At 43.3% G+C, this 43,858-nt stretch carries 34 protein-coding genes and 1 pseudogene (1 of these 35 running past the window's edge); 12 read left to right on the top strand and 23 right to left on the bottom strand.

The features are described 5' to 3' along the window. Positions 1-156 precede the first annotated feature (156 nt). Positions 157-1,980 carry a M4 family metallopeptidase gene (locus F0228_RS16790; protein ID WP_171762494.1) on the top strand — a complete coding sequence of 608 codons (1,824 nt, stop codon included), beginning with the start codon at positions 157-159 and terminating at the stop codon, positions 1,978-1,980. Positions 1,981-2,191: 211 nt separating this feature from the next. Here F0228_RS16790 and F0228_RS16785 read toward each other — a convergent pair whose 3' ends face one another. The 7 genes from F0228_RS16785 to F0228_RS16755 all read right to left on the bottom strand — a co-directional run bounded on the left by F0228_RS16785 (position 2,192) and on the right by F0228_RS16755 (position 7,722). Next, complete coding sequence (locus F0228_RS16785) at positions 2,192-3,385, bottom strand: hypothetical protein (protein WP_171762493.1); 1,194 nt, start codon at positions 3,383-3,385, stop codon at positions 2,192-2,194. Between the two features lie 465 nt (positions 3,386-3,850). Next, on the bottom strand, positions 3,851-4,567 hold the full coding sequence (gene folM, locus F0228_RS16780) for a dihydromonapterin reductase (protein WP_105057234.1): 717 nt from the start codon (positions 4,565-4,567) through the stop codon (positions 3,851-3,853). Continuing rightward, positions 4,564-5,202: a GTP cyclohydrolase I FolE gene (gene folE / locus F0228_RS16775; protein ID WP_008223742.1), complete on the bottom strand. Its 639-nt coding sequence runs from the start codon at positions 5,200-5,202 to the stop codon at positions 4,564-4,566. The genes folM and folE overlap by 4 nt, the downstream gene beginning before the upstream one ends. An 18-nt stretch (positions 5,203-5,220) precedes the next feature. Then, entirely contained in the window at positions 5,221-5,592 is a 372-nt protein-coding gene (folX, locus tag F0228_RS16770; RefSeq protein ID WP_171762492.1) for a dihydroneopterin triphosphate 2'-epimerase, read from the bottom strand. Between the two features lie 82 nt (positions 5,593-5,674). Beyond that, positions 5,675-6,199 (bottom strand): 2-amino-4-hydroxy-6-hydroxymethyldihydropteridine diphosphokinase, encoded by a 525-nt coding sequence (folK, locus tag F0228_RS16765; protein WP_105057235.1) that lies wholly within the window; start codon positions 6,197-6,199, stop codon positions 5,675-5,677. A 213-nt stretch (positions 6,200-6,412) separates the two neighbouring features. Beyond that, a complete protein-coding gene (locus F0228_RS16760) occupies positions 6,413-6,658 on the bottom strand; it encodes a hypothetical protein (RefSeq protein WP_171762491.1) in 246 nt (81 codons plus the stop codon). A gap of 158 nt (positions 6,659-6,816) precedes the next feature. Continuing rightward, on the bottom strand, positions 6,817-7,722 hold the full coding sequence (locus tag F0228_RS16755; protein WP_171762490.1) for a LysR family transcriptional regulator: 906 nt from the start codon (positions 7,720-7,722) through the stop codon (positions 6,817-6,819). 312 nt (positions 7,723-8,034) lie between these two features. On the opposite strand from F0228_RS16755, the gene F0228_RS16750 reads away from it, so the two are divergent. Then, positions 8,035-8,577, top strand: coding sequence for a DUF3332 family protein (locus F0228_RS16750; protein WP_061032680.1), 543 nt, complete (start codon positions 8,035-8,037; stop codon positions 8,575-8,577). A gap of 110 nt (positions 8,578-8,687) precedes the next feature. On the opposite strand, the gene F0228_RS16745 is transcribed toward F0228_RS16750, so the two are convergent. Further along, on the bottom strand, positions 8,688-10,157 hold the full coding sequence (locus F0228_RS16745; protein ID WP_105057238.1) for a transporter substrate-binding domain-containing protein: 1,470 nt from the start codon (positions 10,155-10,157) through the stop codon (positions 8,688-8,690). A gap of 611 nt (positions 10,158-10,768) precedes the next feature. On the opposite strand from F0228_RS16745, the gene F0228_RS16740 reads away from it, so the two are divergent. Continuing rightward, positions 10,769-11,995 (top strand): DUF3103 domain-containing protein, encoded by a 1,227-nt coding sequence (locus F0228_RS16740; RefSeq protein ID WP_105057239.1) that lies wholly within the window; start codon positions 10,769-10,771, stop codon positions 11,993-11,995. Positions 11,996-12,081: 86 nt separating this feature from the next. Here F0228_RS16740 and F0228_RS16735 read toward each other — a convergent pair whose 3' ends face one another. Together F0228_RS16735 and F0228_RS16730 are read right to left on the bottom strand one after the other, a co-directional pair. Beyond that, a complete protein-coding gene (locus F0228_RS16735) occupies positions 12,082-12,378 on the bottom strand; it encodes a Dabb family protein (protein WP_102423243.1) in 297 nt (98 codons plus the stop codon). Between the two features lie 201 nt (positions 12,379-12,579). Beyond that, positions 12,580-12,819: a hypothetical protein gene (locus tag F0228_RS16730; RefSeq protein WP_171762489.1), complete on the bottom strand. Its 240-nt coding sequence runs from the start codon at positions 12,817-12,819 to the stop codon at positions 12,580-12,582. A 230-nt stretch (positions 12,820-13,049) separates the two neighbouring features. On the opposite strand from F0228_RS16730, the gene F0228_RS16725 reads away from it, so the two are divergent. Next, positions 13,050-13,928, top strand: coding sequence for a LysR family transcriptional regulator (locus tag F0228_RS16725; RefSeq protein ID WP_061032685.1), 879 nt, complete (start codon positions 13,050-13,052; stop codon positions 13,926-13,928). A 135-nt stretch (positions 13,929-14,063) separates the two neighbouring features. Here the strand turns inward: F0228_RS16725 and tnaA are convergent, their stop codons facing one another. The 3 genes from tnaA to F0228_RS16710 all read right to left on the bottom strand — a co-directional run bounded on the left by tnaA (position 14,064) and on the right by F0228_RS16710 (position 18,982). Then, complete coding sequence (gene tnaA, locus F0228_RS16720; protein ID WP_061032686.1) at positions 14,064-15,536, bottom strand: tryptophanase; 1,473 nt, start codon at positions 15,534-15,536, stop codon at positions 14,064-14,066. A gap of 709 nt (positions 15,537-16,245) precedes the next feature. Continuing rightward, the gene (locus F0228_RS16715; RefSeq protein WP_061032687.1) at positions 16,246-17,898 is read right to left on the bottom strand and encodes a GTPase; all 1,653 of its coding nucleotides are present in this window, start codon (positions 17,896-17,898) and stop codon (positions 16,246-16,248) included. After that, a complete protein-coding gene (locus tag F0228_RS16710; RefSeq protein ID WP_171730805.1) occupies positions 17,885-18,982 on the bottom strand; it encodes a GTPase in 1,098 nt (365 codons plus the stop codon). Before F0228_RS16710 ends, F0228_RS16715 begins: the two co-directional genes overlap by 14 nt. A 235-nt stretch (positions 18,983-19,217) precedes the next feature. Between F0228_RS16710 and F0228_RS16705 the strand changes: the two genes are divergently transcribed. Continuing rightward, a complete protein-coding gene (locus F0228_RS16705) occupies positions 19,218-19,712 on the top strand; it encodes a peptide-methionine (S)-S-oxide reductase (protein ID WP_171730806.1) in 495 nt (164 codons plus the stop codon). Positions 19,713-19,840: 128 nt separating this feature from the next. Here the strand turns inward: F0228_RS16705 and F0228_RS16700 are convergent, their stop codons facing one another. Further along, complete coding sequence (locus F0228_RS16700) at positions 19,841-21,457, bottom strand: polysaccharide lyase 6 family protein (protein WP_171730807.1); 1,617 nt, start codon at positions 21,455-21,457, stop codon at positions 19,841-19,843. Between the two features lie 145 nt (positions 21,458-21,602). Then, a complete protein-coding gene (locus F0228_RS16695) occupies positions 21,603-23,375 on the bottom strand; it encodes a transporter (protein WP_061032691.1) in 1,773 nt (590 codons plus the stop codon). 521 nt (positions 23,376-23,896) lie between these two features. Between F0228_RS16695 and F0228_RS16690 the strand changes: the two genes are divergently transcribed. The 3 genes from F0228_RS16690 (at position 23,897) to F0228_RS16680 (ending at position 28,042) form a co-directional block, all read left to right on the top strand. After that, positions 23,897-24,508: a toxin-antitoxin system YwqK family antitoxin gene (locus tag F0228_RS16690; protein WP_171730808.1), complete on the top strand. Its 612-nt coding sequence runs from the start codon at positions 23,897-23,899 to the stop codon at positions 24,506-24,508. Between the two features lie 419 nt (positions 24,509-24,927). Beyond that, positions 24,928-26,481: a methyl-accepting chemotaxis protein gene (locus F0228_RS16685; RefSeq protein ID WP_171730809.1), complete on the top strand. Its 1,554-nt coding sequence runs from the start codon at positions 24,928-24,930 to the stop codon at positions 26,479-26,481. Positions 26,482-27,316: 835 nt separating this feature from the next. After that, entirely contained in the window at positions 27,317-28,042 is a 726-nt protein-coding gene (locus tag F0228_RS16680) for an oligogalacturonate-specific porin KdgM family protein (RefSeq protein ID WP_048659506.1), read from the top strand. 137 nt (positions 28,043-28,179) lie between these two features. On the opposite strand, the gene F0228_RS16675 is transcribed toward F0228_RS16680, so the two are convergent. From F0228_RS16675 to F0228_RS16665, 3 genes are all read right to left on the bottom strand, one after another. Further along, positions 28,180-28,896, bottom strand: a complete 717-nt coding sequence (locus F0228_RS16675; RefSeq protein ID WP_061032695.1) for a 3'-5' exonuclease — start codon at positions 28,894-28,896, stop codon at positions 28,180-28,182. Then, positions 28,896-30,758 carry a DUF294 nucleotidyltransferase-like domain-containing protein gene (locus F0228_RS16670; RefSeq protein WP_017632462.1) on the bottom strand — a complete coding sequence of 621 codons (1,863 nt, stop codon included), beginning with the start codon at positions 30,756-30,758 and terminating at the stop codon, positions 28,896-28,898. The genes F0228_RS16675 and F0228_RS16670 overlap by 1 nt, the downstream gene beginning before the upstream one ends. A gap of 261 nt (positions 30,759-31,019) precedes the next feature. After that, the gene (locus tag F0228_RS16665) at positions 31,020-31,739 is read right to left on the bottom strand and encodes a FadR/GntR family transcriptional regulator (RefSeq protein ID WP_171730810.1); all 720 of its coding nucleotides are present in this window, start codon (positions 31,737-31,739) and stop codon (positions 31,020-31,022) included. Positions 31,740-32,081: 342 nt separating this feature from the next. On the opposite strand from F0228_RS16665, the gene F0228_RS16660 reads away from it, so the two are divergent. From F0228_RS16660 to F0228_RS16645, 4 genes are all read left to right on the top strand, one after another. Next, positions 32,082-32,858, top strand: a complete 777-nt coding sequence (locus tag F0228_RS16660; RefSeq protein WP_171730811.1) for an SDR family NAD(P)-dependent oxidoreductase — start codon at positions 32,082-32,084, stop codon at positions 32,856-32,858. A gap of 158 nt (positions 32,859-33,016) precedes the next feature. Next, positions 33,017-33,739: a FadR/GntR family transcriptional regulator gene (locus F0228_RS16655; protein WP_171730812.1), complete on the top strand. Its 723-nt coding sequence runs from the start codon at positions 33,017-33,019 to the stop codon at positions 33,737-33,739. Positions 33,740-33,887: 148 nt separating this feature from the next. Further along, positions 33,888-35,255 carry an MATE family efflux transporter gene (locus F0228_RS16650; RefSeq protein WP_171730813.1) on the top strand — a complete coding sequence of 456 codons (1,368 nt, stop codon included), beginning with the start codon at positions 33,888-33,890 and terminating at the stop codon, positions 35,253-35,255. 221 nt (positions 35,256-35,476) lie between these two features. Beyond that, positions 35,477-36,133, top strand: a complete 657-nt coding sequence (locus F0228_RS16645; protein ID WP_171730814.1) for a nitroreductase family protein — start codon at positions 35,477-35,479, stop codon at positions 36,131-36,133. An 83-nt stretch (positions 36,134-36,216) separates the two neighbouring features. Here the strand turns inward: F0228_RS16645 and F0228_RS16640 are convergent, their stop codons facing one another. From F0228_RS16640 to F0228_RS16620, 5 genes and pseudogenes are all read right to left on the bottom strand, one after another. Then, the gene (locus F0228_RS16640) at positions 36,217-37,230 is read right to left on the bottom strand and encodes a polysaccharide lyase family 7 protein (RefSeq protein ID WP_171730841.1); all 1,014 of its coding nucleotides are present in this window, start codon (positions 37,228-37,230) and stop codon (positions 36,217-36,219) included. After that, positions 37,231-38,742 (bottom strand): annotated as a pseudogene (locus F0228_RS16635) (methyl-accepting chemotaxis protein); the annotation flags it as partial. It lies immediately after the preceding gene. Between the two features lie 1,134 nt (positions 38,743-39,876). Next, positions 39,877-40,758 (bottom strand): NAD(P)-dependent oxidoreductase, encoded by an 882-nt coding sequence (locus tag F0228_RS16630; RefSeq protein ID WP_105057251.1) that lies wholly within the window; start codon positions 40,756-40,758, stop codon positions 39,877-39,879. Between the two features lie 539 nt (positions 40,759-41,297). Continuing rightward, complete coding sequence (locus F0228_RS16625; protein ID WP_171730815.1) at positions 41,298-43,376, bottom strand: DUF4962 domain-containing protein; 2,079 nt, start codon at positions 43,374-43,376, stop codon at positions 41,298-41,300. Positions 43,377-43,631: 255 nt separating this feature from the next. After that, positions 43,632-43,858, bottom strand: the end of a protein-coding gene (locus F0228_RS16620; protein ID WP_171730816.1) for a transporter. 1,552 nt of this gene lie beyond the right edge of the window; 227 of the gene's 1,779 nt are visible here — the last part of the coding sequence; its start codon lies off the right edge, out of view; the stop codon is at positions 43,632-43,634.

Below are 43,858 nucleotides of genomic sequence, written 5' to 3'. Positions count from 1 at the left end.
ATTACATACTCTAAAATTTAATCTCTAATAAAAACTTGTCATAAGCCGAAATGCTCTTCCAATCTTGATTCGTAACACATGGCATTACTGTGTTGCATATAGACTTCCTATTTAGCCGTTGGGAAGAAGGAGTTTATATAAAATCAGGAACAAGAAATGAACCAACAACGTCAACTAAGCTGGAAAATAGCAGCTATTCTAGGTACATCTTTTGGCTTTAATGCACACGCTGCTGAAATGGTCACCATCGAGAACGATAGCCTACTCCAACAAAGCCTCATTGCTCAATCAAAGAGCATTGCACCGCTAGAGCTAGGTTTTTCTGAAGTTAAACGGGTGGTACTGCCCAATGGAAAAACCAAAGTACGCTACCAACAAACCCACTTTGGTCTACCCGTCTTTAATACCTCCGTTGTCGCCACCCTATCCCAAAACCAACCCTCCCAAGTATTTGGTTCAATGGCGCAAGGGATCAGCGATGATCTATCACACATCGCGCCTAAATTGAATCAGGAGCAAGCCATCGAAGCTGCATTGTCCTCCCACCGCTCGTTTACCGTCGGCAAAAAGTCGATTGAAAACAAAAATGCGAAGTTAGTTGTCAGGCTCGATGAGAACCAAACCGCGCAGGTAGTGTATTTGGTCGATTTTTTTGTCGCGTCCAATTACCCAGAACGTCCTTTCTTCTTTATTGATGCCATGACGGGGGAAGTACTTCAAAAATGGAACGGATTAAATCACGCCAAAGCCTTGGGAACTGGACCTGGTGGTAATACCAAAACCAATCGATATGAATATGGTACTGACTTTCCAGGATTCTCGATTGATAAAACCGGGACCACATGTACGTTAGAGAACGACGCAGTGAAAACGGTCGACTTGAATAACAGAACTTCTGGTAGTTCAGCCTACAGTTACAACTGTAGCGATGACAGCAACTACACAGATCATAAATACGTGAATGGCGCCTACTCTCCCCTTAACGATGCGCATTATTTCGGCAACGTCGTCTTTGATATGTACAAAGAGTGGATGAACACATCGCCTTTATCGTTCCAACTCACTATGCGTGTTCACTACAGTACCGATTATGAGAATGCCTTCTGGAATGGTTCATCCATGACTTTTGGTGACGGTAAAAATACCTTCTACCCATTAGTCGACATCAACGTCAGTGCGCATGAGGTGAGCCATGGTTTCACCGAACAAAACTCCGGGTTGGTCTACAGAAACATGTCAGGCGGCATAAACGAGGCCTTCTCCGACATCGCAGGCGAAGCGGCTGAATACTACCTGCGTGGAAATGTGGATTGGATTGTCGGTAGCGATATCTTCAAATCGGAAGGTGGCTTGCGTTACTTTGATCAACCATCAAAAGATGGTCGTTCAATCGATCACGCCTCTGATTACTACGATGGTTTGAATGTTCACTTGTCGAGCGGTGTTTATAACCGAGCATTTTACCTTTTAGCTAACAAATCAGGCTGGGATGTACGCAAAGGTTTTGAAATCTTTACCGTCGCCAACCAACTGTATTGGACAGCCAACAGTACCTTTGATGCCGGTGCATGTGGCGTAGCCAAAGCGGCTGCAGATCTTGGTTATACGGTTGCCGACGTGGAAGAAGCGTTTAACAGTGTTGGCGTCAATGCAAGCTGCGGCCCTACGGTTCCAGGTGACGATGTACTCACCAAAGGGGCACCTATCTCGAACCTGAGTGGTAACAAATACTCTGAAAGCTTCTACACATTCTCCGTAGATTCTGCATCCAACGTTACGGTCGCAATATCTGGTGGATCTGGCGATGCAGACCTATATGTTAAAGCAGGCAGTAAACCAAGCACCTCAAGCTATGATTGTCGTCCTTATCGTACCGGTAATAATGAGCAATGCAGTGTCAGCGCTCTGCCGGGCGTCACCTATCACGTGTTACTTCGCGGGTACACAAATTACTCTGGAGTGACCTTGCGCCTAGATTAAGCCTACACACCTCGATCGCTGATAAATAGCTAATTGCTTATAGGCTGCTAATACAAAAAAACCTCTGATTACGCTTAGCATGAGCAGAGGTTTTTATTTAGGATCTTTTGTTTATTAAGAGGCTGTAGCGAAGACATTGAGCATTGGAGATTCAATTACCCACCTTCAATGCCACCCTCTACCCAACTTAGCTTGTCACGCTTACATGAAATCAACTATTTGCGGGGTAAAGTTTAGTCGGACCAAGGAACATAGATTGCTCGCTCGGAGCCAAAACTTGCGGTAAGCCATTGGACTTTTCTGTGCTTCTTACGTAGGTACAATGTACTTCTAATACAGGTACATTGGCTGCGCCTGAGTAGGCTGGTTTTTTGACTATACGGTCTACAGATAGTTGAGCTGAAGGTGGTAATAAAAACTCAGCTTGAACAGCAATGGCTGAGTCATTGCTCTTGAACCCCATAAGCTTTGCCATGTTCTCAAACCCTTGCTTCATTTTATTTCTACGACGATGTTCAAAATATAGGGTCTTACTCTTTTCGATTACATCGTTAACGTATTTCTTTTCATAGCTCGCAACACTATTGATAGAGGGATCATTTAAATTCAGAAGCCTAACGGCAGTTTCATCTAAGCGATTAGCGAGGTTGGTACTATTGTAACCACTGAAGGCACTAATATTGACACCTTGAGCCCGACGAATAACAAAATTCAGAATTCCCTCTGTATTTTTGTAAACGGGAAAACAAGCGCCTTCGATAAAACCTTTATGAAAACTACAGGACAAATAACGGCTACTTTTAATGGTTCCGACTGGCCCTTTGGGATTAGCACCGTTGACGATGTCATCCGCATACTTCCACCAAGCTGAATTCTGCGGGTTTGGTATCGTAATTTGACGGTACACAGGAACATCGACATGTGACGTTGAGTGTTGTCTCCACTTTTTGGAAGAATTCCAGACGTCAACCGCACGGGTATCAAGTGCTTTCCCCTTGGTTGTGTACCCAGTCATTCCGGTATTAAGCGCGCTAGAATTAAACGTATAGTAAGAAAGTGCCGTAACCATTTCCATTTGTTCTACCAATGCTTGAGCTTCGGGAGCAGTGACTTTCGATCTAATGCTGTCAGGTAGAGCCCAGTTGTGCCGCATACTTTGCGCCACTTTGAATTGGTTAACAAAGCCTCTCATCATATTTATCCAATCCATTGGATTTCCATTCTGACGGCAATGTGCTCCATATGAGGTCTGAGTGATTTGTAACGCCATTTGGTGCAACGCATCTAGACACTCTTTTTCCACTGCTTCATTGATTTTTAAGTACTTTAGTCGCTTTTCTAAATTACCGACTCCGACAGACCTTAATTGTTCGTAACGATATTCATCGTAACCACCAATTTCCATTCTAATTCCTTTATTTAATGGGTGCGTGAAAGTGTGAGTACCTTCTCACTTAGTTCTCCTCAATCGAGTTTTAAATGAAACTAAGATTGATGGTTAAATCTCTCCACGACAAAACGTAGATTAAGTTCTATCGCTTGACAACACCGTTACCCTTAATTGAAAAAGGCGTTCTTTTGAATTCAACTGAGATCTAAAAGTTCGGGCTTTTTACTGGTTGGTTTATCAGTTTAAACAAAGATTTGATTAGATAGTTGCGAGAGGATGCGGGAGTCTTCGGCGCGCCGCAAAAAAGCTCGCACAGTCTTCCCAAGAGCATTCATCGTTGCTGGTTAAGACACTTTTCGATATCTAAATACCACGAGTCTACGTTCAGAAAATAGACCTATGAGTCATTTTGTATTGCGTCTCCATAGGATAAGCGCAATTACTTTACTTATGCCGCGTTAAGCATAAAGCTCACTAGCTTTACTTCAAATGTCTGCCGCCATCTAAGTGCAAGGTTCTCCCAGTCATATAGTGGCTAGCCAACACGTACTTGATGCCATCTATTATTTCCTCAAAGCCGGCCTCTGCTGGAATCAATGCTTTCTGCAATGCTTTGGCCTTGTACGCTTCGTCGTCATGTTCATTGAACTTAATCATGGCCGGGGAGATGGTATTCACTTTCACCTTAGGGGCCAGCATCGCTGAAAATGAAAGCGTTAAGTTATTGAGTGCGGCTTTACTGGCTGCATAAGCGATATGTTTTTTACTACCTTTTTCTGCGACGTAGTCACTGATGTGGATGATATCTGAAGTTTGATCTCCAGACATCAATTGGCCTTTGAGTGTTAAATTCACCAGATAAGGCACGGTGGTGTGAATAGTCATCATATCGTTCATGATTTGTAATGCGTTTTCGCTGGGGTCTTTCTTACTCTCTGGCTTCCAGTCGGAAGCGTTATGAACGATGGCTCGAAGTGCCTTATATTCTTGACCAACGTAATGAAGGAAGCTCTCTAAACTACTTTGTTGATAGAAGTCGACCTGCTGTAGGTCTGCCCCATTGTCACGTAGCAATTGCAGCTGAGGGTAGTTACTTCGGTATGTGCCAACCACTTTATACCCGTCCGATAAAAGTTGTTGCGCTAAAGCGAAGCCGAGGCGCTTCCCCACCCCGGTTATCAGTATCGTTTCACTCATCGTAAGAACTCAGCTCTAGTTTGAGGGTTAGTTTTGAAGCTGCCACCGAGCGCAGTTGTTGTCGTTTCCGAGTTTGCATCCATAACGCCTCGAGACTTCACGCAGTAGTGAGTGGCTTTTATCGTCACAGCCACATTTTCTGTCTCAACGAGAGTTTGGATCGCGACTAGGATTTGCTGAGTTAGGCGTTCTTGCACTTGAGGACGCTGAGCAAAAAATCGCACGATACGGTTTATTTTAGAAAGCCCAAGAATCTTGGATTTGGGGATATAGGCTACCTGCGCTAAACCATCGATGGTAATGAAGTGATGTTCGCACGTCGAAGTTAAATCTATATCCGAGACCTTAACCATCTCATCAACCGACATTTTATTATCTATCACGCTGATCTTAGGGAAATTATTGTAGTCGAGCCCTGAAAATATCTCGTGAACATACATCTTTGCAATACGATGAGGTGTTTCAGCGAGGCTGTCATCGGTCAAATCCAATCCAAGTGTACTGACCACTTCTGTTAAGAGTCCTTTAATGCGGTTGTACTTTTGGTCATTGTTCATTTCGCTCGATGTCATTGGGGTTTCTAGTCCCTTCCCGAGCAAAGCTTCCCTTACTTTTTCTGCTTCTGTAGTTAACATTGGCCTGCTCCTTTTTCATTAATTTTCGACTTCAGCTTCATAGGTCAGGGTGAGCGAGACGGAATCAGCGAAACGTAGCGCATGAGGTTTGTCGATTCTCACTTGCGCGTACCGAACCCATGAGTGGTCGATACAAATACCGAGGACGTCGCTGGTTAACTTCTCTAAAAGCAGAAAGCGCCCTGACTCGACGTGATGAATGATTTGTTTGCAGATGTTTTTGTAATTGAGTGCGTTGTCGACGTCGTCAGAGAGACAAAGGTTGTTAGCGGGATAATGAATCTCAGCATTAATAACGATATCTTGCTGTTTAGTCTTCTCTTCTTCATTAAAGCCGATGAAGGTTCTTAGTCTGAGATTTGTAATGGTGATAATGGCGTTGTGATTCATAACAGTGTCCAATCCTTAGGAAGTGAAGTCAGTTACGTGCTTATTTTAAGAAAAGATCAGTAGAGCTCAGGTGATAACGAGTTCATTCCTCATTTAGCCGCTGCGATGGCTGCATGAAACTGAGCTCAAAAGGGATGGGGGCGGTTTTCTGACTCGCTTGGTCGAAGTTGTTCCAGAGCCGCTGAAACGATATGTCTAGAGTGGGATGTCGCTCTTGCGCCGCAACATCGACTAATGGGCGAAGTACAAAAGCGTACTCGGTGATTTCACCTCTAGGCAGCTCTATACCGTCAATGATGCCGGTTTGATTGCCATAAAGAAGAATATCGATGTCCATTGTACGTGAAGCATATTCTTTGGTTTCACGCTTGCGGTCGTTGTCCAGTTCGATTTGATGAAGAACCTGAGAGAGTTCTGTGACAGCGAGGTCACATTCAAACCCCACCACTAGGTTAAGGAAATTGTCGCCTTCAAAACCAACAGGCTCGCAATCGTAAAAATTGGATAGGTGCAGTGGTGCAAAGTGGTCATTTAACGCTTTGAGAGATTCAGTGACGTGATGTTCTCGGTTGATGTTGCTTCCGATGCTTACATAGACGGTGGCCATATTGTTTCCTTACTTTTTAAGCAGCCTATACGTCCTAATTACTATGAAGATCAGCGATGTATTATTTTAATGTGTGGAAGACAAAATATAACTTGGGTTTAGCGGCAGGTTTTGTCATTTTTAAAGCTTGAATAGGTAACAGAGGCTTAAGTAGGAGCTAACTAACCGAGAAAATATAGGGGGCACTCTAGCCTTACCTAGCCCCCTATTCACTTAGTTCTTGGATTGGTGGACTGTCTTCTTCACTAACTTTTGCATTGCCTCAGCGAACGTTGTTGTACCACCTTTAGCTTTAACTTGTACGACCTTGTGGCCTATGCTCTCTAGCGCATCGCGCTCTGCCAATACCTCTTTGTCATCTTGCTGGCTACCTTGAGCTGGCTGATGAATGTAACAGCCTTCAAGTTGGCCATCTTCAACCAGTTGGTGGTGTTTCAGTGCATTGATATCAAAATTCATAAGTCAGTCTTTGTTGTAATGGGCGTCTCTTTGGCAATAGCCACTAATATTTCTAAAGCCGCGAGTATTTCGAATGTTGTCATTTGTACCATAAGGCACTGTATACATGAAGAGCGGGTCAGATGGCCAAAACGCCTACTCGAATAAGTTGGCGTTTTCTATAGTTCGGAACTTAAGCTCAATACTTCGCTAGCAAACAGGTCTCTTAACCATTGGTTGACGATATCGTCGTTACGATTACTGTGCCAAAACACGCTTAACGAAGGCCTTGTGTATTCAAATGGCATTTTTAACAACTTGATTTTGTTCTTGTCAAAATGGGTGTTGGCTACGCCTTTCGGTAAGGTCGCAATCCAGTCGCTGTTGCAAATAGTCTCAGAGAAGTCTGCAATCGAATTGAGCTTCCTTGCGACTATACGATCTTCAAAGATCGGACTATGAAACTTGGTAAGTTGATTCACTCGATAGTTATCATGAGTGAGCATTACATGCTTTTCTGCAAGGTATTGCTCTAAACTAACTTGCTCTTTGATGCGTGTGTGGTTCTGGCTACAAACAACACAAAGTTCATCACTCCAGATTTTTTGACTCAACAATGTTGAATGAGCATTGGTCAGGTCAACCACAAGATCAATCTTCTTCTCTCGAATGTCGGTTGCCATATCTTCTTTGATATTCACGACTTCGATAACGCACTCTGGGGCTTCTTCCTGAATCCTGTCTAGTATTTGAGGCAAGATCACACTACTTGAAATGCTCATCGCCGCAATTCTAAACGTGTAACTGCACTCTTTCGGTTCAAAATCATGCGTTTCAGGCAGTGAGTGAGAGACAAGCTTGTGCGCTTGCTTAAAGATAGGATACAAGTCATTAGCGACTGGTGTCGGCTCAAGCGTGTACGATTTTCTTACGAACAACAGATCACGATATTCATCTCGAAGCTGCTTTAAATGAGCACTGAGGCTAGGCTGAGATATATTGAGCCTTTCTGCTGCGTACGTTAAGTTTCCTTCTTCATATATCGCAATAAAGTAATAGATGAGGTTTAGGTTAAATCGTTTCATTCGGGCTCTTCAGGCAGTCATTTAAATGAATAAACGTAGAAAGTAATTTCGTTTAACTGACTCGTTATTATCCCAACCTAATTCCATACTTCAGTTAGGGTTATGACAGAGCTTTGTTAAAACCTTCTAATAAATATGACTTAACCCACCACCAATATGAACGGTAAATTACAAGAATAACGGCGCTAGTTCTTTGGTTTATATAGAGATATAGGTTTTTCTGATATCTAGTATAGGCGACGCTTTATACTAGAAGATTGATGACTTTGACATAATTATCGGCTCCTTAATATACGTCTATAGAAATAAAGAATGATGAACCGATTTGTAAAACCGATAATTATATCAGCGAGCCTTGTCACCTTATTTGGTTGTGTAGGTAGTAATGCCGTAACGGGTAAATTGATGGAATTCAACGTAAAAGCCGTTGATAACCGCTATGCTCGTGGTGGCTTAAACATGCTTCTTGCCCCTGCCTACGGTATCACGGTTGCTGCCGATTACATTGTGTTTAACTCACTAGAATTCTGGACAGGCAAAAACCCAATCAATAAAAAGCCGCACATTTTTGATACTAAAGTTGATACTTACATCGACATTAACGACCAATTGGACGAAAGCTTGACCGACGCGCCTATCGACCCATTAGCTAGACACGTCATTGATCACAGTGAGATGAAAGTTATCAATCAAGATGAAGTTGCTATCGAACTCACGTACAACGACGGCACACGTGCAACACTAACAGGTCATCGTTTTGGCGATGAAGTCCACTACTCTCTTGATAACCAAGTTATCGCAAAAACCAGTTTAGAAGAGATGCAGATGTACATGGCTTCTGCGAAGCAATCATAAGCTCATCGTGAGTGAGTAAAAATAACTAGCAATCGTCAGTGCTTATAACACGAAAAGGGGTAGCAGAACGCTACCCCTTTTTTTGACTCATCATATTAATCAGACACTTATTAATAAGCAAAATAGTCAGACAGTCGCTTGATATTCAATTGCCTTGTCATATTACCTAACTGCTCTTCTCGCGTGTCTTGAAATTCATCTAGGCGCTGATAAATCGTAAAATAGCGACTTATATTCGCGACATATTTTACTGGTTCTTGGCTTATGTTCTCTCTTGCGACACTCTCAACATGATTAAACCATTTATTTGGGTTATACCCTTGCTGCGCCGCTAATTTTCGCATTCTTCTTATTTTTGCTGGTCCAGCGTTATAGGCAGCTAAGCTAAAGTAAATCTTATCGATGTCAGATATTTCAGGCTTATCAAAGTATCTGTCATGGATAAAGCGTAAATACTTGCTTCCAGCATGAATGTTACTTTCCAAATCGTACACATTATCAATGTCTACATACCAATCCCGAGCCGTATTAGGCATCACCTGCATAATCCCCACAGCACCACGGTGCGATACTTTCGAGTGATCGAGCCCTGATTCTTGAAAAGCCATTGCCAGGAGAATGAACCAGTCGATATCGTACTTCTCACCATAAGAAACAAACAAAGCTTCTAGTTTATCTCTTTGTCGGTTTTGCTGTGGATTAGACGCACGAGTCATCCATGAAACGCTGTCTAAATATCGATTATCAATCACGTTCCCGAGTAACGTGCCCTGCTTCGATTCTTGCAAATAGTGGTCTATTTGGGCTTTCAGTTGAGGGCTATTCTTACGAATGGCCCACGCGATATCTGCGTCTTCTCTAAAGGTGATTCCCTTATGGATCTTAATGTCCTTCTCTAAACTCTCCCACAACTCCAACTTATGGCTATCAACAATGGTTGCTGTGATCTTCTCACTCTTAATCAGTTCGAGGAGTTCAAGGTCTTGCAGGTTCGCGTTGAGCAAATGAATATAAATAGGCTCCATTCCTTCTCTCTCAAACTGCTGATTCAATTTTTGAACGCTACTGATGTAGCTAGAATTCTGCTTAAGCCACACTTCTTTACCCTGTAGTTGTGTGACATTGCTGATTGAAGGCTTAGATAGGCTTGTTACTAACACCTCATCGATATCGCGGCGAATAGGCATGCTGAAATCCACCAACCTTTGACGCTCTTCGGTTACCGTAAGGTTAGCTACCGCAATATCCCCTCGCCCTTGGTTTAACGCTTCAAGCAATTCACTTCGCTCTACCGGAATCACCTTGACGCGCAACAGTGGATCACTAAGTTTAAGTGCCTGATCAAAGTAATAGATTTGCTCCGCTAAAATCCCTTTTGGCTTACCATTTTCAATATGATAGAAACCAATATCACCTGAGACTAAAACACGCACTACACCTTTCTCTTTCAAAGCCGAGAAATCACCAACATAGGATTCAAGTGCGTTATCTGGCACTTCTAGACCGAAAGCGGACTTAGAAAGAATAAAGATAAAAATCAATGCCTTTGATAAGCGTGAAGCGCGGTTAAAGTTTGTCATATGCAGTATTCCTATAGCGCCATTTCTAATGCGATAAAGCCAAAAACCTCAGTAATACTTGTGCAATGTAGGAAGTGTTTAACGCGAAGCAATTTAACGAGAGGAAACCGCCATAACGTTGTTCTATGAGGAGTGGATTGGTCTCAAAAATAACGTAGTGCGCAGATCATTTCGTTGCGCTATTAATTAAGGGAGTCGAATTATACCGAAAACTATCTCTTCCGAAATACGGCCGAAACTATAGTAGATATAGTGAAATCCTATAACTCTTATTGACGTGTAACCTCTTAATATTATTCCTACCTACCCACATCTGTTCCTAATTCGGTCGTTTAGGAGCCAATTCAAAATCAGTACTGAAAACATACCTTCATTACACAAAACATATAAATAGATAATAATATTGTCATTTAACTATTGATTGGTTTATAAAAATTCAAATATCAAGTTTGCATTATATAAATTTTACAACAATCAATAGAACTGAGATCTTGTGCTAAATACCGATACAGAAATCACTAACTAAGTTTTAAACACATTCACCTTATTGATAGGTTAATCCTGTAGGGCAATTGCTCTATTAATGATAAAAATTAAAATAAGGATTATTTATGAGACCATCTTTTACAATCAGTATGGTACTTGCGACGACAGTAGTTGGCTTTCAGTCTTATGCAAACAATATCGATACACCACACTCTCTTACTGACTCTATTGCTGTTGCAAAGAATGTCGCTGCACAAAAGCAATCACTAGCGTTACAAATAAGTGCTCGCTACATTGACATTGAGTCTTCTCTAAAAAAGCAAATCAGCGAAAAAAGTTTATCGACGCCATTAGACACACTGAACTCGGCCCAACCCTACTCTGCCTTTTCAAGCAAGATGCACAAAGCCGATCTTAGCTATCGTAAGATGAAAGGGATCGACGACTTCAGTGATTCTGTCTTAGAAATTAGGATGGCTGATGAAGCCATGGTTGAAGCCTGGAAAAATGGAGAAAGCCCACTGTTTGCTTACGAACCATCGGGCGATGATTCAAATTGGCAATACATCGAAGCTTACGATGTGTATGGGCAAGTTCATGAATTAGACGTGTACCAAATGCCCGATGTCCCGGTATTTGTGATCGACAGCAATGGTGCCGAAGAGCTCAAGGCTGGGTTGATGACCATGCAAGCTGAAATGCAAAAACAAGGTACAGACACACAACTTAACTCAGGCAGCAACAGTGCTAGCAGCAAGCACGAAGAACCTCAAAAACAGACGCTATTTAACAGTGATGCGCGCTCTTTAGCTGAATCGGAGCCTGAAGAGTTGAATACCACTCAGTTAACCAAGATTCGCTTAGCCATCGATAGAGAACCGTGGATCTCAGGCAAAGCGGAAATCTACGCTATCGTCACTGGAGTAGATTCAAGTCGTATAGCTCCACAAATCGACTTAATTGAGATGCCTTACTTAGACTACGACAAACAGACTTACTATCCGAGCCAAAGCATCATCTTCTGGCCTCGTTACCGCTGGGGGGCTGCAGACATGATCTTGATGGAACATGATGACGGCACCAACTATAAAGACCTAGCGAAGCTGCTGGTGCAAGCCGCTGAAGAGATTTTGAAAATGATTCCAGATCCAGAAGTACAGGGTTATGCCATCATCCCTCAGATCACCAGTAAAATCATTGAGCTGATCCCAAACAATGTGTTGGTTAATGACGATGATTTTGTGGACGTCTACTACACCTTAATGCAAAACACCCCTTATGTTGACCGTCCTGGTGCAGGTGGTAATGCCGTAGCCTCTTTCACTCCTGTCACCATATTGCCGACAGAGTAACATGTAATTTTTCGCTCTGACCAAAGCGTATGGGCCTATGCCTATGCCTATACGCTTTACATCTTGTAACTGAGAAATTATTAGGGCTAAAGAGAATAATCAAACACGATAATGTCATCCAACAACGGACGAAATACCTCTTTCAGGGCATCGTGTTCTGGATGTGGTAGATAGTTTTGTCGCCCAGCTTCATCTTCAAACGTCATTAAGACCGAATGACTATAACCTTGGTTCTTGTTTTCTGGACTATCATTTAGCCCCCACTCTACGGAAGTTACGCCTTCAATCTTGCTTGGCATTGCCTCAAACAGCACCTTTAGCTTTTCAATCTCTGAAAGCTCCGCATGTTCTTTGAATTTTATCAGTAAAATATGACGTATCATCTGCTCTTCCTTTCCAAGCGTATCTAATGCAGCAAAACCTTTAATTGTGACCAAAATGCCACACGTCACACACCATGCCAAGGCTTGATGAGCATCACAGTCACAAGAGAGTGAGTCCATAACGAAAAATGCTGCACCCTAAGGCACAGCATTTTTCATAACAATGGTAGAACGTTTAAAGTGGTAAGCACACTTTAAGCGTTAATCACGACGACCTGTAAGTTGGATCGGTTGGTTTTGATCAACATGCTTTTGAAATTTGATTCCACCCAAAGCTGCCTCATTTCTTCCTTCGAGTGTTAAGTCTGATTCTACACGCTCAGCCTTAACTTGGCTGACTTCACTTCTTGTCATATCGATAGTACCGGTATGTGCGTCGCTAGCAGCAAAAGCAGTGTTCATTGAAAACGCCATCAAGCCAAGTGCGATTAACTTATTCATACATCACCTCGTTGTATTTCTAATTATTTGTTCGTCTGATATCTGTGTTGCTTAGTTAAGGTAACTTTAGCGATAGGGTGATAATGACACGAGGAAAAGCGAGATTTACCAAATGGAAAATCAAGGGATTAGCGATCTTCTGACGCTGTGCTGTCTTAAAAATCGGACATTACCACTATGATATTAAGGTCACATAATTTCTGCCTATTAAGGACCAATTTGGAGAGCCTGTGGACCTCAATCTAGATATTCAAAATATCCTTGTTATAAAGCGAATGTATGAACTGCGTAATGTTAGCTTAGTGGCGGAGTCATTAGGTAAAACGCCGGGGGCGATCAGTAAAAACCTAGCCAAGCTCAAAGCCCAACTCGGTGATCCTTTGTTCATTCAATCTAAGCAAGGGTTTGAACCCACAACATTTGTTGAAAGTAATATCGGTAATTTTGAACAAATACTCAGTAGCATTGAGTCCATAAAACACCAAGAGTTTTCCCCAGAGTCCTATCAAGGCGACATAAAGATCTACGCGAATACGCTATTTTGGGAGCGCTTTGGCTCGAAACTCTACTTTGCTTTGAGTAAACAAGCGCCGCACGCAAACTATTCATTTGTTCGATGGGGAAGCAATGTTAAGAACCGATTGATTGACGGCGAAGAATCGATAGCGGTTCACTACTTTGATGAAACTATGCCACAGTCGATTTCTCAAATGGAGTTCGGAAAAGAAAAAGTGGTGTTCTTTGTAAGGGATGCTCACCCAGCGAAAGAGTTCGCGTCACTGGCAAATTTTCCAACGGTTCTATTTAAAACCCCGGGGTGGAATGACAACAAATACCCTATCCTTGAGCGCCTTCGAAACATAGGGTTCGACGTCACTCCAAAAGTAGAAGTCGACCACCCTGCGATGATTCACGATGTGGTCCTCAAGTCTGACTATTATGGCATCACACTTAGTGGTAGCGTGCCAGAGGGCTGCCGCAGTATAGATCTACCTGAAATACTGGCCATTGACGTGAGCTATGTGATGAGCTGCCGCCGTTCGCAAAAAGATGCACCGTTAAATCAGTGGTTATTACGCATACTGAAAGCAACCCTGAAAAACAACTAAGCCCAGCCTAGATTAAACAAGCCTATTCGACACCAGCCGATGATACCTTGCGCCCTTGGTCTTACTCGAAAAACAAAAGGCTCCCGAGGGAGCCTTTGATTATATTTCTAGTGACTATTCGCTTATGTTTTTATTTTAAAATGCTTCTTCGAGCGTTGGTTCACTCTTTTTTTCAGGTTGGCTCTCATAGGTTTCCACCTCTTTCAAACGCGCAGTGAAATGCCTTAGTACAGGTGGTTCGTAAACAAAATCGAGCCCTTTCACTTTGCTTGCATTCTCTGCCACTTTTTCGAACGCTTCAATAATGAAGTCCATGTGGGTTTGTGTGTAAGTCGCGCGCGGAATGGTTAAGCGCAATAACTCTGCAGGACATGGATGCTGCTCTCCCGTTACCGGGTCACGACCTTGTAGTAACGAGCCAATCTCAACCGCTCGGATTCCCGCAACTTTATACAGCTCACAGGCTAAAGCATGAGCTGGGAACTGACCCGCTGGAATATGTGGAAGCAGTTTACCCGCATCAACAAACGCAGCATGACCACCCGCTTGTTGGCACACGATGCCAATCGCTTCTAAGCCATCAACCAGGTATTGCACCTGACCAATGCGATACTCCAGCCAATCTTGACGCATGCCGTCGTATAGCCCAACCGCAAGGCGCTCCATTGCACCGCCCTCTAAGCCACCATAGGTTGGGAAACCCTCTTGCACGACGCATAGGGTTCGACATTCTGTGTACACATCCATGAAAGAGTCGTCTTTAAAGCACAACAAGCCGCCCATTTGTACCATCGCGTCTTTCTTGGCCGACATCGCCAAACCATCTGCGTATTTATAGGACTCGCGAGTGATTTGCTCGATCGTCCAATCTTGATAACCGGCTTCACGCTGCTGAATAAAATAAGCATTTTCAGCGTAGCGTGCAGAGTCCATGATGACTGGGATATCGTACTTCTGAGCGATTTCATACACGGCTTTGAGGTTGGCGATAGAGACAGGTTGTCCGCCAGCCGAGTTACAGGTAATGGTACTCACGATGTAAGGAACATTGGCAGCACCCGCTTCTAAAATCGCCTCTTCCAATTTCACGACATCGAAGTTGCCTTTAAAATCCGCATTCACTGAGGTATCAAACGCTTCTTTGGTATAGACGTTTTTCGCCACGCAGCAGTTCACTTGAGTGTGGCCTTGTGTGGTATCGAAGAAGTAGTTCGACAAAGCGACCATTTTGCTGCGATCGAGCCCCTTTTCAATTTCACGCTTCTTAATCAGAACAGGAATGTAAATCTGCTCAGCGCCGCGACCTTGGTGAGTAGGAATAGTCAGCTCATAACCGAAGATGTCTTTCACCGCGTTCGACAGTGCGTAGTAACTGCGACTGCCACTGTAGGCTTCATCACCCATCAACATCGCTGCTTGCATACGTTGTGTGATTGAGCCGGTACCGCTGTCTGTCAGCAAATCGATGAACACATCATCACTGTCGAGTAGAAATGGGTTCATTCCCGCTTCGACAATGGCTTGCTCACGGTAAGCATAGGTGGTTCTTTTTACTGGCTCTACAACGCGAATACGAAACGGTTCTGGTAGATGTTTGAAATTTTCCATAATAATACCTTTCAACAAATTCAGCTTAGGGAGAAGAAGCCAAATTAATTATTTTTAGATGTCACGAGTCATCACTATTAATTTTATTTTTACGAACTATCACACTCGTGATAATTACGATAAAATTTAATAGCTAGAAATAAATTATTAAATCAATAATGTATTGATTAGGATCCAATTAATAATGACCAAGAGATAAATAACGACTGCATGAAACTAACAGCTAATGTATTAGTGACCGCATTGCTTAGCGCATTAGTCAAAGACAAAACTAATCGGATTGGCAAAGCTCAAAGGCTCCGCTGGCGCGTGACGCCCAGAGGGTACTACTCTGAAGAAAGGTGGAAAGAGAGCTGATGATCTAAAGTATACCAAGCTAACAGGGTTAGCCATGTTGTTGATTGCCATTTCAGATACATGTTCACAATATATCCCTACGTTGAAATCTAGGTGATCCGAAATTTAAATATAGTGCAATTATTTTATAAATAAAGACGAATAAATCATAAATGTGATCAATATTTAGAATCATAATTTTATGTTTTATTATCTGATATCACACTATCATGAATTCGACTTAATGCACTATTATACTAGTTCATTATTTTGAAAGTAATAATAAGTTCAAGGGCCAAAAGTTCATAAATATAAAAGAAATGGTTTACCAAAGCGATATTGAGGCTTACGAATATCGCTTTGGTATTGTTGCTTATTTTTTCTTGGTGACTTGTTTTATCGCCATCTCAGCCAGCTTAGGCGTTGCAGCTTTCAATGCGCTTGGAGCAACCTTCTTACCCGCTTTCATGGCTTTATTAAGCTGGCCTTTTACCGAAGTTCCTCTGTTGATAGCTTCGAGGCGCTGACGATTTCTCTGCACGTTATTGGCATCTGCAATGTGCTCTATTAGCGTCTGTTTCAAAGCCTCTAAACCAAACTGTACCTTTTCAGGTGCAATCGCTAGTGGTAAAGCAATATCAGGCTTCAGAAGTGTTTGATTGTATTCAAGGGCCTGAGCAATGATCTTAGCTTTTGCCGAAGTTGGATTATCCAAATCGTAAGGTGGCTGCCACTCTTCCGCAGGCTTTAACCGATCGACTTGGTTAACCACGGTGATCACAATTGGCTGCTTGCGCGAAATGTTCTTAGGATCATCATAAAACGCATCAAACTTATCTTTAAGCTGCTTGTCCAGTTCACGAGCAGACTGGTTCGCTTTAAGTACCCATAACACCACATCAGCTTGAGTCATCTCTTTAAGCATCACAGCTTCGGTTTTGGCATCGCCATCAAGCCCTTGAAGGTCAACCACTCTCACATCATTGTCATCAACAAATGCGTTGTAAACCGTAGAGTTGTCCGTTGATGGTAGAACATCCACCTCTGCAACCATTTCCTCTTTGAGAGCATTGATAATCGATGATTTACCCGAACTTGTTTGCCCCACCAGCACAATTCTCACAGGCTCTAATTCATGAGCAAAACGTTTCTTGTCGGCTTCTGAAACATCAGACGCTCTCAGTGATTCATCTTCAATGCTGAATCGACCGCTATAGAGGTCAATCGCGACTGCAGCCACTTCATCAAGCAAGGCTTGTTTCGCAGCATATTGCATGTCATCCACAACGCCCTTTGTCATTGAGGCTGTCGCTTGCTCACGACCTAAGTCAGAAATGACCTTCCATGGATTCAAATACAGGTTTTTAAGGTGATTACCCCAAATCGCCGCTTTGAAGATCTTCTGCCCCAACTCACCATATTTATCATAGGCTTCGTAGCCCGCTTTGATGTAAGAAACCTTAAGGTACTCAATGCCCGGTATGTGCTCATTTACCACCACTTTGTAACGACGACTTACCTCTTCAAACAGCTTGAGCCCTTCTGGAATTGAAAAATCGAGCGACTTCTTACCAAACTTTTTGGCGACGAACTCCAGTACCTGCAAACCAGTTTGGTCAAGATTACCCCACTCAATATCATCGACTAATTGTTGACGAACGTAATGTTTCGATTCATTCCAAATCGACAGTTCAGCTTGAGACCATTCATTCGACGCCTTGACCAACGCATCGTCGATGTTGTGATTCGATGACTCAGTTCTGGCTTCATCTGTTGTTTTTTCTTCCGTACCACTATTGGTCGAATTGCGTGACGAACGACTAGAAATATATAACGGAATGGTAAACAGCAAAGTACTCACAGCAATGGCTATCGACATTTCCAGTAAGTAGCCATATTTAATCGCCAAGAACAGACCAAAGAACATCATGATAAGGCTTGGAAAAATCGCCGAAATAAGAGCGATGCCCCACCGCCCGCTCGACAACACAGCGAGCAATCGAAATAAGTTCTTAATTTTCTTCATAACCCGACGCTGCCTTACCTTTTTTCAGGGATTCTTTATAGATTTTTTGCATCTCTTGTTCAGAAACTTCTTCGCCTCTGTTCTTGTGATAAAAGTAGTAACATGCCGCTCGCCCAAGACCATAAGTGGTGCCAAAACTCATTGCCGCAGCGGCCACGGCACCAACCGTTTGCCCATAAACAGGTATCAACTTAACCAATTGTCGAGTGCCAAGCTTCACTCCATATTGCACCGCAAAGCTGCTGCCTAGAGTACCAATAAGTTCACTAAAGACTCTCTTATTCCACTCCACCCCATATTGGTTAGCCAAACTATGAAGCATTTTCGCTTGAATCGCAGGCACAGACACCAAGCCCACGCCTGGAACTAAATCGCTAGCCGCTGCACTTCCCGCATACCAAAGCACTTCATTTTCGACCTTGTCAAAGTTAGCTTCTTCTTGCGTAGCGTGTTCTTTGTCTTGCACCATCATCCCTATAACAGGGAGCATGTTGGTCAACCGTTCTAACAATAATTCGAGGTTATAGACATCATCATTGTCGCTCTCAAAATCAACCGCGACTGATTCAAAGCCTTTACCCCACACCTTCTCTACTTGTTGAGTGTTAAATTGAATTTGCCTTGCTCGATCTATTTCACTGGAAGACAACACAGCCGTATGAACAAGCAACAAGTGTTTAATCTTCTTCTGTTTCTTAATCTGTTTTAGAGCAGTAAGCACGGCGGATTGTTCAGGTTCGTCGGCTTTCATCACCACAACGAGCGCATTACCTGCCTGACCAATCTCTTCCAGATCTTCTTTCGCATCATAATCCGCTTCACCCAAACCACGAGTATCAAGAAAGCGCATCACAGGTTTGTCTTGAGGAAACGCATACGACATGGCTGTCATGGTACACGGTGCAAATCCGTTGCCGACTTCCACCGAGGAATCTCCCGTGACCGCTTGAATAAACGATGATTTACCTGCACCCGTTTTCCCGAGAAGCCACAAGGTCGGCAAGTGCTTTCGTTGATATTCGTGTGCCTGAGTTAGGTCAGGATTCTTGCTCGGGTTAATGAAGTCTTTGACTTGTTCAAACATGATTAGGTTAACTCTCACTTAATGTTGAGTTTCGGGTTGGTGACAAGTTGCGATGGCCTATATAATCTCGATATAGCATTCAACTTACATTTGTTCATCTACGACGATTTGCAATGCTTAGGCGTTTGTTTTTATGCGCGTCTATCGCGTATTGATATAAGCTCCAACCTACTGCTACGGTTTGGGCGATAAATCAAAACCATCGAACAAAAACTCAGAGAGCTCAAAAGGAAGTATGGAACAAATTTATTTAGCGGGTGGTTGCTTGTGGGGCGTACAAGAGTTCATTAAGTATGTGCCTGGCGTGATAAGCACAGAAGCAGGTCGTGCTAATGGACGTTCTCAAATAAAGGATAACCAAAGCAAACCAAGCGAATACGATGGCTACTCTGAGTGTGTACAAATTGAATTTGACCCAAGCCTCACCTCGGTAACAGCGCTAGTAGGCCACCTTTTTGAGATCATTGACCCTTACAGTATCAACAAACAAGGTGTTGATGTAGGTGAAAAGTATCGCACTGGCGTTTACAGCACCGAAGCCAAACACTTAGCTGAAGCGCAGCGCTATATCGCATCACGTGAAGACGCCGAGCGCATCGCTGTTGAAGTGTTGCCATTGACTAACTATATCGCCAGCGACGACATCCACCAGCATCATTTAAGCCACTTCCCAGAAGACCATCATTTATGCCACATCCCTTGGGTTCTTCTGCATAAATACAAATCATAGTGATGGCTCAAGATCGATAAAGCCTCAACAAGTATTAGTCGTTGAGACTTTTTTCGTTTTGATTGGACGAGCTACCGTGGGCCGATTCGATAGCTCATACCATTAAGTATTTAGCGTTAATAAATAAGTTACTTAGTTGTGTTCTCAAGTACATAATCTGGACCTGCTGTTTCAGCGGTCACAACTGAGAGTTTAGACACATCTGCGCCCTCACCTTGGTAAGCATTCAGGCCATTCTCGACCGTCACTTTTGGTAGTTCAACCGAGTAGCTTTCAATCAGCTCTGAGTCTGTTACTTGACCAACGTAAGTTTCATCTGTGTAAGTTGCGCCCACTAATGGGAAGTCATGAGTCGCGCGAACACTCACAAATTCAGGTGTTTGTGAGTTATCAACCACGTTGTGTTTGAACGCAATATCAACACCGGCATAAATGCCTTCTACTTCTGCGTTATTAAACAGGCTTACGCGATGGCTTTGATTACCGTAAACAATACCCCACTCCGTATCGACAAGAGAGTTGTTTTCGATGGTGATGCTTTTCGGAGTCCATTGCTTATTAAGCTCTTTACCTTTCACTGATTGTTCAAGCTGTTCACCGTTCGCCACATCAATGATGCCCGTGTTGATCACGATACCACCACGTAAGTCAGCGTTACCTTCAATCACACCATCACGGCCACGAGTATTAGCAATGTAGTTGTTGCGGATCACATGGTCTTCATCATAGATACGAATACCACCCGTTAGGCGTTTCTCGTTACCCAAGATCATGTTGTTCTCAACCGTGTTGCCTTTGCCGTGACGCAGTGAAATCAGTGCAGCACTTTGGAAGATCGTGTTGCCTGAAATCGTATTGTCGCCCGACTTAATAGAGATAAGCTCACGCTCACCGTCCATATCGATCATTAGGTTGTTCACGAACTTAGAACTTGAATCCCACTGTGAAGATTTAGAATCACCAATACGGATCGCTTCCCAGCTGTTGCCGTTGTAACGAATCGCTTCTTTGATGTCGAATTCGTTGAACTGGTTAGGCTTTTGATCCATGAAGATGTTATTTGCGATCAGGTGGTTGTCAGCTGTGTCATCTTTTTGTACACCAATCAAAGTGCCGCGTTTTTGCTTACCTTCGAAACGGTTGTTGATGACTTTGCCATCTTTACCCCATAGAGATACCCAAAGGTACTTTGGATACTCAGAACGACGCTCGTCTGGCTCGTACGTGTAATCGTGGTTGAAGTAGTAGAATGTTGAGTTTTGCAACGTGTTGCCATTACCCATCATACGAACTGCGCCAAAGCGTTCGTTTGGACCACCCTCTGTAAATACGAGACCATCAAGCGTGATGTCATCACCTTTCAGTTCAAACTGAATTAGACCTGTCAGCCATGCGGAGCCTGCTTGTTCAGCTCGGATTGTGACGTCATTTGCAGTGATCGTCACCTGGCCTAAATTTGCGTATTTACCATTGGGGATAACCACTTCGTCGCCATCTTTTAGGTTCTCAAATTGCGCCTTAAGTGCAGCCACTTGTTCTTCTAAAGCAACGTCTAGTGTATTGCCATCAACTTCAGTTAAGCGGTCACTGCTTAATAAGTAACTACGGTCGATTTCGCTGATCGAAGGCACTGCTTGCTCAGCCACGCTGATCACGGGTGCTGTTTTTTCTTGAGTCGTGCAGCCTGTCGCGAAAGCCAACGTAAACGCGCTAATAATGCTTACCGAAATTAATTTTTTCTTCATCTTACATCTCACGTTAAATACTGGATTACCAAAATAACGGCCACCCAAACTGGTGACCGTTTTATTAAAGTTTTCTTTGTTTGAACTTATAATTTCTTAAGACTTATCGTCTTGTTGAAAGCCGTATTTCTTGAAGAATAAGGACTTAGCTTTCAGCTGGTGTTACTTCGTCTTGCTTCTCTACCTTGTCATCTACCGCTTTAACAAGCAGCAAACCAACAGAGAATACAATCAAGCCACAAAGAACGAACACCATGCGTCCCCACATTGGGTTAGGCAGTACGAACATTGTCATTACGCCCACACCCGCAACTGCGATAAGTGAACCCAACATACGACGTTGCTTGTTATCCAGTTTCTTCTGCTCGTTACTTTCAGCAACCAATGGTGTCGCTAGATTGTTGAAGAACTTGTTTACGTCTTTCTCACGATGCTCGGCAAGAGGCTTGTAGAACAGTGTTGATAGAACGAAGAAGCCAGCAGTAAATACGATGTGACCGATAAGGCCGATAGCTACTTTCAGGTCAGCCCACTCACGGCCAGTTAGCTCGTTTAGACCGAACCAGTTTTGGATCATGTCAGCAGTGATAACGAAACCAACGAAGTAAGAAACCACACCACCTACAACTAGCGTGCCCCAACCTGCCCAATCCGGTGTTTTACGGATGAAGAAGCCACAGAATGCTGGAATCGTCATTGGGAAGCCGATCAATGCGCCCACGTACATCATGGTGTCGAAAAGGCTCAGACCTTTAAGAGAGTTGATGAACAGAGCAACCAAGATGATCGCGATGCCGAAGAAAGTAGACGTTAGTTTAGAAACAACCATTAGCTCTTTTTCGTTCGCTTTAGGGCGAAGAATCGGCTCGTAGAAGTTCTTAACGAAGATACCTGAGTTACGGTTTAGACCAGAGTCCATTGAAGACATAGTTGCTGCGAACATAGCGGCAATCAGAAGACCAACCATACCTGCCGGCATGTATTCTTGAACGAAGTAAAGGTAAGCGAAGTCAGCGGCTTTGCTGCCAGCTTCAGGGTAAGCGGCTGCTAAATCAACACCTTGGCCAGCCATGAACCAAGAAGGCATGAACCAGATGATTGGACCAAGCGTCATTAATACACAAGCAAGCAGAGCAGCTTTACGTGCGTTGTTTGAATCTTTCGCAGCAAGGTAACGGTAAGAGTTAAGCATGTTGTTGGTAATGCTAAACTGCTTTAAGAAGATGAACACCGCCCAGATGCTGAAGATGCTCATGTAGTTAAGGTTGTCACCCGTGATGAACGAATCCGTTGGGAAGTCGCTAACGATTTGCGTAACACCACCACCGTGGTAAATAGCAACGACTGCACATGTCACCGTTACTGCCATGATGATAACCATCTGCATAAAGTCAGATGCGATTACCGCCCAAGAGCCGCCCGTCACTGACATGATCAGTACAACCAGACCCGTTAGGATAATCGTTGTTGTCATATCAAAACCGAAGATACCCGATGCGATGATCGCTAGACCATTCAACCAGATACCTGCAGAGATAACGCTGTTTGGCATACCAGACCAAGTGAAGACTTGCTCATTCACTTTACCAAAACGCATACGAATCGCTTCAATTACCGTCACAACGCGCAGTTGGCGGAACTTCGGAGCGAAGTAAAGGTAGTTCATCAGGTAACCAAACGCGTTAGCAATAAAAATAATCGCTACTGCAAAACCATCGGTAAAAGCTTTACCTGCGGCGCCGGTAAATGTCCACGCACTGAACTGGGTCATAAATGCCGTTGCACCTACCATCCACCACAGCATGTTACCTCCCCCACGGAAGTAATCACTTGTCGTACTTGTAAACGTTCTAAACATCCACCCTATCGCAATTAAGAATAGGAAATAGATGCCAACTATCAGGGTATTGAGTTCCATCTTTAAGACCTTTTTGTTTATGTTTTTTGTTAGGGTCACTATAGATAGATGGCAAGCACATTTGTACTACAATAATTTAAATGCGTGACAGTGATCTTACAGTCCGCCTCTCAATTAATCATACAAGTGATCGAGTTCAAATTTGCACCGTCTGGGAGCGCCTTTCATCAACTTAGTGCAGCCCACAGCGCCAAAAACCCATCCAACCCCCGAAAAACAAGAACAAAGTCACTAAAAAATTAATAACAATCGTTAAAGACGGTTAATCGTTACGGCAAATTTTCATATTCGAACAACGGAAACAGCACTAGATATAACTTATAAAAATGAATGATCACGACTCATTTGTATTACAAATATTGCGAGTTTATAGTCAAATTTCGCTTTGAAAAGTTCCCTTCATTAGACCGCTAATAATGAAAACTTGAAAACCACTAATAGATACTGACAGTAATTCATAGAAGTGAAATGCTGTTAACACACCGGTTACACTTTCCCTCGTCCAATAAAAAGGTGTCATTATGAAGAAATACATCCCAATATTGATTGCTCTTAGTACGGTGTCTTCTATGAGTTATGCCGCGGCTCCACGAGAAGATGCTGTCGACTATTTACAGATGCGCAAAGGCGTGGCATATCAAGTAAACCACTCAAAACCCTTCACTGGTCAATTTGAAGAAAAATTCGATAACGGCCAAATTGCAACCCAAGCTCAATTTGCTGATGGCCTGGAACTTGGCTTAGAAACGAACTGGTACCCAAATGGGCAAGTCGCTTCCAAGGTCAATTACGTTAAAGGTGAATTACAAGGTAAAGCCGAGACTTGGTACCCGAACGGGCAGAAAAAAGCAGAGCTCAACTACAAAGATAATGAGTTATCAGGGGTTGCTACTCGATGGTATCCAAATGGCGAAAAGAGCCTAACTGCAAAGTACAGCGACGGATTAAAAGATGGCTTGGTGACTGATTACTACACTAATGGCAATAAAGCGACAGAAACCAAATTTAGTGAAGGTAATATAGCCAACGGCAAATTGACACGCTGGAATGTTAATGGTGACAAAGTTGAAGAAGTGACTTTTAAAGATCACAAAATTACCTCTAAGCAGGTTTGGATGCCAACTCAAAGTTAAATTTAACGACGAGTGTTCTTCGTTCAATGCGGGAACACTCTTCTTCAGCTTATCTGTCGTCACTCTTCCTTAAATAACCACACGGTATATGCAGCGCTCGTCCCCACCAGATTACATAGGGACAGGTTACCTACTCTTAACAGCCTAACCTTTCAGCTATTCGGCAAACGTATAGTTTTCCACTTTTCAAGTAATAGTGGGTTCGCAAACACCAGATAATGACAAAACAATCATCAATAAGTATTGAAAATAATAAATATTTAACTTGCGCATAACGATTTCATAAAATACTGTGAGCAAACGTTTCCGTGCGAGTCAGATCTCATTCATCGTTTTCGTAAGCTATCTAACACGCAAATAAGAGAAACACGATTCTAAATACGTTGTTGAGTCATATTGTTTTGCTTTGGTGCCCGCCTATGAAAATTAAAACTTCCCTAATTAGCCTTGTTTTTTTATCCATCCTGTCTTTACTGATCGTGGTTTCATTCACAGAAATAGCGAACCTTAAGCTAATCAAGCTTGAGAAGACATTAATCAAGGTAAAGTCACTCGAAGTCTCGATGCTTCAACTCAATCGAACAGAATTAGAGTTTCTAATAAGCCATGATAAAACGCTCAAGCCAGTATTTGCTCAAGAATACTCTCACTTTCAACAATTAATGGGCAGGTTTTCTGTCTTGCTTAAAGAGTCTGATATCGCAGTCCCTGAGTTAGAAAAGCTGACACTCGAAGTAAAGCAATACGACAAAGACTTCTCGTTAATGGTAGATGCCATCGACCACAACCCAGCCAAGGTCGCCGAACTCAAATCTGAAATGAAAATGCTGTTTGAAGATATCATCTCTATCTTCACCGCCGTAGAAAGTCGGCTAGAAAAAGGCGTCGATTCGACCCAAGAAACAATCACCACTTTTATCATCAGCTCAGTGACGATTGTCACTACAGTTTTGATCGCACTCTCACTCGGGATTTCTTCACGCATCTCTCAAAAGATTCAATCACTGAACTCAACCATGCGTGTGGTCGCCGAACAACGCGACTTCACGGTGAAAGCAGAAGACAACAGCTCTGACGAAATTGCAGATATTGCTCGGTCATTTAATGCAGTACTGATTGATATCCGCCAGCTGGTAAGCCAAGTACAAGGTTCGATACATGAGCTCGGCCACATCTCTAGTCAACAGCAACAAGACGGTATGGACGTTGAAAGCGCGCTAAACAAACAGCAACAACAAACCGAAAACATTGCGACCGCGATAAACCAAATGGGCAGCAACATCCAAAGTGTTGCGACCAATAGCGAAAATGCTTCCAGCAATGCGCAAACCAGCTTTAGCACTGCGAATGATGGCTTGAATGATGTCGCATTTACACGGAACACCATCAATACCCTTTCGACTGACCTCGTCAGTGCTAGTGAAGAAGTGAATCGCCTTTCTGTCCACTCAGAGAAGATCAATACCGTGTTAGAGGTGATTAAAGACATCGCTGAACAAACCAACCTACTCGCCCTAAATGCAGCAATCGAAGCTGCTCGTGCAGGAGAACAAGGCCGTGGTTTTGCAGTGGTGGCAGATGAAGTCAGGACGTTGGCTGGTCGAACACAACTTTCGACCGAAGAGATCTCAAGGATTATCAAAGGCGTTCAAGATCAGACTCAAACGGTCGAAAACACGATTAAAAGTTGTTGTGAGAAAGGCAACAGTAGCGTCGACTCTTGTGAAAATGCGCATTCAAGAATTACTTCCGTTATCGCAGATATGGAAACCATTCTAAATAACAGTTTAGAGGTATCCAATGCCATGAAGGAGCAAAGTGAGGTCACATCAGAGATCATCGAAAACGTAGATGCCATCAAACAGCTGACAATGACCAATGTGAAAAGTGCTTCAAAAAACGCAGCTTCTGCAACTTCAGTCGTAGAGCAAACAGACTCACTTGAACGTGCTGTCATCAACCTAAAAGCCTAGCTATTAAGCCGTGGTTTACACGCTTATTGAGCCTCAAACGACTCTCTACTCAAATTTCAGATAAAAAAAACGCTCATGTTGCCTGTATCAACATGAGCGCAAGGGCAGATCTTCGACTACCATCTCCTACCTTTCTAAACGAAAGCAGAAGTTATAATTAGAATAGTTGGGAGCAATAATCAAAATGCTTTCGCAAGCACTTCAACGATTTCTTCTTTGTCGCTGATGAGAACAAAGGGTAACTATTCGAACCTTGTTCATTCCTATCAAGTTCGTACTCATATAGCAGGCTATGTCACTGCCTTGCCTACTACATTTCAAACCTTCTCTGATTGAGCTTTAAATCACCTCAAGTAAATGCCTCATGCTTTTAAAGCGGTTGGATTTAATCCATTTCGCTTCTCGGCTCCACACCGTCTGTTCATACAATCAACACAGCAAAGTTATGTATTGCTACAGAAAGTTAGTAAATAATAATGTATTACAAATAAAAATAATATCTAAAGGTTAAATTCTTTGCTGTAGCGCACATTTATTGACGAACAAAACTCTTCAAAATCATTATCAACAGCCAAATAAATCAATACAAATCATTAACTTACTTGGTTTGTTCAACTTTGTAACCCTTTGTAAATAGTGATTTTGTCACTACAACACGATCTAATTCACAGATCATCACGCCTCAGATCGTTACCATATTTGTATTATTTAAATGCAAATCTAGAATTGAGAAAAACTTAATAACCTCAACCACTGGATGCAATGAAAGCTAGAACTACTCTATTTGGCTTGAGACTTAAGCCATTACTAAACCTATAAATATGGAACTAATACCATGAATAAAACTAAAATCGTGATTGCTGTGGCATCTGTATTAACTGCTGGCTCTGTATCAGCGGCGTCTTTCGATGTAAGACACGAATACAAAAGTCATACAGATCAACACGCTACTCGTGTAAAACTTGGCGATAGCATTGGCAACTTCCTTGTAGATATCGAAGCAAAATTCAAGGGAGAAGACGGTAAATTCATGGAAGATCTAAAGAACAATGGTTGGGAACTTGGTCTAAATTACCGCCATGTTCTCAACGATAACTGGACAATGACTTACGGTATGCCAATTGAAGGCCGTGAATCAGGCGTTACGTATAAGCCTCAAGTTCGTGCAACATACAAAGTGGATAGCGTTGATGGTCTAAGCCTAAGTGCTCGTTACCGTTACGATATGAGACAAAACACTAGTACTACTGAGTACCAGATCGACGATAATGGTGACATTGTCGGTGTTGAGAAAAACATTGAAAACCAACGTCGCCACCGTCTAACGGCAAACGTTAACTACTCAATGGAAAACTGGCGCTTTGGTCTAGAAGGTAACTACTACAAAGCGGATGGATATGACATCTACGACAACGACGATACCAACTACGAGTTAAACGCTAGTATTCGTCACATGATGGGTCAGTGGGCACCATATGTAGAGTTTGGTGATGTGAGCACTTCATCGACTAAAGCGACTCGCGAACTACGTAGCCGTGTTGGTCTAACTTACAGCTTCTAATCGATAGCTATATGAATAATCTAAGATAATTACTGTCCTAATTTTCTAAGACCTAAACAAAAGCCAGCTTAATCGCTGGCTTTTTTTGCTTTGAAATCCGTTAATCCAATAAGATTCGTGTGGTTGAAGTTATTGCTCTAGTGACTAATACGATACAGAAAGGCTAATGTCACTTGGTCGTTAGGCACCACTCGTTTCTGCTGTGCCAAAAACAATTCCGCTGTAGAAACCGCATCGGCTAACGCATTGTGGCTGTTGTACTCAGGAAGCCCGTACCTTTCACGCGTACCCGCCAGAGTTAAGTCCACCTCTTCATGGTTGCTGATCGCTTTTTCCATGCTCTTCTCGATACACAGCGTATCTAACCAAAGCAAAGGCAATTGCCTTAAGCCATAGCACCTTAGCAGATACTGGCTAATGAACTTCTCTTCAACCACACAAGCATGCGCGACAATGATCTTGCCTTTCGCTGCTTCGAAGAAAGTAAGCATCGCATCATGAATTGATACGCCCTCTTCCAACATCTGTGGCGTGATGTGGTTAATCACCGCGGTTTCAGCGTTGATCTGTGAATCGTTATTGAGGTAGATATGCTTGGCCGAAGCTAAATCGATTCGCCCTTTCACCACATCAACCCACCCCATAGATAAAATCAGATCTTGTTCGCTGTCTAAGCCTGTGGTTTCAAGATCCAACACAATGTAATCGCTGTCTTTCGCTGCGTCTGTCATTTCGGGACAAGGCTGTTCTACCAGATCATGTAACGCTTCTGGCAGCTTAACCGTACCCAAATATTGTTTACGCTTGCGTTTAATTCGCTCAAGCGGGTGAAAGTAGTTCAACAAGGCTTTCATTAACGCGCTCCGAAACGAATTTTCGCCGCTTCTTGAAGGTCGGCAATGATTCTAAAGGCGTCTTTCAAGTGCTTACGTTCAAAGCTACCAAAGCTGTCTGGGTTGATATTGTTGTCTGGCACCTCCCCGTTCTTCAAGGCCTCTAATTGGTGTCCGAAACGGAAAGACAGAATGAACTGATACGCGCCAAGGATGTTCTTGAATGCGTCGTCACTCAACATGCCTTTTTCATTAGCAGCAGCGAAACGTTCGTCCGTTGCCGACAAGTCACACTCAACCGCCAAACCGTAAATACGCGCTAAATCGATGATCAAGTTAATAGCGTACTTCTTCACGTTGAGTGTTTTCTTGTTCTCACCCGACTTCTCAAGTACCAAACTATTGAAGATGCCCAAAGGTGGGTTGGTGTTCACCGCATCTTTCACTAACGTGCTTAAGAACTCACGGTTGCTGCGAATATTGTTATGCAGTTCATCACGGAGAATGCCTTCAAACTCACTGTTGCCGTAAATGGTACGAATCTCTAGGAATACACTGATGTTGAGTAAGCGTTCGTACTCAGGGTTTGCCACCCACTTTTTATAGTAGTGCTTCCATACGCTGAGCGGTTGACACCATTTTGGCGTCGCAGCCATGAATTTACCCGGACAGAGTGGGTAGTCACAGCTCGCTAAGCCGTTGGTCACCATCATGGCTAAGTGTTTAAAGTAAATGCGGTCGCTGTCGGTTGCATCGTCAGCCAGTACGATCGCACTGTCTTGATCAGACAGCATGTGAACTTCGTTACGAGCATGCGAACCCGCCACTATCCAAGAGAAATCACACGGCGGCGGGCCTAACTTATCAATTGCTATCTGAATCAATCGGCGTGTGTAGGCATCCATAATCATGGTCATTACCTTGCCGACCGTTTCCGGTGCAACCTTACCTTCCACCAGCGCTTCAAAAATAGCTTGTCGCTCTGAAGTGAAGGAAGACATGGTTTTCACGCTGCCCGCATATTTGATTTTCTCGATTAAGAAGATCGCTTGAACACGGTGGTTTTGAACTAAGTGAGACGTCGTCAGAAGGCCAACGACTTTGTTCTCTTTCACTACAGGAAGGTTACGAATGTTGAATTGCATCATGATAGACGCAGCATGCAACACAAGATCGTCCGGTTTTACTGTGAGTGGAGAATGTGTCATTACCTCAGAGATTAAATTTTCAGTGCTAACACCGTGCGCAATCACGCGTTTGGTCATATCACGGTCGGTGATCAAGCCAACAATGGTTTCACCTTCATAGATCACCGCACAAGGAGAGCGTTGATGCAGCATTTCTACCGCGACCGATTGGATGGTTTGCTCAGATTTGACGATGGCCACCTGCCCGCTTGCCACCTCTTCAACCTTACGAATGAACAAGCCCTTCTCTTTATTTGACCACACCACATCAAGTGCCGACTTCAAGCGAACTTGAGCCTGTGATGCAAAGTGTTCAGCACAGCTTGGAAATGCTTTGAACAACGTTTGAAGTGCCGAGTGTGGTATCACATAAAGTAAGGTGTTTTCGATGGCGACGGCGCGATAGCCTTTCTCGTCGTTAACTTCAGAATCTAAGAACGTAAAGCCGAACAAATCTTCACTGCCTAAACGCGCACGAAGTACGCCGTCTGATTTTCTTTGCTCCATGGAGCCCGTTCGAATGATATAAAGCGACTTCTCTTTACCCGACTCACACAGATCAACCACATCCCCTTTGCCGAGGTAAGTGATCTGAACATTAGAGGCAAGCTCACGAAGTGCTTCTTTAGGGATCTTATCGAAAGGGTCTATCTGACCGATGAATTGAAGAATATTTGGCAGCAGAGACTGGGGCATAATCACACTCACAATAATTTAATTAGTATTATTATATAACTTAAAATACTGGTTACTAGTGATTTTAATAAAACGACAAATAATAGGTTAAATATTGGACACTGGTCAGGTTTTCATCAAATTTGAAGACAAAAAAAGCACGTATTGAACGTGCTTTTAGGTGTCAGTTTGCTTTAACTAAGATTTTTAAATCACTGTCTTTTTATAAACCAAAATCTTGTTAAAACTATAACTTTTTAAAACTAAAGCTTTTTAAAACAATCAGCTAGCCACTGGTAATCTGTGATTCGTTTCCAACAGGTGACTTGCCGACGCTTGGCGCGCTTTGTCACTGTTACCCGCCATGATTGCTTCATAAATTTGGCGGTGTTCGTTAATACACGTACTTCCCTCTTCAGAAGAGTGAGAAATAAAGTTAACAAACATCGTCGTTAGGATATTGCCAAACGGCAGGTAAAAATCATTACCCGTGGCGTTAAAAATCAGGCTATGAAACTTCATGTCGATATCTAGCCAGCTCTCTTGATCAAACACGTCCGCACTCGATATTTCAACCATCTGTTGAAAAATACTCGATAGTTCAATGCGTTGCTCAGCAGTCGCCAACTGAGCAGCTAGTGCGCACGCTTCTGGTTCAATCGCTCGACGTAATCCCAAGAACTGATGGCAAAATTGGTCTGTATCTGCCAGTCCGTCCATCCATTCAATTAATTGTGGATCAAGAAAGTTCCAGAATGCGCGGTCAACCACACGAGTACCAATCTTAGGACGAGATTCTAGTAGACCTTTTGAAGTCAGAAGTTTCACCGCTTCTCTTAATGCTGTTCTACTGATACCAAATTGCTCACACAGAGCCATTTCACCAGGGATAATAGAACCTTGAGGCAAATTGCCCGACAAAATACCACGAGCGATTTCACGTGCAACTTGCACATGAAGGCTTCGCTTAGAGCCTGAAATCGAATTGAAAGAGCCAGCCATGTGTCTACTTACTTATTAGATATGTATTATTTAACCCGGACTATATCACCGATTTATACCTGCACCAACTCAGTATAAGAATAACGTGAGGTCACTCCTGATATAGTCTAGAGCAATATTTCACTCATCTTACCCCTATTCAACACATTAGACCTCTTCAATCTATTTATTCATACAAATAGTTCTTATTTACACTTTTTGAGTATGCGCGAACTCACAAAACCACTCTTACTCTCACTATTTATGTCGTTAATGATCGGTTTTGAGATGAACACCCTTGAATATGGCAAGTGTTATTGTATGATTTATTAACGCAAATAATCTACAATATAGGCGACTCTGATGTTTAACGATTTAAAAGGCAAACGCATTCTAATTACTGGCTCTACTGCTGGTATGGGCTTAGCTACCGCACGTATTTTTGCAAAGTATGGTGCAAAGATTGGCATCAATAGTCGTGCTTTCAGCCCAAAAGTGGATGACGTACTAACAGAACTCACTGCACTGGGTGGCGATGTTGCGTTTTTCCCAGCAAATCTGATGGACACATCAGAGTGCGAAAGATTAGTAAAAGAGTTCACCGAGCATTTTGGTGGCATGGATGTCTTGATCAATAACGCAGGTGGCTTAGGCGGTCGTGCAAATCTAGAAAGTATCGATGACGAGTTTTATGAACGAGTTATGGATCTCAACGTTCGCTCTGCATTAATGACAACCAAGTTCTCTATCCCCCACTTACGTGCTTCTGCTGCTGAGTCGGGGCAAACATCGTGTGTTATCAGCACGGGGTCGATTGCGGCTCGTGAAGGTGGCGGTGTGGGTGCTGGCATCTATGCAGCTTCAAAAGCGTGGTTACACGACATTCACCGTAACTGGGTGAAAGAGTTTGCGAAAGACAATATCCGTTTCAACATTGTTTCTCCGGGTACTATCGATACTGCATTTCACGATGGTAAAAGCGACGAGCTGAAATCGAATATTGCTAGCAACATCCCAATGGGGCGCTTTGGCAATATCGAAGAAGTGGCACCGACTTTTGCTTTCTTTGCATCACACGCATGCAGCGGTTACATCACGGGGCAAATCCTAGATGTAAACGGTGGGCAAATTACGCCTTAGTGTAGGTAGGTAGCACAATAAGTTACACATTACATAGGTTCCAAAGACCGAGATAGATGAGGATAAACCTCACGCTATATTAGACGTATACACTGACACTAAAAGCCAGATTCGTCTGGCTTTTTTTGTTTTAAAAGATTCAATTTCAGGTGGTTTAAATGTCAATATTTACATTGGTGGAAGATTCAAGCCGCCGAATTCATGTTCAAGTGGCGAGACAAATTGCTCGTAAGATCTTATCTGGCGAGTTACAAGAGAATCAGAAGTTACCCAGTGAAATGGATCTATGTGATATCTTCGGAGTGAGTAGAACTGCCCTTCGCGAATCAACTAAGCTACTTTCAGCAAAAGGGTTGATTGAGTCAAAGCCCAAAGTAGGCACTCGTATCAAACCAAGAACGCAATGGCACTTCTTAGATCCGCAATTGCTGTATTGGATTCAAGACTTAGAAGACACCAAACCCTTCTTGTCTCAGTTCTTAGGCTTAAGAAAAGCGATTGACCCAGAAGCGTGTGCGCTAGCAGCAACCAACGCAACGGTAGAACAACGCAAAGAGCTTTCGATTCTGTTCCAAAAGATGACCATTGCGGCCAATAGCTTTGATTATGAAGAGTGGACAACCAACGATCACCTGTTTCACCAAACGATTTTCTTATCGACAGGTAATCAGTTCTACATCCCATTCGCGAACATTCTGTCGACAATCTTCAAGCAGTTCATCGACCATTCAGCCGAAGGCGGTCGCTTCTGTTTAGAAGAACACAAAGCGATATACGACGCGATTATGTCGGGTAACGCTCAGCAGGCTCGAATAGCCTCACAAGTGTTACTAGACGATGAAAACCAAAAGCTGTCTCGGGTTGAACTCGCCATCGCATAACCAAGATTTACCAAACTGACTCGTGTATTTCAATACACGAGTCAGTCACATTTTAGCGTCCAATTTTTTACCATCCATACCGTAGTGTTTCATCTTTAAACCTTGAAGTCGGGTCGTCTCAGAGAAAGCTTACGGTTATACACATAAGGTGTTGTTTGTGTCTTCGCAATCGTACGTAAGGAAAAACTTCTCTCTCGCCTGGCCCCTCGCCTTAAACGGTATCTTGATGCAGTCGATGTTGATGATCGACACGTTGCTGGTTTCTCCTCTTGGTGAAATCCCTTTAGCTGCAATGGGGATTGCGACGACTATCGTTGCCTTTGTACTGGGAATTCAAATGGCGCTGGCAAACGGTACTCAGTTAGTATTAAGCCGCGCAGTGGGCTCTGGCATCGCCGCGTCATTATCTAAAGCATTTTGGGCAGGGTTATTTATCAACCTTGGCGTAGCAACACTGTTTTGGCTTCTGCTGACCTTTTTTGAACAACCTCTAATCCAAGCATTAACAGACGACGCTTCCCTCCACTTAGAAATCAGCCGCTATCTAGACATCTCAAAATATCTAGTGATCTTCACAGCCTTAACACAAGTAATCATTGCCTTGTTTAATGGACTGGGCAGAACTAAAGTCCCATTCAAAGGTTACTTAATTGAACTGCCTATCAATGCTGTACTCTCATATGTGCTGATTCATGGTTTTTCTAATTTTGAAGGCATTGGTGTACAAGGTGCAGCACTAGGTAGTGTTATCGCCATTACGATTCGTCTTGTGTATTTGATTCTGTGTGTGCATTACGATTCGTCCGTATCTCTGAAACTGGATACTGAAAAGTCAGAGTTCATCACTAACATCCGTCGTCACTTCATTGAGATATTCCCGGTCGCAGCGAACGTAACTATGCTTTCGATTGGCGCGACGATCTATCAGTTGTTGTACTCACAACTCAACATTAACGCCTATGTAGCGATCACCTTGGTGATGCCGTGGATACGTGCCGGTACTCAATTCATTACGGCTTGGGCTCATTCTTCCGCAATTACGATCAGCCAGGCGATCGGTTCGAAGAAAATGGATGACCTAACCAAAAACGTTGATACCAGTATTGATGTTGCGGTGGGTATCTCTGTGGTTTGTGCGGTGATGTTTGCAGGTTTAAGTTTGGTGATTGGCGATATTTACCCAGATCTTGACGCCTCGACTTATCAAGCGCTGGCCGTTATTGCCCCACTCTACATTTTCTTGCCAATCGTTCGTGGTTACAACACCGTTCACGGACACGTATTAAGAGCACTAGGAAAAACGACCGCAGTCTTCAAAATCAACTTTACAGGTCAATGGGTCGTTTCAATCCCACTGTGTGCGTTGATCATCTTTGGTTTAGACGGCTCTATCTTTTGGGCATTTGCCATCCAACCATTCGAAGAGATAGTCAAAGCCTTCCCATTCCGTCATTTGGCGCGCAAGTCTCTTAAAGAGTTTGATGCAAACAAGGCCAATGAGTTGATGTATGACTAGTGATGGTATGTCGTTCGTACCCAACTAACTCTAAGGGTCAGAGTTATCTCTAAAAGATATCAAAGATCTGTCTAAGCTCTCTGAATACAACCTTGTCCTTTGGCAAGGTTGTACTACTTTCAAGGTAAGCATTTATTGGGCTATCGACCGCATCTTTTTTGAATCGTAAACACCCAATAATTCGGTTTCAGTTAATCGCTAAAAGAATGGGTGAACACACTATGCATGACATTATTCAAGACCTTCATCATCGCTACACGGTAAAGAAATACGATCCTAGTAAGCGCATTTCATCGGAAAAAATCGAGATCATCAAAGAAGCTATCCGCCTTTCCCCTTCTTCTATCAACTCACAGCCATGGAAATTCATTCTGATAGAGAGCGAAGAGGCAAAACAACGTTTCCACGATACGTTTGCTATCAAATTCCAATTCAACCAACACCATGCGATTGAATCCTCACACATCATTCTTTTCGCTTACGATCCGCACTACACCAAAGAGAAATACGCACATCGAGTGGATGTTGAAGTGGAATCGGGTCACTTACCAGCAGAGATGCACGACAACATGCTCAATGGTGGCTACGCATTTGCCGATCTCAATACCGACGAAGCAGGCTTTAACGGTAACTGGACTAAGGCACAGCTTTACCTAGCACTCGGTAATGCCCTACACGTTCTCGCGAGACTTGAGATAGGTTCGACGCCGATGGAAGGAGTCGATATGGATTTGATTGGACAAGAATTTAGCGAAGAGCTGGACGGGCATGTATGTGAAGTTGCATTGGCAATGGGGTACTTCCTTGAAGGCGAAGACTACAATCACGGTCTTCCTAAAGCTCGACTTCCGCTAGACGAAGTGTTCAAAGTTATTTAAATGCACATTTAAACAGCGAACACAAAAAAGGCCACTTAACGCTTAGTTAGTGGCCTTCATATTATCTATTTATCTATTCTCGACTACTTGCCGTTCAGCTTAAGTGCTGAGAAAGTCACGCTGTTGTAATCGCCGTTCTTTTTATCGACAACGAAATCGCCAGTGCCTGCACAACCCGGGCCCCAAACTGGATGAGAGTCGCTTACACTACATTGACCGTACGCACCCGCTTTATAGTAAAAGTCATCTTCCGCATAGCCTGTTGGCGAATCAAGTTCATCGATGCCCTTGCTCAAGTCGATTTCATACTTAACAGTATCGTGGCGAGCTGTTTCAAATGTTAGGTACATCATTGTACCCTTCACTTCCACTTTATAGCTGAACTCTTCACCTAGAGCAATCCCCGCTTCACCAGGCTCTGCTGGGTTTTCCCAAGTATTGCCCCAAACTGGGTAAGCAATATCAGCGCGGTTAGGATCTTTCTTCTCTAGGTTACGTTCATAGTTCCAAAAGACTGAGCCCATCTCTTGATCAGGAAACTTCTTATAGAAGATTTTTAGTGGTTCGTTACCGTGGCCGTAACCTGTTTTTGCTTTGATCAAAGCATCGTGTTTCTTCGCGTGTATCTGACCAACAACCACTGAGTGAGCTGGGTACCTTTCAGGGTGCTTAGCGTTAATCGCAACGTGATTCACTTTTAGCGTCGCTTCTAGCGTTCCACCAACCGCACTGTATTCACTCGCTGCTGGGTGGCTCGATAATGCCCACTGGTTTCCTTTGTCAGCCGTATCGATCGAGAAATCAGCACCGCGTGGCATCTGGCGTAATTCAGAGCGTGCGTTTTTCGAGTTCTTCGTGGTAATCGCTTGGTTTTGTACTTCAAAGACAAGATTACCGTCTTTATCAAGGTGGAAGAAATCGCTGTGTGAGTAGCTCATCATGGCTACCCCTTCGATTTCATCAACACGTCCATCTTCATTAATATCTGAAGGGATCGTTATTTTCCAATTACGCATATCAAACTTATCAGCGGGAACTGGATAAGACACACCGTTATTTGCAAACGACACAATAGGAACTGCTGATAGCAAAGCTATAATTTGAGTTCGGTTTGCTAGCGCACGGACTTCGTCAGCCACGACAGCAAAACCTCGACCATGCTCGCCTGCTCTCGCCGCCTCAATGGATGCATTCAGCGCAAGCAAGTTGGTTTGCTCAGCAATACCACCAATCACAGACACTATCGACTGAATGCTCTGTGTTTCATTGGCCATAGAACGAATATCATCCGACGTCGTACAAACTTGCTTCTCAAGATCACTGATGTACGTTTCGGTCACAGTGTTAATTTGCTTAGTCTCATCACTGGACACGGCCGCATCTTGCGCTGCTTCTGCCGCAAACTGTGAGTTCTTCTCGACTTCACTTGAAGCCTCGGACAATCCATTAATCGCAGAGACCACCTGAACCGTTTCATCGGTATGAACTTTCAGTACATCGCTGGTTTCCTTGCAGCCTTCTCGAATACTTAATACCTTGGTATCAAGATCTGAGTTCTTGAATTTCACGTCTTTAACCATCTCTTGCAAGCCAATGATGAACAAGTTGATGTCTTTGGCGATGTGTCCTAGGTCGTCATTACCTTTCTCTGCGAGCCTTTGGGTCAGGTCGCCATTACCTTGAGAAAGGTCGTGAACAATCTTACGCAATGACACGATTGGGCGGTAGAAACGATTCAGGAGTAAAATCATCAATATGACCGACCCCAACACACAGGCAATAATCAGCATTCGAGCATCCGACATCACACCATTCAGCTGATCGAGCGCAAGTTCAGGATCAATACTTGAAATCATGTACCACTCTTTCTGGCTGCCAATATCGACCTTCTTAGCCATCAAGATTCGCTGATTACCATCAATCACACCTTCAATGAATTGGTCCGGTCGTTCGATAGCTTCATTGAGTTTCATTAAGGCGTCAGCAGAAGATATATTGCTCTGTGGAAGCACGTTTTCTATTGTGGATGCAATTACCATCCCTCTCTCATCCACAATGATACCTTTGGCTTCGTAGATGCTATCTAGCTGTTTGAGCTGAGTTTCCAAATCATCAAATCGAATGTCTGCCATGATGACGCGATCTTGATAGGTGTAAGTCACACCAATCATAGGCACTTGAGTACTCTTAGTGAAAAACAGCTCACTAAAAGATAAACCTGATTTCAATTTCGCTTGTTGATACCAAGGACGAGTCGTTGGGTTGTATTTTTCTTTGATTCCAACACCGTTGGGGAAAGACTCTGAAGGACGAGAAGTGTAAGACCGACCATCATCAAAACCCACTACAATCTTGTCAATACCACCGAGTTTAGCGGCAAAATGCATCAGCGCTTCGTTTGGTACTTGGTATGGGGATTTCATGAACTCTTGTGCAACGGAATTGACCGTATCGATGGTGCGCTGGACGGTGCTTTCAATCTGATTAATTTCTATCGTTAACGAGTGATCAATCTCGTTATAAATCGTTTGGTTTACTTGATCAGTGGCCAGGCTAAGCGTAAACCAGTTCGTAAATGCCAAGGCACTGGAACTGACGATAGCGACCATCAAAATCAATTTTCCTTTAAACCCAAAAGACAGCTTAGAATCCTTAAAACTTATCATCCCTATCAACCTATACCTGTTATTCCCACCCAAACGAGACGGTCATTCCTTCTATTTTCAATGGTACGGTCAGCGAAACTCACCCATACCGCCCATAGTCACAATCACCAATTTAATTAATATTGTATGCTTAATTAGCTGGCATTTTCTGTGAGCGATCTTGATATATTAAAAGTAGTTAAAAACACCTTGTGACATAGTTATCATTTATGAATCTGGAATACACTCCGAGTATAGCCAAGCAAGGTGACACGAAAAAACGATCTAATTACAGATAGTTAACTTCCAACCTCACCAATATAGCGCTTCACTGAAATAACCTTGTCGACACGAACTCGTCGAATCAAAAACGAGCATCACCTCACATTTTCACTCTTTAACTATTCACTAAAGGCATTCAACCTCAAGATTCATTTGTAATACAATAACTCTTGATGTATGGTGTATTTGAATCATAACTTAAGTTCTTTCTGGATGCTTTTGTACAATTCGAAGTGGTAATTGAAGCGACTCGCTTTAAGGTCATTGAACACGCTTAATGTAGAAACTGTCGGGGGATCTCGTTAATCGTTATTCACTGGTATTGTTCATTTGTTTTTCCAGACGGCTAGTCCGAATACGCCCACATAGTCACCAGCTATGTGGGCTTTTTTTTATTTGTTGCTGATTACTCGGGTTTTAGTTATCGATCTAGGGCGCGAAGTGTCACCCATTATTGTCAGTTTTAGGTACTTGTTTGTGTAAAAATAGAGTGTCAGCTCCTGTCTAACAAAGCGCATCTACAACGATAGGTTTATGGTGGCGTAGAGCGTTGATATACATAATTAAAAGTCGAAACCGGTAAAGTTTGGATTGGATAGAACAACAAGAGTAAAAAAGTAGAACGAGAAAATTAATACTGATGACAGCTGGCTTTACGAGGGAGAGTGAAACCGTGGGAGCAAACTGGTATTAAGGATAAAACAGGGAGCGAGGATAAAACAGGATTATAGATAAGACTTGTTCAGATAAAAACGAACCTCGCTGAGGTATCGCCGCCTAAATGACAGGCAATACCCGAGCGAGGTCGTACGTCGATTACTTCTCTAGTTTAGCGAAGTAGTCGAAGATTACTGGTACGTCGTTGTTACCCATTCCTGCGTCAACAGCAGCTTGTAGGCTAGTTGCAGTACCTTGAGCAATTAGAGACTCAGTACCTAGCTCTTCACAAAGAGCAAGGAAGTAACCAAGATCTTTGTTAGCGTTAGCAACAGAGAAACCTAGCTTCTCTTCGCCGTCTACTGCGTAGAACTTACAGAATTGCATGAATGGTGAGTTAGATGGACCTGCAGACATGATGTCAAACAGTTGTTGGCCATCAACACCAGCGCGTTGAGCAACAGCGAAAGCTTGAGACATAGTCGCAACAGTCGTCATACCCATGAAGTTGTTTACAAGCTTAGTAACGTGACCAGAACCTAGAGCACCTAGGTGGAATACGTTTTCGCCTTGCTCTTCAAGAACAGGTTTAACTTTGTTGAAAGTTTCCATGTCGCCAGCAGCCATGATGTTCAGAAGACCATCTTTAGCGTGTGCAGGAGTACGGCCTAGAGGTGCGTCGATCATGCCCGCGCCTTTTTCAGCTAGAGCTGCGCCGATTTTCTTAGTAGAAGCAGGGATAGAAGTACCGAAGTCTACTAATACTGCGCCTTCTTTGATGCCAGCTAGAACGCCGTCGTCACCGTAAACGATTTTTTCAACAACAGCTGAAGTTGTAAGACAAAACTGAACGATGTCACTTGCAGCAGCTAGTTCTTTAGCAGAAGTGAATGCAGTTGCATTGCCGCGATCTGTAACGCGAGCAACAGCTTCAGCGCTTAGATCCATTACGTTTACGTGGTAGCCGCGCTTTTGTAGGTTTTCAACCATGTTGCCGCCCATAAGACCTAGGCCAATGAAACCGATTACAGGTTTAGTCATGTTCAAACTCCAAATATAGTATTGTATGATTATATGGTCATTATAATAACGACGTCTTTTCCGTTACGCAATAGTTTTAGGGTAATCCTTCAATGCTTAGACGCAAGTTGTGACGGGGATTCACTTTACGAGAAAATATGGTCACGCTTTGTACTTACAAGAGCGATATACCAATCAAAAAATAGCCTGTTGATGAAATAACGTACTCTAAATGTCATACGATTAATGAGAATAAGCCACTCCAATAACGATTATTAACCTGCCGTCCCTTTTTTCAGACAAGGTTAAGGCTGCCCACTGTCAGTAATTGACAAATTATTGGAAGACAGTCACTGCCCTAGCCTTGGTAAGGTTTACTGAACACGAGGTTTAAACCAAAGTTTTGTCGCCACTTACTAAGCCTGGCACTCTTGCTACTTAGCCTCTAACTAACCAACGCTACCTCTTCCCACCTTGTAGGCTACTGCCTGTTCTGTGCAAACAAAAAAACTCCGAGCTTTGGCCCGGAGTTTTTGGTATCTAGCTGCTAATTCAACGAATTACAGTTCAATTGAAACCGTTTCACCATCAACATTAAGCAGTAGCGTGTTGCCTTCAAGCTTGTGAGACACTTCAACTTGCTCACCTTCGTTCTTATTTGGAACAAGAAGCGTCAAGATGTTGTGCTCTTTAGAAGGCTTGAATTCCACTTCAACGTGACGGTGGATCTCAAGATCTTTGAACTCATATGGGTCTACTTCACCGAAACCTTCAACGTTCTTAACTGAAGTGATGTTATCAGCAGACTCATTGATGAAGTTCACGTCTAGGTGCGCTACTTCGCCACGGATAGTGAAAGACTTATCAGCCACTTCGTTTGCGAAAGTTGTGTGCATTAGCCAAGTCATGTCTTTCTCTTCAGAAAGCGTTGCCTTGTCTTGCATTACGAATACTTTACCTTGAACAAACCAGATCTTACGCTTGTAAGATTCGATTTCAGGAACGAAGTACTTGTAAGATGCCGTTGCGTCACCTTCAACCATCTTCACATCAGATTCTGTGTCGAAGTCAGAGATTGTACCGCCCGCTTCAATACAGAAACGATCTTGGTGGTTTTCGTAACCTGTGTTCTTGTTCTCGCCGTACTGACCTTTACCGCCAAATAGTGGCAGGTTTTTAGAGAACGTTTGACGACGCCATTTGGTGTGCATATCAACACCGAAACCACCGTAGTAGCCAGTGATTGACGCCAGCGTTTCACCGAATGCATGCAACGTGAATGCGTTTTGGTCACCGTGAGAGTGGCTGATTGAGCCAAACGGAGAACATTTGAATACCATGTGAATATGGTTATCACGTTCAGTCATCTTGTTGTGGAATGCAGCCCAACCAGTGATTGGGAATACTTTCAACAGAGGGTCGTTTGATGGTGCTTTCTCTTCTGGAGCATCCCATAGGAAGTTGAAGCGAAGATCATCGTAACCGAAGTCCCACCAGCCGAAGTTGTAGAACTTCGTATGAGCTTCAGTATCACGGCCTTTAAGCTGGTTGTAGTACCAAACGTACTCAGGTTTCTGGTTAACACCTGCGTAGTGCTTGATGTTGTAAGCCAGTTTTAGACCTGGGAAGTCACCAATTGAAGACTGGTCACAGAAGCTCGCACGTTTAGAGTGAACAGGCATGCAGTAAAGCGGAAAGTCACCTGTGTTTTCGTAGAATGTTTTATTGAACATGTCTACGCCACAGTATGCTTTCAATAGGTCGAATGCTTCACCTAGGAATGCAGTTTGCGTGTTCCAGTAGTCAGGACCTTCAGCCCAACCGCCGTCTTCACCGCCCCATGGTGGGTAGTGCACTGCGTAGTATTCTAATGCGTAGGCAATGTACTCGCCTGCTTTCGGGTGATCGTGATAAAGCGCGATACACGTTGGGATGATAGCAGAAGAGATAGAACGAACACCGTGGCTGTTTAGCGGGTTGTTCAGTAGATCAACCGTCACTTTCAGGTGGTGCATGATTTCGTCTAGACGCTCAATCAAAGCATCTTGAACTTGCTGACGCTCTTCGTCTGTGAAGTAAGCGTGTAGCCAGTCGTAACCCCAAGCCATTGCTGCGATAACACGGAACGCCGCTTCATCGTTGTAGCCACGAGAAGTCACACCTTCTGGATCGTACGTAGACAGTTTTAGAGTCCAAGCTTTCGCTTTTGCGATTAGCTCTTCGTCCTCTTTCACGATACCTGCAATTGCAAGGTTACGTGTCGCGTTCAGTGCCATTTGGCAATCAACGTACATTTGACGCCAGTAAGGACGCCACAAAGAAGCTTTGCCTACTGTTTCCGCAGGGTACGCTTGAGGCTCTTCAAAAGGTGCTGTCTCAAGGAACTTAACCGTAGAATTGTTGTAGAAATCATCAAACATGCAGTGAGCTTCATCAGCTTTCACTTTTGCTTTGAATTCTTCTAATTGATCAGCTTGAACAAGAAGACGTGGACGTGCTTCGCTCAAGTTGTCTAGGAATGATAGGTCGAAGTCACGTTTTTGTACTTCGATAGGGAGTAGGTCTACAAGATTACCTGCTGAAGTGTCATTCTCCAGCTTCATCTTCCTGATTGCATCAAGAGATTTTTGGTCGCTCATTCTAACTCACTTATATTCAAGTTGACTGAAAGGAATTAGCAACAATATACGTCTTATTGTAGGACAATTAAATCTGTTTCGATTCGATTGAACACTTTTTTACAGTTTTCGTGATTTAGGTCTGATGTTGTACTCCAGAGCAAGCGCTCCCTGTTATGCTGCTCGCCCCCAATCCATGCAGATGCTCCATCTTTGCAAAGCAAAAAAATGCGATGCCCTATCGAGCATCGCATTCTATTAAACATTTTCTACGTATTAGCTTTCAGTGACCGCTTTCGCTTGCTTGCCACCATCATCGACAGCTTTAACTAGCAGCATACCAACACCGCCAACTATCACACCACATAGGATGAAGACCAGACTTCCCCACATTGGGTTTGGAAGCATTGCCATCAGCATAATACCAACACCCGCTACTGCGATAAGTTTACCAAGCATCTCACGCTGTTTGTTGTCTAGTTTCTTCTGTTCCGCTGACTCAG

Source organism: Vibrio sp. 99K-1 (genome assembly GCF_013114585.1).
GTDB lineage: Bacteria > Pseudomonadota > Gammaproteobacteria > Enterobacterales > Vibrionaceae > Vibrio > Vibrio chagasii_B.
Note: the sequence above shows the minus strand (reverse complement) of the source record. Positions and strands in the feature narration are given on the sequence as shown.

Bases quoted from the DNA above. Each gene is read 5' to 3' on its own strand.
- folK (WP_105057235.1), bottom strand. From the start codon at position 6,199: ATGGCCACCGTCTATGTAAGCATCGGAAGCAACATCAACCGAGAACAT.
- F0228_RS16695 (WP_061032691.1), bottom strand. From the start codon at position 23,375: ATGGAACTCAATACCCTGATAGTTGGCATCTATTTCCTATTCTTAATT.
- F0228_RS16705 (WP_171730806.1), top strand. From the start codon at position 19,218: ATGGAACAAATTTATTTAGCGGGTGGTTGCTTGTGGGGCGTACAAGAG.
- F0228_RS16675 (WP_061032695.1), bottom strand. From the start codon at position 28,896: ATGAAAGCCTTGTTGAACTACTTTCACCCGCTTGAGCGAATTAAACGC.
- F0228_RS16700 (WP_171730807.1), bottom strand. From the start codon at position 21,457: ATGAAGAAAAAATTAATTTCGGTAAGCATTATTAGCGCGTTTACGTTG.
- F0228_RS16730 (WP_171762489.1), bottom strand. From the start codon at position 12,819: ATGAATAAGTTAATCGCACTTGGCTTGATGGCGTTTTCAATGAACACT.
- F0228_RS16690 (WP_171730808.1), top strand. From the start codon at position 23,897: ATGAAGAAATACATCCCAATATTGATTGCTCTTAGTACGGTGTCTTCT.
- F0228_RS16745 (WP_105057238.1), bottom strand. From the start codon at position 10,157: ATGACAAACTTTAACCGCGCTTCACGCTTATCAAAGGCATTGATTTTT.
- F0228_RS16760 (WP_171762491.1), bottom strand. From the start codon at position 6,658: ATGAATTTTGATATCAATGCACTGAAACACCACCAACTGGTTGAAGAT.
- F0228_RS16625 (WP_171730815.1), bottom strand. From the start codon at position 43,376: ATGAGCGACCAAAAATCTCTTGATGCAATCAGGAAGATGAAGCTGGAG.
- folM (WP_105057234.1), bottom strand. From the start codon at position 4,567: ATGAGTGAAACGATACTGATAACCGGGGTGGGGAAGCGCCTCGGCTTC.
- F0228_RS16750 (WP_061032680.1), top strand. From the start codon at position 8,035: ATGATGAACCGATTTGTAAAACCGATAATTATATCAGCGAGCCTTGTC.
- F0228_RS16660 (WP_171730811.1), top strand. From the start codon at position 32,082: ATGTTTAACGATTTAAAAGGCAAACGCATTCTAATTACTGGCTCTACT.
- tnaA (WP_061032686.1), bottom strand. From the start codon at position 15,536: ATGGAAAATTTCAAACATCTACCAGAACCGTTTCGTATTCGCGTTGTA.
- F0228_RS16735 (WP_102423243.1), bottom strand. From the start codon at position 12,378: ATGATACGTCATATTTTACTGATAAAATTCAAAGAACATGCGGAGCTT.
- F0228_RS16645 (WP_171730814.1), top strand. From the start codon at position 35,477: ATGCATGACATTATTCAAGACCTTCATCATCGCTACACGGTAAAGAAA.
- F0228_RS16710 (WP_171730805.1), bottom strand. From the start codon at position 18,982: ATGTTTGAACAAGTCAAAGACTTCATTAACCCGAGCAAGAATCCTGAC.
- folX (WP_171762492.1), bottom strand. From the start codon at position 5,592: ATGAATCACAACGCCATTATCACCATTACAAATCTCAGACTAAGAACC.
- F0228_RS16755 (WP_171762490.1), bottom strand. From the start codon at position 7,722: ATGAAACGATTTAACCTAAACCTCATCTATTACTTTATTGCGATATAT.
- F0228_RS16715 (WP_061032687.1), bottom strand. From the start codon at position 17,898: ATGAAGAAAATTAAGAACTTATTTCGATTGCTCGCTGTGTTGTCGAGC.
- F0228_RS16685 (WP_171730809.1), top strand. From the start codon at position 24,928: ATGAAAATTAAAACTTCCCTAATTAGCCTTGTTTTTTTATCCATCCTG.
- F0228_RS16665 (WP_171730810.1), bottom strand. From the start codon at position 31,739: ATGGCTGGCTCTTTCAATTCGATTTCAGGCTCTAAGCGAAGCCTTCAT.
- F0228_RS16785 (WP_171762493.1), bottom strand. From the start codon at position 3,385: ATGGAAATTGGTGGTTACGATGAATATCGTTACGAACAATTAAGGTCT.
- F0228_RS16680 (WP_048659506.1), top strand. From the start codon at position 27,317: ATGAATAAAACTAAAATCGTGATTGCTGTGGCATCTGTATTAACTGCT.
- F0228_RS16740 (WP_105057239.1), top strand. From the start codon at position 10,769: ATGAGACCATCTTTTACAATCAGTATGGTACTTGCGACGACAGTAGTT.
- F0228_RS16670 (WP_017632462.1), bottom strand. From the start codon at position 30,758: ATGCCCCAGTCTCTGCTGCCAAATATTCTTCAATTCATCGGTCAGATA.
- F0228_RS16655 (WP_171730812.1), top strand. From the start codon at position 33,017: ATGTCAATATTTACATTGGTGGAAGATTCAAGCCGCCGAATTCATGTT.
- F0228_RS16630 (WP_105057251.1), bottom strand. From the start codon at position 40,758: ATGACTAAACCTGTAATCGGTTTCATTGGCCTAGGTCTTATGGGCGGC.
- F0228_RS16790 (WP_171762494.1), top strand. From the start codon at position 157: ATGAACCAACAACGTCAACTAAGCTGGAAAATAGCAGCTATTCTAGGT.
- folE (WP_008223742.1), bottom strand. From the start codon at position 5,202: ATGTTAACTACAGAAGCAGAAAAAGTAAGGGAAGCTTTGCTCGGGAAG.